Source organism: Saccharothrix espanaensis DSM 44229 (assembly GCF_000328705.1).
GTDB classification, from domain to species: Bacteria; Actinomycetota; Actinomycetes; order Mycobacteriales; family Pseudonocardiaceae; genus Actinosynnema; species Actinosynnema espanaense.
On record NC_019673.1, the window covers coordinates 7,957,809 to 8,014,538 of the forward strand.

The window sequence follows — 56,730 nt, forward strand, 5'->3', positions numbered from 1 at the left end:
CGCGCACCGACCCCCGGCGGCGTGCCCAGGCCGGTGGCCCTGATGCAGCGCTTCCCCTGGCTCCAGGCGATCCCCGCGTACCTGGTGGCGATCGGCCTACGCCCCGAACACGCCCCACAATTCGCCCGCCGCGCCCCCGAAAAAATCACCCGGAGCTGACCCCTCACCCCAGGCGACTCCCCTCCGGAAGCCGCACCTCCGGAAGCCACCCATCCGGGAGCCGCCCATCCCACACCTACAACGTCAGCGGTTCGTGACCGTGTTCGTCAACGTGCCCAGCCCGTCGACCGTGACCGACACCGACTGCCCCGCCCGCAGCGGTCCGACGCCTGCCGGGGTGCCGGTGAGGATGACGTCGAGCGGGCGCAGGGTCATCACCGCCGAGATGTACTCGATCAGCTCCGGGATGTCGTGCAGCAGCAACGAGGTGCGCGAGTCCTGCTTGACCACGCCGTCCACCTCCGTCCGGATGGCCACGTCGGACGGGTCGAACTCGGTCTCCACCCAGGGCCCGAGCGGGCAGAACGTGTCGAAGCCCTTGGCACGGGTCCACTGGCCGTCGGCCTCCTGGAGGTCCCGCGCGGTCACGTCGTTGGCGATCGTGTAGCCGAGGATCGACTGCCGGGCGCGGGAAGCCGGGATGTCCCGCCCCCCGACGCCGATGATGACGGCCAGCTCCCCCTCGAAATCCACCCGCTCGGACACCGAGGGCAGCTTGATGTCCGCGTTCGGCCCGATCACGGCGGTGTTGGGCTTGAGGAACATCAACGGGTTGTCGGGCACCTCGTTGCCGAGCTCGGCCGCGTGCTCGGCGTAGTTGCGGCCGATGCAGACGATCTTGGGCGGCAGGAAGGGGGCCAGCAGGCGGACGTCCGCGAGCGGCCACCTGCGGCCGGTGAACGTCGGGTTCGCGAACGGGTCGTCGGCGATCTCGACGGCGGTCAGGTCGTCACCGTCGCCCTCGATCGAGGCGAAAGCGAGGCCGTCCGGTTGGGCGATACGGGCAATGCGCACGCCAATCACCCTAACCGGCGGCTTGCGCCCGCACCCGCCGTGCCTAGCGTCAAGGCATGAGACCCCTGCGGACACCCCTGCCGGCACTGGCAACCCTCATAGCCCTGCTGGCCACACCAGCCACAGCCACAGCCACAGCCACCAACAACACCAACAGCCCCGTCCCCACTCCCCTAGAAGCCGGCACCACCCTGGGCTCCCCACCCAACGCCCGCTGCGCGAACGGCTTCAACGTCCGGGGCCACCTGCTCATCTCGACCAGGTGCGCCAACACCACCGACCCGGTGACCGGTCCCGGCGGCGGCCAGATCGGCCCGATCACCCGGATCCGCGACACCTACGCCGTCGTGAAGGTCCAAGACCCGACCAAGTGGAACCAACTACCCCGGATAGTCGGTTCCGCCACGCCCATCACCGGCTCGGCGGAAGCGCCGATCGGTGCCCGGGTGTGCGCCGGCAGCGCATTGCAGGGGTGGCAGTGCGGCACCCTCCAGGCGAAGAACCAGACGGTCCACCACCCGAGCGGCTCGATCACCGGACTGACCCGCACGAACCTGTGCGCCCAGCCCGGCAACGACTGGCTGCCCGTGGTCAGCGGCAGCCAGGCGCAAGGCCACCTGATCGGCGCCAGCGGCGGCTCGGGCACCTGCACGTCCTACTTCTACCCGATCAACCGCATCCTGCAGGCCGAGGCATTCACCCTGGTCACAGCCTGAGCACTCCCCCACCACTCACACCCCACCATTCAAAACCCCCACCACTCACTCCCCCACACGCGTCGCCTTGTGCACCAGGGCGTCACACAACGCAAGCCAACTGGCTTCGACGATGTTCCCGTGGACGCCGACCGTGGTCCACTCGCGTTCGCCGTCCGTCGACTCCACGAGCACGCGGGTGACGGCGTCGGTGCCGTGCTGATCGGTGAGGATGCGCACCTTGTAGTCGTTCAACTGCACGCTGTCCAACCAGGACAGGTGTGGCAGCAACGCCTTGCGCAACGCAGCGTCCAGCGCGTGCACCGGCCCGTTGCCCTCGGCCGTGGCGATGACGCGTTCGCCCGCCACGTGCACCTTGACCGTCGCCTCGGACACGATCGAACCGTCCTGGGTGTGGTCGAGCACGACCCGGTAGGACTCCAGCGTGAACGGCGGCGCGTCCAGTTCGGACAGCTCGTCCTTCAACAGCAGCTCCAGCGAGGCGTCGGCGGCCTCGAACGACCAGCCACCCGCCTCCAGTTCCTTCACCTTGCGCACCACGGTGGTGAGCGTGTCAGGCCGGCGGGTCAGGTCGATCCCGAACTCACGTCCCTTGAGTTCGAGACTGGCCCGACCCGCCATCTCGGTGACCAGCACCCGCATGTCGTTGCCGACGGCGCCCGGATCGATGTGGTTGTAGAGCTCCGGGTCCACCTTGATCGCGCTCGCGTGCAGCCCCGCCTTGTGGGCGAAGGCCGACGACCCGACGTAGGCCTGGTGGGAGTCGGGTGCGATGTTCGCGATTTCGGCAAGGGCATGGGAGACACGGGTGAGCTCGGCCAGGGATTCGCGCGGTAGCACGTCCAGGCCGAGTTTGGTCACGAGGTTCCCGACGACGGCGAACAGGTCGGCGTTACCCGCTCGCTCGCCGTAGCCATTGGCGGTGCACTGCACGTGGGTCGCCCCCGCCTGCACCGCCGCGATGGTGTTGGCCACCGCGCAGGACGTGTCGTCCTGGCAGTGGATGCCGACCCGGAAGCCCGTGCGGGCGACCACGTCGGCCACGGTCTCGGCCAGTCCCAGCGGGAGCTGACCGCCGTTCGTGTCGCAGAGGACGACGACATCCGCGCCACCCTCCACAGCGGACTCCAACGTGCGCAAGGAGGTGTCGGAGTCGAACGCGAAGCCGTCGAAGAAGTGCTCGGCGTCGAGGAACACCCGCCGGCCCTCGGCCACGAGGAAGCGCACGGTGTCGCGCACCATGGCGCAATTTTCCGCGACATCGGTCCGCAACGCGCGCTCGATGTGCCGTCGATCCGACTTGGCGACCAACGTGACAACAGGCGCCCCCGAGTCCAACAGGGCACGGACCTGCTTGTCGTCCTGCACCTTCACGCCCGCTTTGCGGGTCGAGCCGAACGCCACCAGCTGCGCGTTCTTGAGCGTCAGATCGCCCCTGGCCGCCCGTGCGAAGAACTCGGTGTCCTTCGGCAAAGCCCCAGGCCAGCCGCCCTCGATGAACCCGACGCCCAGCCCGTCCAACAGCCGCGCGACCGCGAGCTTGTCCGAGACCGAGTAGGTGATGCCCTCGCCCTGCGCACCGTCCCTCAAGGTCGTGTCGTAGACGTGGAAGGAATCGCCGAGCGTGGTCACGAGGGTCTCCTAGAGAAGATCATGGAAAACAAAAAGACCCCCCGCAGGATGCGAGAGGTCAGCGCGCCGGGTGCTTGGGAAGCACTTACCCGGCGCGCTCAGAAATAATGATCACGGCGAAGAGAGCCACGTTCGGAATCCTGCCACAGCCGAGCGGCGACTACCAAGCCACGGACGGGTGTTCCCACACTCTGAGCAACGCCAACGCCCACAAACCCCACCCCAACCCCAACCCCCACAACCACCCGATCCCCATCCCCACCCCCGCCCCACAGCTCACTCCCACCGCACCTCACCACCCAATCGCGCCCCCACAATCCCCCTGCCGCGTCGTGTCATCCCCGTATGGCCCGCGCGCCAGCGAACCGCGCTTGGGCAGTGAGGGCAAGCACGCCCTTCGCTTGCCCTCACTGCCCAAGGGTGGTTGTCTCCGACCGGGCCATACGGGGATGACACGACGCCCACCGCACCACCGCCGTCATCCTTGGCGGCTCGCCCGTCCGGCGAGGACGCTTTTCAAGCCCTAGAACCCAGCCACCACCGCAACCCCCACCGCCCACTTGCGACAGTCACCGCCAAGTCCCGCGTCGGGCTCACCCCTGAGCCAGGAACCGCGCGAACGACTCGATCGCCGCCGGGTTGCGCGGCGACTCGACCAGCGCCGCGTAAGGCAGCACGAAGAACCGCTTGTCGCGCACCGCCGGAACCTCCTTCAGCGCCGGGTACGACTCCAGGAACGCCCGCTTCTGGTCGGGGGTGTTCGCGTCGCCGTCCGCGTAGTCGTTGATCAGGATGACCTCGGGCGCGCGGGCGACCACCGACTCCCAGCCCACCGTGGTCCAACTGTCGTCCAGGTCGCCGAAGATGTTGTCGCCGCCCGCCTTCCCGATGATGTCCTGCGGGGCCGCGTTCTTCCCGGCCGTAAAAGGCTGGTCCAGACCGCTGTCGTACAGGAACACCTTCGGCCGCGGCTTGCCCGCCAGCAACTTCTCCGCGTCGGCGACCTGCTTCTGGTAGCCGGTGATCAGCGCGTCGGCCCGGTCGGACACCCCGAAGATCGTGCCGAGGTTGCGCAGGTCGGTGTACAGCGCGTCCAGTGGCGGCATGATCCCCCGCTGCTTGCCCACGCCGTTGAGGCAGGCCTCGGTCAGCTGGTAGGTCGCGACCCCCAGCCCCTTCAACGCCTCGGGCGTGAACCCGGTGCTCTCCGAGAACCCGTAGTTCCACCCGGCGAACACCAGGTCCGCCGACGCGCCCTGCACGACCTCCTTGTTGATCTCCGAGGCCAGCTTCGGGACCTTGGCGAAGTCCGCCTTCCACGGCGAGCTGCCGACGTCGCCCTCCTGGCTGTCACCGAGGACGTAGCCCGCCATCCGGTCGCCCAGCCCGAGCGCGAACATCAGCTCCGCGATCCCCGAGTCGTTGGTGACGACCCGCTTCGGGGCCTGGTCGAACGTCACGTCGACGCCGCAGTTCCTGACCGTCACCTTCCCTCCCGTCGAGGGCGTCTCCGCGATCGTCGCGCCGCACCCCGCCAGCCCCAGCACAACCGCAACCGCCACGAGCCTCTTCACCACAACACCCCTCTGCCTTCACCTGAAACCCGCACTCACACCCGCACTCACACCCAGCGCCCACACCCAGCGCCCACACCCAGCGCCCGCACTCGCACCCAGCACCCACACCCGCGCCTCACCAGCCCCGAACCAGTCGCCCGGATCACTGCTACAGCCGGTGCTCGAACAGCAGCTGGGGAACTCCGCTCACCGGGTGCGGCACCACGTGGGCCTTCACCCGGAAGACCTCCAGCAGCACGTCCGGCGTCAGCACGTCCTCCGGCTTCCCGGAAACGACCACCAGCCCGTCGTCCATCACGTGCAGCCGGTCGCAGTACGCCGCCGCCAGGTTCAGGTCGTGCAGCACGGTCAGCACCGTGATGCCCAACCCGCGCACCAGGGCCAGCACCGCCAGCTGGTGGCTGATGTCCAGGTGGTTCGTGGGCTCGTCGAGCACCAGCACGTTCGGCTCCTGCGCCAGCGCCCGCGCGATCAGCACCCGTTGGCGCTCGCCACCGGACAGGCTCAGGAAGCTCCGGCCGGACAGGTGCGCGGCGTCCATCCGGGACAGCGCCGACGCGCAGATCTCCCGGTCCTCCCGCGTCTCCCCGTCGAACCCCGTCTGGTGCGGCAACCGTCCCATCGCCACGACCTCGGCCACCGTGAAGTCGAATTCCACGTGGCTGTCCTGCGTCAACGCCGCCATCTCGCGCGCGCTCTCCCGCACCGTCAGCTCGGCCAGCGGGCGTCCGCCCAACCGCACGACCCCGCCCGTCGGCTGCAACGCCCGGTAGACGCACCTCAACGTCGTGGACTTGCCGCTGCCGTTGGGCCCGACGATCCCGTGCACCTCTCCGCCGCCCACCGACACCGTGACGCCACGCAGGATCCCCGCCACCGTGACCCCGTCGACCTCGACATCCACCACGCCTTCCCCCGTCCTCCACACCACACCCGCCACAGACGCCGCCCACGACCACACGCATCACTTGCCGCCGAACACGTAGCCGCGCCCACGCATCAGGAACACGAAGCACGGCACGCCCAGCGCCGCCGTGATCACTCCCAGCGGCAGCTCTTCGGGGGCGGCCAGCAGGCGGGCCGCCACGTCGACCCAGATCAGGAAGCAGGCTCCGGCCAGTGGCGCGACGGCCAGGACCTTGCGGTGGTCCGCGCCGACCACGAGCCGCACCAGGTGCGGGAGCATCAGGCCGACGAAGCCGATCGCCCCGCTGACCGCCACCAGCACGCCCGTCATGGCCGCCGTCACCACGAACAGGACTTTGCGCAGCCGGGTGATGTCGACGCCGAGCGTGGTCGCGGTCTCGTCGCCCATCGACATCGCGTTGAGGTTCTTCGCCTGCACCCGCAGGTAGGTGATGCCAGCCAGGACCACCGTCGCCGCGATCGGCAGCGACATCCACGTCACCCCGCCCAGGCTGCCCAGCAGCCAGAACATCGCCGCGCGCGCCGCCTCGCCGCGCGGTGCCTGGAACACCAGCAGCATGGCTATCGCGGAGAAGCCGTACGCCATCGCCGTCCCGGTGAGCACCAGCCGCAACGGGGTGAGCCCGCCGCGCCGGGCGGCCAGGTACACCAGCGCCATCGCGGCCAGCGCCGACAGGAACGCCGCCGTCGACAGCGCGTAGATGCCCAGCGCCGCGAACAGGCCGGTCGTGGCCACCGCCGTCGCGCCGACGCTCGCTCCCGACGAGATGCCCAGCACGTACGGGTCGGCCAGGGCGTTGCGGACCATCGCCTGGATCGCCACGCCCACGACCGACAGCCCCGCTCCGACCACCGCGGCGAGGAGCACCCGGGGCAGCCGGATGTCCCAGACGATCCGGTACGCGCCCGCTTCCGCGGCGGCGATCACGTCTCCCGTGAACGCCGCCTTCAGCAACCGCATGACGTCGGAGAACGGGACGCTCACCGGCCCCAGCGACACGCCGCACACGATCGACAGGGCCAGCAGCACGGTCAGGCCGGCGCACAGCCGTTTGGTCACCGGTCGCCTTTCGGACGGGTGGCCGTGCGGCACGCAGCCCGAGGGACCATCGCACCCGTCCCGCAGACCACGGCAGGAGGTGGAACCGTTCGGCCGCCTGCGGGTGATCGGGCTCGTCCTCCGCCGGAGCGGACGACCTACCGTTGCGGGTCAGCGCCGGATTTCGACCGGACTTCCCCCGCAGGAAGCTCCGCCGACCCTACGTCGTGGACCTGCCAGAACACGATTCCCGTGGCCCTGCTCACTCCCCGCCCTGCTTCCACCACACACAGCCCCACCACACAGCCACGCACCGCACCCACCCGCCACGCACCACGCGCCACGCCACGCACCCACGCACCCACGCACCCACGCACCACGCGCCACGCGCCACCACCAGCCACGCACCGCCCGCACCGGCACGCCAAAAACCCGAAGGCCGCTCCGACCAACGTGGTCGGAGCGGCCTTCGGGTCCGAAGCGCCCGGGTCTCAGCCCGTGCGGACGTTCGAGCTGACCAGTGCGGCGAGCCGGTCGCCCACCGCGTAGGTCGCCCCCGGCGAGGCGTGGTCCCGGGTGGCCAGGTCGAACGCCACCGAGGCCTCGATCCGCCGGGCGGGCTCGTGCTCACCGAGGTGGTCGAGCATCAGGGCGACGGAGAGGACCGCCGCCGTCGGGTCCGCGATGCCCTGCCCGGCGATGTCCGGCGCGCTGCCGTGCACCGGCTCGAACATGCTCGGGTTGCGCCGCGTCACGTCCAGGTTGCCGCTGGCCGCCAGTCCGATTCCGCCCGTCACCGCCGCCGCCAGGTCGGTGAGGATGTCGCCGAACAGGTTGTCCGTCACGATCACGTCGTACCGGGCCGGGTCGGTGACCAGGTGGATGGTCGCCGCGTCGACGTGCTGGTAGGCCACCGTCACGTCGGGGTGCTGCAACGACACCTCCTCCACCACGCGCGACCACAACGAACCCGCGTGCGTGAGCACGTTGGTCTTGTGCACCAGCGTGAGGTGCTTGCGGGGCCTGTTCGCCGCTCGGGCGAACGCGTCCCGCACCACCCGCTCCACCCCGAACGAGGTGTTGATCGACACCTCGGTGGCGATCTCGTGCGGCGTGTCCTTGCGCAGGAGGCCGCCGTTGCCCGCGTACAGACCTTCGGTGCCCTCCCGCACGACCACCATGTCGATCTCCGGCGGATCGGCGATCGGACTGCGCACTCCCGGGTACAACCGGGCCGGGCGCAGGTTCACGTGGTGGTCCAGTTCGAAGCGGAGACGGAGCAGCAGACCGCGTTCCAGGATGCCGCTGGGGACCGAGGGGTCCCCGACCGCACCGAGCAGGATCGCGTCGTGCTGGCGCAGTTCGCCCAGCACGGACTCCGGCAAGAGCTCACCTGTGGCGTGCCAGCGCGCCGCGCCGAGGTCATAGCGGGTGATCTCAGCCGCCGGAACGACCTCACCGAGCACCTTCAGGGCCTCGGCGACGACCTCGGGCCCGATCCCGTCTCCTGGGATCACTGCGAGCCGCATCCACACACCTCCCAGGTATCAGTCCCATTGCGCGGGACTAGTTTCCTTTGCGAAAGGCTACCGGTCGCGGACCCGTTCACCGCACTCGGAACACACTTCAGTGGCCATATGTCCCGTACTGCGGGACACCCGAACGGTTCAGTGCCCCCGTTCGGCCGTCACCCGATGTGCGTAAACGGCTCTGGCCGGCCGGGGCAACCCCGACCGGCCAGAGTGACGCACGGACGTCAGTCCGCTGAGCGGTTGCTCCTGGTCGCCTTCACCTTCACCACGTCGGCCTTGTCACCGGTGGCGTTGTGGTGGTTGAGGACGAGCAGGCTGTCCGCCTTGTCGGCGGTCAGCGCCGCGGCGTCGCGGTTGACCACCAGCGCGGTGCCCGGACGGGCCACGTAGGACAGCGCGGCGTCGCCGCCGCCCTGCACCCACAGGCCCGGCTTGAGCGGGTCGAACGACGACGGCGTGCCGATCGAGTCGATCAGCCCGTTCTTCGTGCCCGGCGCGACGTAGAAGCCGGCCACGCCCGAGGTGTAGGAGATCCGCGAGGTGTCCGCGTTCGGGTCGATGTCCAGCGACGACAGCAGCACCGGCAGGACCACCACGTTCGTGTCGAACACGTTGGTGTCCACGTCGCCGAACTGGCCGTTGACGGCCTGGATGTCGACCGTCTCCCCGGTCCGCAGGTCCTGCGTGACCGCCACCAGCAGGTCGGTGTCGGTCAGCTTGTTCGCGTAGACCTCGAAGTCCGGCACGCCGTCACCGGTCGTGTCGATGTCGACGAACGGCACCGTGTTGTTACCCAGGTTGTACCAGTTGCCCCAGGTCACGAGGCCGAACGCGAGCAGCGCGTTCTGCGGCTCGCCCTGCGCCTTGGCCAGCGGCGCGGTGGACGTGGCGCCCACGTACCGCAGGTCGCCGCCCTTGGCGGTGTCGTTGAGCGTGCAGTTCGTCGTCACGTTGCGGCGGCACTCGCGCAGCTTCGGCGAGGTCTGCTGCAACTCCAGGACGCTGACCAGCGACTTGTAGGCACCCTGGTTGACGCCGCGGCCGGTCAGGTTGAGCACCGACTGCTTGGCGTTGCCCTTGAACGTGACGTTGCTCGGCGTGTTGATGTCCGCCGCCGGCTTCGGGGCCGAGTACACCGGCACCCGCAGCGCGACCGTGGACCCGCTCTTGGGCGTGAACACGATCCGACCGGACGCGTCGGCCAGGAACTGGCGCGGCACGTCGAGGTGGGTGGCCTCGACCGTCGGGTCGACGGTCTTGCGCAGCGCCGCCGGGTCGTCGATCTTCAGCGTGACCTTGACCTTGGCGATGCCGCGCGGGCTGAGCCGCACGGTCCTCTGCGACAGCTCGTACTTGACGCCCGGGATGCTGGTCAGGGCCTCGTAGTCGATCGTGTAGTCGACCCACCTGGTGGACTTGTTGACCACCTTGACCGTCTTGGACAGCGCCACCGGCCTGGTCACCTCGACCACGCCGAACGACGCGCTGACCGCGCCCGGGTCGTCCTGCACGTACGCCAGCACCTGGTTGTCCAGGGCCGCCTTGCCGTCGATCCGGCCGGCACCCACGCGGTTGGGCGCGTAGGTCTTGCCGTCGGCCTTCACGTCGGCGGACGCGCTGTTCATGATCGCGGCCTTGACCTCTTCCGGGGTCCAGTCCGGGTGGGCCTGGCGGACCAGCGCGGCGATGCCCGTGGTGTGCGGGGCCGCCATCGACGTGCCGCTGAGCACCGCGGTCTTGTTGCCCGAGCCGACCGCCGCGGAGGCGATCGAGTCACCGGGCGCGGCCACGTCCGGCTTCACGACCGGGCCGCGCACGCCGCGCGAGGTGAACGAGCTCGGCGTGTCGGTGATCGCCTGGTCGTAGGTCGGCAGCGCGGTGCGCAGGTAGCCCGCGAGGCGGACGGTCAGCGTGCCCGCGGTCAGCGCCGGCCGCACCGACGCGGTCGCGCCGCCGGTGAGCTGGATGACCGGGATGGCCGCGTTGCCCGCGATGCCCGCGCTGAAGTTCTCCAGGGTCGAGCTGAAGATCGCGCCCACCGCGCCCGCGGCGGTCACGTTGTTCGCCCGCGCGCCCGAACCGCAGCGCCGGCTGGCGTCGTTGTCGTCCCACTCCAGCCACGCGATCTTGCCCTTGACGGCGGCCGCGTCGGCGGCCGACAGCGGCTGGCAGCCGTCCTTGTTGCCGGCGTCGCCCAACGGCACGACCGGAGCCGTGACCGACTTGCCCTCGTAGTTGTACGACTGGCTGTACTGGCCGGACTTGAGGCCCGCGACGGCGGCCGGCGCGGTCGCCTCGGCGGCGTCGCGCAGCACGTACGCGTCACGGGAGCTGGCCACGGTCAGCGACTCGGGGGTGCTGCCCGGCGCACCGCCGATGTCGTACAGGTCGCCGCCGTTGCCCGCGGAGAACACCGTCACGACGCCGGAGGCGTTGAGCTTGCGGACGAACAGCGAGTCCGGGTCGTCCGGGGCGCCGTAGTCGGAGCCCAGCGACAGGTTGACCACGTCGAGGTGGTCGGAGAAGTCGCCGTCGCCGTCCGGGTCGAGCGACCAGTCCAGGGCCTGCGCGGTGACGTTGGTCGAACCCTCGCAGCCGAACACCTTCAGCGCGTAGAGCAGGGCCTTCGGCGCGGTGCCGGGGCCGATGCGCAGCGCGTTGAGCGAGTCGCCGGTCAGCTTGGTGTAGTCGCCCTTGAACGTGGAGCCGTCGGCGTTGACGCCGAAGCCCGCCGACGTGCCGGCGACGTGCGAGCCGTGGCCGTTGCAGTCGATCGGGTTCGGGTCGGGCTTCGGGGTGTTGACGGCCGGGTCCTTGCTCTCGCCGTCGTAGCCGTTGCCGACGAAGTCGTAGCCGCCGACCACCTTGGCGGTCGGGAAGTAGGAGGCGTCGACCTTGGTCTCGTCGATCGCCTCGAACGCCGGGATGGTGCCCGGACCGCCGAAGTCGGCGTGCGTGTAGTCGATGCCCGTGTCGATGATGCCGATCCGGGTGTCGTCACCGAGCTTGCCGTACTGCTGCCACACCTTGAGCGTGTTGGTCAGCTGGACGGCGGAGGAGTTCTGCCGGGACTTCGGGACCACGGTGCGGACGGACTTCACGTCCGCGCGCTGCGCGATCTCCCGGACCTTGTCGGCGTCGGCCGTGACGACCACGCCCACCACGCCGTTGCCGGTCCGGTAGACCTCCTTGGTCGCGGCGTCCTTGCCCTTGAGGTCGCGCACCACGGAGTCGACGACCTTGCCGGTGTCGTTCTTCGTGGCCTTGGCGGCGTCCTTGGCCTGCTGCTTGGTCGCGCCCTGGCTGGTCTTCTCGGTGTAGGTGTCGACGGCCGGCTTGGCCTCCAACTCCACGAACGCGGTGACCCGGCCCTCGGCGGCGGTCAGCCGCTTGCCCACCTTCAACTGCAACTTGCCGGCGTCCAGCCCGTGCGCGGCGGCGACGGACTCGGCCGGCTGGTCCTCCGCGGCCAGCGCGGGCGCGGCGGTCGAACCGGCGACGAGGATCGCCGCCAACACCGGTACCGCTGATCTGGCGACAACGCGAGATCGGCTCACAACGTGCCCCAACCGAGGTCTGATTCGACCCGGCAGGCAGCATCGCTCGGTGTCCGGTAGGGGTGGAGCTGCCCGCGCGGTGCCGTGCCCTCTACGACACCGGGTCAACCTCGTGGGTGGAACCTAATCGCTCCGCCGAGCCGATCATTTAGACCGAAAGAGTGACGGCACCCACAGATTTGAGGACCAACCGTCAACTGTGACACCGCTGGGACCTGCGACGATAACCCTTCTCAGCGACCGCGCTCGCGCCCGTTCACACACCGTGGCCGCAAGCGTGCACAGACCCCACTGCACAGCCCCGACTCCACGACCACAGCGGCCGGGGGCCGCCGGGCTGCGGAATCTCCAGGGCAACCCCGGAGAACACCGCTACCCGTGACCCCCGGCCCGCCGGGAACCAACTCCACCGATCAACTCACCAAAAGCCCACCAACCGCCACAAGCCGATCAGCCCACTCAACCGACCAACCGCCAAGCCCGATCAGCTCACTCAAAGCCGACCAACCGCCGAAGCCGATCAGGTCACTCGAAGCTGACCGCGCGCACCGTGTGCGCACCCACCGCCGCACCGATCGGGTTCAGCACCGCGGTGTCCACCGGCCGGTCGACGCGCAGCAGCATGAACGCGTCCGAGCCGTCCTTGGTCTGGCTGATCTGCGCCGCCTCGACGTTCACCCCGGCCTCGCCCAGCAGGGTGCCGACCGCGCCCATCACGCCCGGCCGGTCCGGGTACTCCAGCAGCAGCACGTTGCCCTCGGCGCGCAGGTCGAAGCTGCGGCCGTTCACGCCGACCACCTTCTCCACCTGGTCCAGGCCGGTCAGCGTGCCGGACACCGAGATCACCGCGCCGTCGGCCTGCACCGCGCGCACCGTCACCAGGCTGCGGTGGTTGGCGCTCTCCGGCTCCTTGACCAGGTCGACCGAGACGCCCAGCGACGCGGCGAGGCTCGGCGCGTTGACGAACGTGACCTGCTCCTCCACCACGCTGGAGAACACGCCGCGCAGCGCGGCCAGCGGCAGCACCGCCACGTCCTCGTTGGACAGCTCGCCGCGCACCTCGATGGTGACGCTGGTCGGGGCCTTCGCCGACAGCGCCGCCACGACCGCGCCGAGCTTCTGCACCAGCGGCAGGTAGGGGCGGACCTCCTCACCGACCACACCGCCGCCCTGCACGTTCACCGCGTCGGGCACGAAGTCGCCCTGCAACGCCAGCAGCACCGACTTCGCCACGTCGGTGCCCGCGCGGTCCTGCGCCTCGCTGGTCGACGCGCCCAGGTGCGGCGTCACGACCACGTTCGGCACCCCGAACAGCGGGCTCTCGGTGGTGGGCTCGGTGCTGAACACGTCGATGCCCGCGCCGCCGACCTGACCCTCCTTGACCGCCTCGGCCAGCGCCTCCTCGTCGACCAGGCCACCGCGCGCGGCGTTGACGATGATCACGCCGCGCTTGGCCTTGGCCAGCTGCTCCGCGCCGATCAGGCCCTTGGTCTCGGGGGTCTTGGGCAGGTGGATGGAGATCGCGTCGGCGCGCTCCAGCAGCTCCTCCAGCGTCACCAGCTCGATGCCGAGCTGGGCGGCGCGCTGCTGGCTGACGTACGGGTCGTAGGCGATGATCTCGGTGCCGAACGCGGCGATCCGGGCGGCGAACAGCTGGCCGATCTTGCCCAGGCCGACCACGCCGATCGTCTTGCCGTTGATCTCGACGCCGTTGAACTTGCTGCGCTTCCACTCGTTGTTCTGGAGGGTGGCGTGCGCGGCCGGGATCTGCCGGGCGGTGGCCAGCAGCAGGGCCACGGCGTGCTCGGCGGCGCTGACGATGTTGGAGGTCGGGGCGTTGACCACCATGACGCCGCGCTCGGTGGCCGCCGGCACCTCGACGTTGTCCAGGCCGACGCCCGCGCGGGCCACGACCTTGAGCTTCGTGGTGGCCTGGAGGACTTCCTTGTCCACCTTCGTGGCGGACCGGACCAGCAGCGCGTCGGCGTCGGCCACGGCTTCGAGGAGCGCGGGACGGTCGGTGCCGTCGACGTGGCGCACTTCGATGCCTTCGCCGAAGACGTCGAGAACGGACGGGGCTAGCTTCTCGGCGATCAGGACAACGGGCTTGGTCACGGACGTGCTCCCGGGGGTTGGGCAAGGCGGGTGGGGAGCGCGGGGCCGTCACAGCGAGCCGAGACCCGCGCGGCCGGCCACGGCAATGTGTCCGGGTTGTTAACGAGCATAGCCGGCGGCGGCGCCGCTTCCACCACCCGGGTGCCCTGTCTCACCTGCTGGTTTCCCGTACGGGTGTCCTGTATCGCCGGTCCGGGTGAACGGCCCTTCCGAGGGCCCGCCGCCCGCGCGGTGACCTCCGCGGCCACACGACGACCCCGCCCTCGTATCACCCGGCGCGGGGCCGGCATCGGATCGTCATGACCGCCAACCCGTTCCACCCGACCGACGCGGAACGCCGGGAGGGCTACACCCTGATGGCGCAGTTCGCCGCATCGCTCGTGCTGGGCCCGATCGGCCCGTTCGCGGTGTTCGCCGCCCGCTACTTATACGACCGGCGTGACGCGCTCTTCGACCCGTCCGGCAGGCCCGTGCGCGCGTTCGACGTGAGCGGCACGCCGGTGCGCCCGGACCTCGGCGGCAACGTGGTGACCGTGCGCCCGAACCTCACCGCGTCGGCGCAGGCTTCCGGTCTGCGCCAAGGGGATCCGGTGGGCCTGGTGCTGACCGGGCAGCAGAACCACAACGGTCTGATCGTGCCGGCCCGGCTCGGCGAACCCGTCGACATCGCGGTGCCGCGCGGCACGTACGCGCTGGGTGCGTTCGCCGCGCGCCGCGACCAGCTCTTCACGCGCGCGCACCCGTTCACCGCCGTGGACGGCCGGACCGTCACCTGGGGCGCGGGCCGAGCCCTGGACCTGGCACCGCGATCACGCCCGACGCTCCTCACACCCACCGCCGCCACGTGGGCCACGCCGGTCCGGCGCACCACCACACCGAAGCCGCTCCGCACCCAGTTCCGGCCTCCGGAGCCGACGTGCTGGTGGTGCGACTACCCCGAGTCCACGTGCGACTGCCTGATCGGCGAGGCCCGCCGCTTCTGGCGCGGCTAACCCCTCACGCCCCCGCTCGTTCCCACGCCACCGCTCGCCCTCCACACCACCGCTCGTTCCCCACGCCCCCGCTCGTTTCCCAGCCACCGATCCGGCTTGCGGACGCGTCACCCCGAGAGGCGGACCGCGATGCCGTCGAGCAGGAAGTCGAGGCCGATCCGGAAGGTCTGGTCGGCGTCGGAGTGGGCGGCGTCGCGCACCACCGTGGCCAGCGCCGGGAACCGGCCGGTGGCGAAGGTCCGCTCCAGGTAGGGCCCGAGCGTGGCCTGCCACCGCTGTTCGTCCATCCCGGTGGCCCGCTCGGCACGCCGTTCGGCGATCTCGCGACGCACCGCGCCGATCACGTACGCGTTGACGGCGGCGACCACCGGCATGACGTCGTCCACGTCGACATCGCCCAGCGCGGCCACGACGGCCTCCCCCGTGGCCAGCGCGTGCGGTCCGAGCTGGGGCCGACCACCCAGCAGGTCCGCGAGCCACTCGTGCTGGTGGACGACACTCCGGGTGGTCTCGGCGAGGGACCGCAGCGCCGCCCGCCACCCGTCCCCGGTCGGCAAGATCCCGGCGTGGACCGCGTCGACCATCAGGTCGAGCAGCTCCTCCTTGCCGGCGATGTAGCCGTACAGCCGCATCGGCCCGACGTCGAGCACGGTCGCGACCTTGCGCAACGACACCGCGGCCAAGCCGTCCGCGTCCGCCAGCTCGACGGCCGCCCGGACGATCCGCTCCCGGCTCAGCGGGGACGGCACGGGTCGGCTCGGCGGCTCCGGCCTCTCCCACACCACCATGCCGGTGACAATACACCGCATCACCCGATACACTGTATCGAGCACTACAGCGTATCGACCCAGGACGACGTATCAAGGAGGGGCGAATGACCATCGCCATCGTCGGAGCCGGTCTCGGCGGCCTGGCTCTCGCCCGCGTGCTGCACGTCAACGGCATCGACGCCGTCGTGTACGAACGCGATCAGTCACGCGAGGCGCGCGGGCAGGGCGGCATGCTCGACATCCACTCCGGGCAACGGGCGCTGCGCGAAGCCGGGCTGATCGACCAGTTCTTCGCGATCGCCCGCGGCGAAGGCCAGGACATGCGGCTCCTCGAACCGGACGGCACCCTGCTGCTCCAAGAGGACACGCCCGACGACGCCCCGCTCGCCCGTCCCGAGGTCGACCGCGCCGACCTGCGCGACCTGCTGCTGGACTCCCTGCCCGAACACACCGTGCGCTGGGGGCACGCGGTCACCTCCGCGGACCACGGCATGCTGCGCTTCGCCGACGGCAGCAGCGCCACGTGCGACCTGCTGGTCGGCGCGGACGGCGCGCAGTCCCGGATCCGCCCGCTGCTCACCGACGCCCGCCCGGTGCACCTCGGCCAGAACGTGGTGGAGATCGGCATCCCCGACATCGACCGCACGCACCCCGACCTCGCGGCGATGGTCGGGCGCGGCAACTACTGGGTGCTCGGCAACGGCCTGTCGCTGGCGGCGCAGCGCAACGGCGACGGCCGCGTCCGCATCGGCCTGAGCTTCTACAACACCGCCGAGGACTGGTTCGCCACCAGCGCGATCCCGTTCGACGACCCGGCCGCCGCCCGTGCCCGGCTGATCGACCTGCTGCCCGGCTGGCACCCGCGGTTCACCGCGCTGGTGGCGGCCTGCGACGACACGATCGTGCCGCGGCCGATCACCACTCTCCCGATCGGCCTGACCTGGCCGTCGACGCCGGGCGTCACGCTGGTCGGCGACGCCGCGCACCTGATGCCGCCGGTCGGCGAAGGCGCCAACATGGCGCTGCTCGACGGTGCCCTGCTCGCCCTCGCACTGGCCGCCCACCCGGACGACGTCCCGGCCGCCGTCGCGGAGTACGAGCGCGAGATGTTCGAGCGCACCGGCACCGCGGCCCGGGAGTCCGCGCGCATCCAGCAGCTCCTCATGTCACCGGACGCCTCCCGGCAGATGCTCGCGTTCTTCCAACCAGCCTGACCCGCCCCTCAACGCCCAGCCCACAGCGCCATAACGCCAGCGCCCCACCCTCAGCCGCCCGAGCCACCCGAGCCACCCGAGCCGCACGGTCACGGGCCTACCAGGGCTCGTCGAACTCGCCGTCCTTGACGCCCAGGATGAACGCCTCCCACTCGGCGGGCGTGAACACCAGGACCGGGCCTTCGGGGTGCGCCGAGTTCCGCATCGCCGTGTAGGTCACCCCGTCGGTGTGCTCGACGAACGCGATCTCGACGTGCTCTTCCTCTTCTTCCGCGCCCTCGTCGCTGCGGATCCAGGCTGCGCCGGTGAGGTCGAGGTTGCCCCGCACGTGGGCCTTGTCGTCGTAGATCGGCGCGCTGTCGCTCATGGGCCTTACATATACCGGAGCCCGCGGCGTCGGTGAACACCGCGGGCTCCGTCTTGGCGAAGAGACTCAGGCAGTCTCGGTGATGGGCCGGTCGACCCACGACATGAGCCCGCGCAGCTTCTTGCCGACCTCCTCGATCGGGTGCTGCTCGCCTTCCTGCTGCAACTTCTTGTAGTTGCCGCGGCCGGCGTCGTCCTCGTTCACCCACTCGGTGGCGAACGTGCCGTCCTGGATCTCGCCGAGGATCTTGCGCATCTCCTCCTTGACCCCGGGCGTGACCACGCGCGGGCCGCGGGTGAGGTCGCCGTACTCGGCGGTGTCCGAAATGGAGTAGCGCATCCGGGCGATGCCGCCCTCGTACATCAGGTCCACGATCAGCTTGAGCTCGTGCAGGCACTCGAAGTAGGCCACCTCGGGGGCGTAGCCCGCCTCGGTCAGCACCTCGAAACCGGCCTGCACCAGCGCCGACGCGCCGCCGCAGAGCACCGCCTGCTCACCGAACAGGTCGGTCTCGGTCTCCTCCTTGAACGTCGTCTTGATGACGCCCGCGCGGGTGCCGCCGATGCCCTTGGCGTAGGACAGGGCCAGCGCCTGCGCGCCGCCCGTGGCGTCCTGCTCGACCGCGATCAGCGCCGGCACGCCCTTGCCGTCGACGAACTGGCGGCGCACCAGGTGGCCCGGCCCCTTCGGCGCGACCATGGCGACGTCCACGTTGGACGGAACCTCGATCAGGCCGTAGCGGATGTTGAAGCCGTGGCCGAAGAAGACCGCGTCGCCGTCCTTCAGGTTCGGGGCGATGTCCTGCGCGTAGATGTGCCGCTGCGCGGTGTCCGGCGCCAGGATCATGATCAGGTCCGCCTCGGCGGAGACCTCGGCGGGGGTGCCGACCGGCAGTCCCTCCTCCTCGGCCTTGGCGCGGGACTTGGACCCCTCGGGCAGGCCGATGCGGACGTCGACGCCCGAGTCGCGCAGGCTCAGCGCGTGCGCGTGCCCCTGGCTGCCGTAGCCGATGACCGCGACCTTGCGCCCCTGGATGATGCTCAGGTCGGCATCGTCGTCGTAGAAGATCTCGACGCTCACTGGTGGTACTTCCTTCCTACAAAACGGATTTCAGCGCACCGCGGTCGCGGTGATGGAGCGGGCGCCACGGCCGATGGCGACCATGCCGGACTGGACGATCTCGCGGAGCCCGTACGGCTCCAGCATCCGCAGCAGCGCGTCGAGCTTCTCAGACGTCCCGGTCGCCTCGACGGTGACCGCCTCCGGGGAGACGTCGACCACCTTCGCGCGGAACAACTGCACCGTTTCCAGGACCTGGCTGCGCACGGTCGCGTCGGCGCGGACCTTGACCAGCAGCAACTGGCGCTGCACCGACGCGGTCGTCTCCAGCTCCACGATCTTGATGACGTTGATCAGCTTGTTGAGCTGCTTGGTGACCTGCTCCAGCGGCAGTTCCTCCACGGAGACCACGATCGTCATCCGGGAGATGTCGGGGTGTTCGGTGCGACCGACGGCGAGCGACTCGATGTTGAAGCCGCGGCGGGAGAACAGCCCCGCCACCCGCGCGAGGACACCGGGCTTGTCCTCGACCAGAACGCTCAGGGTGTGCCTAGTCATCACTCGTCCTCGTCGTTTCGATCCGCGCGGGCGACAGCCGCACCGGGAACATCACACGTCATCGCGATCCGGCGCCCGCGGGCGCTCACGTTCACTCGTCCTCGTCGAACAGCGGGCGGATGCCCCGCGCGGCCATGATCTCGCTGTTGCCGGTGCCCGCCGCGACCATCGGCCACACCTGGGCGTCCTTGCCGACCACGAAGTCGATGACCACCGGGCGGTCGTCGATCTCCATGGCCTGCTGGATGACCGCGTCCACCTCGTCACGGGACTCGGCGCGCAGCCCGGCGCAGCCCATCGCCTCGGCGAGCAGCTTGAAGTCCGGGATGCGGTGCTTGTGCGTGCCCAGGTCGGTGCTGGAGTAGCGCTCGCCGTAGAACAGGGTCTGCCACTGGCGGACCATGCCCAGGTTGCCGTTGTTGATCACGGCGACCTTGATCGGGATGTTCTCGATGGCGCAGGTGGCCAGTTCCTGGTTGGTCATCTGGAAGCAGCCGTCGCCGTCGATCGCCCACACCTGGACGCCCGGCACGCCGGCCTTCGCGCCCATGGCCGCGGGCACCGCGTAGCCCATGGTGCCCAGGCCGCCGGAGTTGATCCACGTGCGCGGCCGCTCGTACTTCACGAACTGCGCGGCCCACATCTGGTGCTGCCCGACACCGGCCGTGAACAGGGTGTCCGGCGGCGTCAGCAGGCCGATCCGCTCGATCACGTACTGCGGCGACAGCGTCCCGTCCTCCGGCCAGTCGTAGCCCACCGGGAACGTGGTGCGCAGCGCGTCCAGCTGCTCCCACCACGGGGTCAGGTCGACGGCGCGGTTCGCGTGCTCCTTCTCCGCGCGCACCGCGTCGATCAGCTCGGCGATGATCTCCTTGCAGTCGCCCACGATCGGCACGTCCGCACGCCGGTTCTTGGAGATCTCCGCCGGGTCGATGTCGGCGTGCACGACCCGCGCGTCCGGCGCGAACGAGTTGAGCTGCCCGGTGACCCGGTCGTCGAACCGCGCGCCCAGCGCCACCAGCAGGTCGGACTTCTGCATCGCGGCCACCGCGCCCACCGAGCCGTGCATCCCGGGCATCCCCAGGTGCTGGCGGTGCGAGTCGGGGAACGCGCCGCGCGCCATCAGCGTCGTGACGACCGGGATGTTCGTCTCCTCGGCCAGCCGCAGCAGCTCCGGCGACGCCTCGGCCTTGATGACGCCGCCGCCCACGTACAGGACGGGGCGCTTGGCGGCCGCGATCAGCTTCGCGGCCTCGCGCACCTGCTTGCCGTGCGGCCGGGTCGTCGGCCGGTAGCCGGGCAGGCGCAGCTCCGGCGGCCAGGAGAACGAGGTCATCTCCTGCAGCACGTCCTTGGGGATGTCCACCAGGACGGGGCCGGGACGTCCGGTGGACGCCAGGTGGAACGCCTCGGCGATCGCCCGCGGGATGTCCGCGGCGTCGGTGACGAGGAAGTTGTGCTTGGTGATCGGCATCGTGATGCCGCAGATGTCGGCTTCCTGGAACGCGTCGGTGCCGATCAGCGGGCGGGACTGCTGGCCGGTGATGGCGACCACCGGGACCGAGTCCATGTTCGCGTCGGCCAGCGGCGTGACCAGGTTCGTCGCACCCGGGCCGGAGGTGGCCATGCACACCCCGACCTCACCGGTGGCCTGCGCGTAGCCGGTCGCGGCGTGACCCGCGCCCTGCTCGTGGCGCACCAGGATGTGGCGGACCTTCGTGGAGTCGAGCAGCGGGTCGTACGCGGGCAGGATCGTGCCGCCGGGAATGCCGAACACCACCTCGCAGCCGACCGCCTCCAGGGAGCGGACGAGGGACTGGGCGCCGGTCACGCGGAGGGGGGCGCCGCTCGGCGGGGCCGGTTTCGGCCGCGGTCCAGGGCGGGGCGACGTCGACTCACCGGGAGCCGGTCGCGAGGTTGCGCTGGTCATCTGTCTGCCTCGTGGGTGTGGAGAATGCACGGTCCGGGCACGAAAAAACCCTCGCCACCCGGAGGGTCGGACGAGGGTCGCGCGTCGACGCAGCCTGTACCTGCCTAGGCGTCGACGCGCCTGGGAAGTACGAGAACGAGGGTGCGCTGCATGGCCGTGACGTTAACCGTCAACTGCGAGGGGCGTCAACTGTGCGGGACGGCTCTCCCGGATGGTGGACACCCACGACCGGGTGAAAGCAGCCCGGGGTCACCCGGTCGACGGGTGTTTGGCAGCATCTCGGCACGTGGACAAGCTCGTCTTCCGGATCCCCGCGCCCGCCCTGCTCGCCGCCGCCACCATCACGATCTGCGCGACCCCGTTCGCGTGGGCGGCACCCGGCCTCCAGGCCGTCTACCTGGTTCCGCTGGGGTTCGCGTGGTGGGTCCTGCGCAACCGGACCACGGTGGACTCTTCGCAGCTCGTCGCCCGTTCGACCTTCGGCAAGCGGGTCATCGCGTGGGACGAGGTGAAGGCCATCAAGGTCGTGCCGAAGGGCTGGCTCAGCGCCGTGCTGAACGACGGTTCACTGGTCCGGCTGCCCGCCGTCCGGGTCGGTCACCTGCCCGCGCTGGCACACGTGAGCGGCGGTCGCGTCCCTGACCCGAACGCAACACCCGACTCCGTAGAGTCAGCGGAGTGACGTCGAACACGCAGCTCCGGTGGGTGCCCGCGGTCAGCCTCCTGCTGTCCCTCGCGGGACTCGCGGTGTCGGTCTACCTGACCGTGGCGCACTTCCGGGAGGGCGTGCTGCTGTGCGCCGAGAACGCGGTCATCGACTGCGGCACCGTCACCACCAGTGAGCAGTCCGAGCTCCTCGGTATCCCGGTGGCCGTCCTCGGACTGGCGTTCTTCGCGTTCCTGACCGTGCTGTGCCTGCCCGTGGCGTGGCGTGACGACCGGCTGCACTGGGTGCGGCTGGCCTCGATCGCCGTGGGCGTGCTGTTCGTCGTCTACCTGGTCGCCGCCGAGTTCGTGCTGATCGGCAAGGTCTGCCTGTGGTGCACGGCAGTGCACGTCATCACACTCGCGCTCGCGGGCGTGCTGGTCACGGGGGCGTTGCGGCGGAGTAGCCTCTAATCACCGCTCCCGGACTTAAGGCGCCCACCCGGCACCTGTCGCGACACCGCTTGAGACGCAGATTCTGGAGGAGCCGTGCCACCGCTCCGTTCCCGCACCACGACCCACGGCCGCAACGCCGCCGGGGCCCGCGCGCTGTGGCGCGCGACCGGCATGACCGACAGCGATTTCGGCAAGCCGATCGTGGCCATCGCCAACTCCTACACGCAGTTCGTGCCCGGTCACGTGCACCTCCGCGACCTCGGCGACATCGTGGCGGAGGCCGTGCGCGAGGCGGGCGGCGTGCCGCGCGAGTTCCACACCATCGCCGTGGACGACGGCATCGCCATGGGCCACAGCGGCATGCTCTACTCGCTGCCCTCGCGCGAGATCATCGCCGACTCGGTCGAGTACATGGTGAACGCGCACCAGGCGGACGCCATCGTGTGCATCTCCAACTGCGACAAGATCACGCCCGGGATGCTCAACGCCGCGATGCGCGTGAACATCCCCGTCGTGTTCGTCTCCGGCGGGCCGATGGAGGCCGGCAAGGCGGTCGTGGTCGACGGCGTCGCCGTCGCGCCGACCGACCTGATCACCGCGATCGCCGCGTCCGCGTCACCCGACGTCGACGACGCCGGCCTGACCGAGGTCGAGCGCTCGGCGTGCCCGACGTGCGGGTCGTGCTCGGGCATGTTCACCGCGAACTCGATGAACTGCCTCACCGAGGCGCTGGGCCTGGCGCTGCCCGGCAACGGGTCGACGCTCGCCACCCACGCGGCACGGCGCGAGCTGTTCTCCGAGGCGGGGCGCACGATCGTGGAGCTGTGCCGGCGGTACTACGGCGAGGACGACGAGTCGGTGCTGCCGCGCTCGATCGCGTCGCGCGCGGCGTTCGAGAACGCGATGGCGCTGGACATGGCCATGGGCGGCTCGACCAACACGGTGCTGCACATCCTCGCGGCGGCGCAGGAGGGTGAGATCGACTTCACCCTGGCCGACATCGACGAACTCAGCCGGCGCGTGCCGTGCCTGTCGAAGGTGTCGCCGAACTCGGACTACCACATGGAAGACGTCCACCGGGCGGGTGGCATCCCGGCCCTGCTGGGTGAACTCTGGCGCGGCGGGCTGCTGAACGAGAACGTCCGCACGGTGCACTCGCCGGACGTGGCGTCGTGGCTGTCGGCGTGGGACGTCCGCGCCGAGTCGCCGTCGGAGAAGGCCGTCGAACTGTTCCACGCCGCACCCGGCGGCGTCCGGACCACCCAGGCGTTCTCCACGAGCAACCGCTGGTCGAAGCTCGACACGGACGCGGCGGGCGGCTGCATCCGCGACGTCGAGCACGCGTACACGAAGGACGGCGGCCTGGCCGTGCTGCACGGCAACCTCGCCGAGCGCGGCGCGGTCATCAAAGCGGCCGGCATCGACGAGGACCTCTGGCACTTCGAAGGCCCGGCGCGGGTCGTCGAATCGCAGGAACAGGCCGTGTCGGTGATCCTGAACAAGGAGATCCAGCCCGGCGACGTGCTGGTCGTGCGGTACGAAGGCCCGGCCGGCGGCCCGGGAATGCAGGAAATGCTCCACCCGACCGCATTCCTGAAAGGCGCGGGCCTGGGCAAGAGGTGCGCCCTGATCACCGACGGCCGCTTCTCCGGCGGGACGTCGGGACTGTCGATCGGCCACGTGTCGCCGGAAGCGGCGGGCGGCGGCACGATCGGCCTGGTGCGCGACGGCGACCGGATCGTCATCGACATCCACGAGCGCAAGCTGGAACTCCAGGTCCCGGACGAGGTGCTGGCTGAGCGCAGGGCGAAGATGGAAGCCTCCGAGCGCCCCTGGCAACCAACAGACCGAGTCCGCCCGGTGACGGCAGCCCTGCGCGCCTACGCCCTCCTGACCACCGACGCCGCAAAGGGCGCAGTCCGGGACGTGAACCGCTAGAGCTTCAGGAACCGCATTCTCTAATCCCCGACTACCCGCCTGATCGCCCACACGGCACCCAGGCGGGTAGTCGCACACAGAGCGCAACCCCAAACGCTCACCCTCACCGCCAATCGTCCCCCGAATCGCCTAGACCGGAACCACCCAATGGAGTGGCTATTTCCGGGCACTTTCCCACGCCGAATTTCGTTGCCGTAAACAAGGAGCGCGGCACACGGCGGCGAGAACTCGCACTCCCCGGCCCACTCCAGGCCCCGCTCCCCTCACAACTGCACAGCCCCCCAAGCCCCACCCCACAGCCCCAGCCCAGACCGCCACGCGGAGATGGAACGCGGAGATGGAACGCGGACGGGCAGTCGCGGCCCCGGACAACCAGGGCAGACACCCCGGTAGGTCGAGCAGTGTCAGCCCAGGAGTCCGCGGTCGGGCGAAGTCCGGCGGCCCGTGGATCAGGTGCGAGCCACGTGTCGCGGTACCAGGTGGAGCCACGTGTCGCGGTACCAGGTGGAGCCACGTGTCGCGGTGCCTGGTGGGGTCACGTGTCGCGGTGCGAGGTGGAGTCAGGTGTCGCGGTGCCGGGTGTCAGGTGCGGAAGACCAGGAGCGTCGCGGCCGTCGCGCCGGCGGCCAGGACGAAGCAGATGAAGCCCGCGAGCAACGGGTGGCGGAACCAGCTCCGGTTGTAGTCGAGCGCCGCGCGGCCGGGGCCCGTGAAGAGGAGGGCGAACGCCATGGCCGCGTAGGCGAGTTCCTGCTCGACGCCGTTCGAGTTGAGGAAGCGGCGGAAGCCGTCCGGCGGGAAGAGGCTGCCGCCGTACTTGAGGGCGACGACGTTGGCCATCACGCCCAGGATCCCGGCCGCCGCGAGCGGCGTGAACAGGCCCAGGACCAGCAGGCCGCCGCCGGCCAGCTCGGTGATGCCGGTGACCCAGGCGAGGATCTTCTCCTCGCGGTAGCCGAATTCGGCCAGTTGGCGCGCGAACCCGTCGATGCCGGGGCCGCCGAACGCGCCGAACACCTTCTGCGCGCCGTGCCCGATGAACACCGCGCCGAGCGCGACTCGGAGCACCAACAGGCCCAGGTCGGCGCTGCCGGTCCAGCCGAACGGCTTGCGCTCGTCTTCCTCGTCGCGGTGGGTGGCGGCGGTCTGCCCGAAGGTGTCCACCGGCGTGTAGCCGGAGGTGTCGAAGCTGCTGGTGTCCTTGTTGAACGCGGTGGTGTCCTTGCCGAACGACTGGGTGCCGTCGTCGAAGTGGTGGGCGCCTCCGCCCGCGCCACTCGTCGGTGTCGAGTAGAAACCGTCGTCGGAGTAGCCGCTCGGGCTCTTCGAGCGATCGTCAGTAGCCACGCACCCGCACGTTAGGAGGTTTGGAGGACCACCGCGAGCGTCCGTTACGCGGCCAACGCACACCCGAATGGCCTAGTTGCGCCCCCCGTCGAGGGAATATCGGGCGGAAAGTGCGCATTCAGGATCGCTGGGGCACAGCCGGGCCGAAGGCACCGCCTTTGCGAAGCCGGGCAGGAGAACGGGGCAGAAGAACGGGCGGGGGCAGGAGGACGGGGTGAGGGTGGCGTAGGCGGGCGCGGGGTCAGTAGTCGCCGTGGACCAGGTTTCGGGGTTGCTCGCCGCGCGCGAAACGCTCCACCTCCGAAGCCACCACGGCGTACGCCCGCTCCGCGTGCCCGCAGCACGACCCGGCGACGTGCGGCGTCAAGAACAAACCCGGGGCGCTCCACAGTGGATGGTCCTCGGGCAACGGCTCGGGCTCGGTCACGTCCAACGCCGCCCGCAACCGCCCGCTCACCAGCTCCGCCACCAGGGCGTCGGTGTCCACCACCGGGCCGCGCGCGGCGTTGACGAGGATCGCGCCGTCGCGCATGCGGGCCAGGAACTTGGCGTCGACCATCCCGGTCGTCTCGTCGGTCAGCGGCACCACCACGAGCACCACGTCGTACGACCCGAGCAGCTCGGGCAGTTCGTCCAGCCCGCGCACGCCGTCCCGCGCGGTCCGCCCGACGAGCGTCGCGGTGGCGTCGAACGGCTCCACCCGCCGGCGGAACTGATCGCCCAGGTCACCCGCGCCGACGACGAGGATTTCCTTGCCCTGCAACGTGTCCGTCAGGTGGTAGTCCCACCGCCGGTCGACCCGGGCCCGGTCGAACGCCGGGAAGTCCCGGTAGATCGCCAGCAGCGCCCCGATCGCCCACTCCGCGGTGCTCCCGCCGTGCGCCCCGCGGCACGTCGACAGCAGCACCCCGTCCGGCACGGTCCCGATGAACCGCTCCGCGCCCGCGCTCAGCAGCTGCACGAGCCGCAACTTCGGCAGCCGCCCGAAGAACTCGCGCGGATCGGTGCTCTGGAGGAACTTCGGCACCAGCACCTCGGCGTCGGCGGCCTCCGGCGGCAGGTCCTCCCCCGCCGCGTAGAGCACCGGCCGAACGCCTTCGACGCCGGCCAACACGTGGATGCCTAGTTCGTCGGGAACCAACACGGTAAGCGTCACACCCGCACGCTACGGCACACTGTTCGACCATGCGGGAGCATGACGTGTTCTCCACGGACGGCACGCGGATCAGGCTGTGGCGCACCGACACCGACGGCCCGGACGTGCTGCTGAGCCCGGGTCTGGGCGCGTCGGCGTCAGCGTGGCCCGCGCTGTCCTCCGCCAAGGTGCACAGCTGGTACCACCGGGGCACGATGGGGTCGGACCGGCCGGACGACCCGTCGCGCATCACCCTGCGTGATCACGTGGCGGACGCGCTCGCGGTGCTGGACGCGGGCGGCGTCGAGCGGTGCGTGGTGATGGGCTGGTCGATGGGCGTGACGGTGGCGGCCGAGTTGGCGTTGCAGCACCCCGACCGGGTGTCGGGGTTGTTGTTGGTGGCGGGCGCGCCGGGTGACTCGTTCGCGAGCATGCTCGGGGTGCCGGGCCTGCCGCCGGACGTGCGCCGGCTGATCGGCGTGTCGTCGGCGACGGCACTGCGGCTCGCCGGCCCGTTGCTGGACTCGGTGCTGCACCGGGTGCCGGTGCCGGACGTGTCGTCGACCGCGGTGGGGTCGCTGCGGCGGTTCCTGAAGCACGACTGGTCGTGGTACTTCACGTTGGCGCTGGCGTTGGGCCGCACTCCGCGCCAGGACCTCACGGGCGTGACGTGCCCCACGACGGTGTTGGCGGGCCGGTACGACTGGCTGACGTCGCCGGACAGCATGGTGGGCCCGGTGTCGGGGCTGCCGCAGGCGCGCGTCCGGGTGCTGCCGAACACGCACTACCTGCCGTTGGAGAACCCGCAGGTCGTGGTGGAGGAACTGGAGTTGCTGCTGGACCGCGTGCAGGCCGTGGAGCAGGCGTTGGAGGACCTTCTCACCTCACGTTCACGGCCGCGCGCTTAGCCTGGGACCCGTGTCTCGACTCCGTGGGTTGCTGATCGGCTCCGCTGTCGGCCTGCTGGCCGTCGGCTGCGCGAGCTTCCCGGACCAGCCCGCGCCCGCCGGGTGGAGCCAGGCGCCCGCGCTCACGCCGCAGGCCGGGCCGCGTCCCGAACTGCCGGGCGAGCTGCCGAGCAGCCCCGGTCAGGGCCAGCAGCCGGGGCAGCAGCCGACGCCCGTGCCGCCGCCGCAGGGCTGCAAGGACTTCAACCCGGCCGTGGTGGGGACGTGCCTGTCGCCGGTGTCGGGCGTGGCGCTGGCGGACGTGAACCAGACGACCGGCGCGGTGACGGCGTTGGCGACCGAGCGGACGACGGGCCGGTTGGTGCGGGTCACGAAGGACGTCGACCCGGTCGTGGTGCAGACCTTCGAGGTGGACGCGTCGACGGACGGCGGCCTTACGAGCGTGACGCTGTCGCCTACGTACCCGGAGGACCAGTTGGTCTACGTGTACGTGACGACCGCGACGGACAACCGCGTGATGCGCTTGGCACCCAACGACGTGCCGAAGCCCGTGTTGACGGGCATCCCGAAGGGGCCTTCGGGCAACCGCGGGTCGTTGGCCTACGACCGGACCGGCGCGCTGCTCGTGGCGACGGGTGACGCGGGCAACCCGGCGTCGGCGGCGGACCCGGAGTCGCTGGCGGGCAAGGTGCTGCGGATCGACAGCTCGGGGCAGCCGGCGCGCGGCAACCCGACGGCGGGATCGCGGGTGCTGGCGTCCGGGCTGCGGTCGCCGGGCGGGATGTGCGTGTCGGCGGACGGCACGAAGACGTGGGTGACGGACGCGGCCGCGTCGGCCGAGCAGCTGTACCGGGTGGAGGCGGGCAAGCCGCTGGGCAACCCGGCGTGGTCGTGGCCGGACAAGCCGGGCGTGAGCGGGTGCGCGTCGCTGTCGAACGCGGTGTGGGTGGGCACGGCCGGCACGCCGGGCACGCTCGTGCTGCCGATGGGCCCGGACGGCGGGTTCACCGGCAAGCCGGAACCGTTCCTGGACAAGGAGAACGGCTTCGGCCGGGTTGGTGCGCTGGTGGTGGTGGACGACAACACGGCGTTGATCGGCACGGTGAACAAGAACTCGGGCGGCACACCGGTGTCCAGCGACGACCGCGTGGTGATCGTGGTCCGGGACGGCGCCGCCGGCGGAAGCAAGGACTAGGCCGCCAAGGACTAGGCCGGCAGCGAGGACCAGCCCCGTCGGACTGGTCTGTTCGGACTGGGCACACTGGCGTCAGTCGACCTCTCGAACTTCACGTATCGCACCGCTTTTCGACTAGTTGACGCGGAGTGTCGGGAACTTCGGCCTCGACCACTTTACTTCCCTGAACTCACGAGCCGCCGCTTCCCTGCACGGTCGGCCTTCGACAAGCCGTGTCCGGGACGCAGGCAGAGGCAGACCTCGTGGCTCCGGCCGCGCGGAAGGGGCAAAGGTTGGCCTCAATTCCACCTATCGTGGACCTCTCGTACCCGACCAGTGGGTTCGGTGACGGTCGGTTGATCACACTTTCGATGGAAAGCACTGTCGAGTGGGATCGGGCTGCCGATAGAGTGGTGCTGCAAGCGATACTTCTGACCGAGATCACCCTTTCGGGCGAAGCTCAGAGAAAAGTCGCGGATTCGGGCACTTTCGAGATACCGATTTCGTTGCCGTAATCATGGAGCGCGGCACACGGCGAGCACCCGAGCACCAGCGCCCGCTGCACTTCTCCACGCGGACCAGCGCACGCCCGACGCGGACCCCAATGCGAGCCGACCCACGTGGGCCGACGCACGCGGGTCGCGGATGACGGCCGACGCATACCGATCGCGCCCGCGGGTCTGCGGGTGCGGTTGGTGGACGCCAGGACGGTTGGGAGTCGCGGGCGGGTGGGGTTAGCCGGAGCCGAGGCAGACGAAGGGGCGGCGTAGGGGGTCTATGGCTATGGCGTCTGCCAGGGCTACGGCCGGGGAGGCTCCTGCTGCGAGGTTGTGGTGGAAGTCGGCCATGGCTTCTGCCGACTGCTTGTCGCCTACGCGGCTCGACGCGGCTATCACCGTGCGGGCGCCGCCGGCGAGGAGGGCTCCGGCGAAGCCGAGGGGTTCGTCTCCTGGGCGGACTCGGTTCAGGGCCAGTTCGCAGGCTGCCAGGACCACCTGGTGCGGTGGGCGGCGGACTCTGCCGACCTCGTGGGCGAAGAGGGCTCCGTCCACCAGCTCCAGCTTGGAGAACAGGGCGTTCTCGGGCTCGTGCTCACCGTGCGCGGCTATGTGGGCGAGTTCCACGCCGTCCAGCGCGTCGAGGACCGAGCTGACCCGCGCGTCGGCCACGCCGAGGAGTTTGGCGTCTCGGTGGTAGCCCGCCAGGCGGTCGATCTCGCCTTGTGCGGCTTGGAGTCCTGGGCCTCGCACCAGGAGGACGCCGGTTGCGCCGGCTCGGTCCGCTCTGGTGGTGAAGAGCCACGACGTCGCCGACGGGACGGCCACTGTGGGGCGGCCGGCGCAGGTGGGGAGTACGCCCCACGGGACTACGTGCAGGGCTCCGGTCGGGACGACGACCAGTGCGCGGGTGCCGATCATGTCCGCCAGGGGGCGCAGGAGGAGGCAGTCCAGTTTCTCCGCTTCCCGCCTGGCGGAGGCTGAGATCACCTGCATGAGGGGTGGGGGCAGGTGGTCGGGGGCCAGGGCGTTGAGGTCGGCGTGCAGGCGGCGGGCGCATTCGGTGGCTTCGTCCACCGAGCCGAGGCGCTTCATCCGGATCCGGCCGCCGGCCAGGACGACCGCCACGAGGCTGTCGCCGGAGGCCGCGAAGCTGACCATCGCGCGGTCGCCGAGGCGGGGCACGATGTCGTCCGCCGTGGCGACGGGGCGGGGTTTGCCCCACGGGCTTTCGCTCCAGCCCAGGCGCATCGCGTCGCGCTGGCTGGTGGCGAGGCGCTCCTCCAGTGCCGCCGTGGGCAGGCCGTCCAGCCTGGCCCGCAGCAGCGCCCGGCTGAGCTGCCGGACCTCGGTGATCCGCTCGCTCAGCGCACTGTCCACAGTAGACTCGACCGGGTCGTACCGGTAGAGCTGGGCCCGGGTCCGCTCCAGCCAGGTGAACAAGCGCTTCGCGGTGGCGGGGGAATCGCCGCTCTCCAGCACCAGGCGAACGGCCAGGTCGCCCAGTTCCCGGCCGTGCAGGGCGGTGCCGGACACCAGTTCCAGGCCGCCCATGCGGTCGCGCATCCGGCCCAGTTCGGCCAGGCCCGCCTTGGCCTGGGCGAGGGCCGCGCGCTGGTTGCCGCGCGCCAGCGCGAGTTCGGCCCGGCACAGCCGCAGCAGCATCCGGTGGTCGATGGGGGCGAACCGGCGCGAGGTGGCGACCCGGCGCAGGAGTTCGGCGGCGCTGTCGACGTTGCCGTGCCGGGCTTCCATCCGCGCGGCCAGCACGGTGGCGAGCTTGGCCTGGTCGTGGAGCTTGAGCGCGCTCAGCCGCGCGGCCAGTTCCAGCGCCCGGCGCAGCACCGACGGTGACGAGTGGCGGGATTCCACGGCGCGCAGCGCGTCGACGCGCAGTTCGATCAGGCCCGCGACGGCGGCCCACGCGGGGCTGCCGCGGCGGACCAGTCGGCGTTGGGCGGAGCGGGCCATGCGCCGGGCCAGCACGAGGTCTCCGTCGGCGAGTGCCGCGGCGCCCCGGTAGAGCTCGGCTTCGGCGACGTCCTGGCCGATCCGCTGCCGGCGCAGTTCGGGCAGCACCTCGTCGAGCAGGCGGCCGGCCTCGTCGGTCAGGCCGACGCTGATCATGGCTTCGGCCTGGTCGATGCCGAGCCGCAGCAGGAGTCCGGGTTCGAGTTCGCGGAACGCCCGGTTGGCTTCCTGGTAGCGGCGCAGCGCCTGGGGGATGTCGCCGGCCAGGCGCAGCACGTTGCCCAGCGAGTGGGTGGCCAGGGCGGCGCGCAGCGGGATGTCGTGCTCGGTGGCGAGTTCGGCGGCGCGGTCGAGGTCGCGCACGGCGTTGTCGATGCGGTGGATCTCGCCGTAGGCGTTGCCGCGGTTGGTGAGCGTGGTGATCAGCGACTGGACGACGGGGGTCGGGTCGCCGCCGTCGGCTTTGGTGCGCTCCAGCAGGCGTTCGTGGTGGGCGACGTCGAGGTCGACGTAGCCGATGCCCTCTTCGATGCGTCCGACGCGGAACAGCAGGACGCCTTGGACGCCGTTGACGAGGCTGGTCAGCTCGTCGCGCAGCGCCCCTTCCGGCAGGCCCGCGATCTCGCCGCGGGCGTCCGCGAGCCGGTGCAGCCCGTCGTCCAGGCCTTGGGTTTCGGCCAGGCAGAAGGACAGCGTCATGAGCAGCCTGATGCGGACTTCGAGCCGGCCGACCGGGTCCGCGTCCGCCTGGTCGAGCAGGGCCAGTCCTTGGCGGAGGATGCGGGTCGCGGTCAGGTAGCGGTTCGCGGATGCGGATGCCTTGCCCTTGCGGTGCAGTTCGCGGGCATCCCCCACGGGATCGGCGGTCGCCAGAGGCACTCTCATATGAGAGCACAAGCTAGCGGACCGCACTGCCACCCGTCCGGCTGGCAGTGCGGTCCACTGCCTCTTAGTTCTTCACCGCGACGGGCTCCGAGTGCGTCTGGTACGGGCCGCCGGTGGGGACGACCGGGCCGGGCTTGGCGGGCTCGGGCGAGTGCGGCTGGTACGGGCCGCCGTTGGGGTCGTCGCCGCCGCCGGGCTCGCTGTGGGTCTGGTACGGGCCGCCCTGCGGGACGGCGCCGCCGGCACCGGTGCCGTTGCCGCCGTTGCTCTTGCCCTTGCGGGCGGCGAGCGCCTCGGCTTCTTCGTCCTCGACCACGTCGGTCGGGATGGCGTCGATCTCCTCGACGAGCTTGGGATCGGTTTCAGCAGACATGCGTTGTCCTCCCCTACAACGGATCCCGGTGTTTCCCCCCGGGATGCTTGGCTGGTGAGAGTGATCATTCGGCGGCCCCCCGGCCCGGCCGAACGGCTCAAGCCTTACACAGATGGACGCACCTTTGAGCGGTAAATTCACCGAGAGCAATCGTTGCCGCCGTGACGGTCAGCGTTGACCAGGGCGAAGTCCCTTTCGGGACGGACGGTACCACTCGAATGGGCGAACGTGTTGACACAGAGGTGGTGTGTCGAGGCCCGCAATAAGGGGACGATCCGACCGACCGGTCGCCTGGAATAACACCGTCGGCGCTCCCCTCGTCACTGTTCGCCACCCCGCCTTTCGCGGAGGACACCGGTGCTTCGAGGTGGAAGAGCGGGTGGGCGCGGACCAGATACGTCGAGTGCCGTGTGGATGATCACTTCGACGGATGTCCAAATGCCCGAGGGGATTGCGCGCGGGCCGGGAAACGTTCGTGCCGGAGGGGCGCCGGCATTGCCGCGGGAATGATCTCCGAAACGCCACCGCGGGACAGGCCGGAGCCTGTCCCGCGGTGGACGGACGTGACTACGAGCAGCGCGCGATGATCAGGTCGCGGACCTTCTTCGCGTCCGCCTGCCCCTTGGTCGCCTTCATGACCGCGCCGACGATCGCGCCCGCGGCGGCGACCTTGCCGTCGCGGATCTTGGCGGCCACGTCGGGCTGCGCGGCCAGCGCCTCGTCCACGGCCTTCTCCAGCGCCGAGTCGTCGGACACGACCTTGAGCCCGCGGGCCTCGATCACCGCCTCCGGCTCGCCTTCGCCCTCCAGCACGCCGGTCACCACCTCGCGGGCCAGCTTGTTGGTCAGCTCGCCTGCGTTGACCAGGGCGACGACCCGGGCGATCTGGGCCGGGGTGATGGCCAGCGTGCCGAGCTCGACGCCGCGCGCGTTGGCCTCCTTGGTCAGGTAGGCCACCCACCACGACCGGGCCTCGGCGGGGGTGGCGCCGGCTTCGACGGTCGCGGTGACCAGGTCGACCGCGCCCGCGTTGACCAGGTCGCGCAGTTCCGCGTCGGTCAGCGACCACTCGTCCTGGACCCGCTTGCGGCGCTCCCACGGCAGTTCCGGCAGGGTGCCGCGCAGTTGTTCGACCCACTCGCGGGACGGGGCGACGGGCACCAGGTCGGGTTCCGGGAAGTACCGGTAGTCCTCGGCGGTCTCCTTGGCGCGGCCCGGTGACGTGCCGCCGGTCGACTCGTCGAAGTGCCGGGTCTCCTGGCGGATGGTGCCGCCGCCGGCGAGCACCGCGGCCTGCCGCGTCATCTCGAACCGCACGGCGCGTTCGACGCTGCGCAGCGAGTTGACGTTCTTGGTCTCGGTGCGGGTGCCGAACTCGGTGGCGTCCTTGGCCATCAGCGACACGTTCGCGTCGCAGCGCAGCGAGCCCTGGTCCATCCGGACGTCGGAGACGTCCAGCGCCTTGAGCAGGTCGCGCAGCGCGGTCACGTAGGCGCGGGCGACCTCGGGGGCGCGCTCGCCGGTGCCGGTGATCGGCTTGGTGACGATCTCGATCAGCGGGACGCCGGCGCGGTTGTAGTCCAGCAGCGAGTGGTCCGCGCCGTGGATGCGGCCGGTGGCGCCGCCGACGTGGAGGGACTTGCCGGTGTCCTCCTCCATGTGGGCGCGCTCGATCTCCACGCGCACCACGTCGCCGTCGTCCAGGGTGACGTCGAGCCAGCCGCCGAACGCGATCGGCTCGTCGTACTGGGAGGTCTGGAAGTTCTTCGGCATGTCCGGGTAGAAGTAGTTCTTCCGGGCGAACCGGCACCACTGCGCGATGGAGCAGTTGAGCGCCAGGCCGATCCGGATGGCCGACTCGATCGCCTTGCCGTTGACCACCGGGAGGGCGCCGGGCATGCCCAGGCACACCGGGCAGGTGTGCGTGTTGGGCTCGCCGCCGAAGAGGTTGGCGCAGCCGCAGAACATCTTCGTGTTGGTGTGCAGCTCGACGTGCACCTCCAGCCCCAGCACCGGGTCGAACCGCTCGATGACCTCGGCGTAGTCCATCAGCTCGTGCACCGCGGTCATGCCTCGCCGTCCTTCCGCAGACCCCGCACGGCCAGCGCCGCGCCGGTGATCGCCACCAGGATGCTCGCGACGGCGTTGACCAGCGCCAGCTTGTCGTTCCTGCCACGCGCGGACTTCAGCGTGGAGAACGCGCTGGCCGCCGCGCTGCCCGCGCCGAGCAGTGCGAAGATCGATCGGGCCTTCTTCATCGCGCCACCGCCAGTTCCGGCACGCCCGCGAGCACGGAGCCCCGGGCCGCCTCGTAAGCCGCCGCCACCCGGTACATCCGGTGGTCCTGCAACGCCGGGGCCATGATTTGCAGCCCCACCGGCAGACCGTCCTCATCGGACAGTCCACTCGGGACGCTCATGGCGGGCGTGCCGGCCAGGTTCGCCGGGATGGTGCAGAGGTCCGCCTTGTACATGGCGATCGGGTCGTCCGCGCGCTCGCCGATCTTGAACGCCGTGGTGGGCGTGGTCGGCGACACCAGCACGTCGACCTTCTCGAACGCCTGCTGGAAGTCGCGGGTGATGAGCGTGCGCACCTTCTGCGCCGAGCCGTAGTAGGCGTCGTAGTAGCCCGACGACAGCGCGTAGGTGCCGATCATGATGCGCCGCTTGACCTCCGCGCCGAAGCACTGGTCGCGGGTGATCGCCATGACCTCTTCGGCGCTGCGGGTGTCGTCGTCGCCGTGGCGGGCGCCGTAGCGCATCGCGTCGAAGCGGGCCAGGTTGGACGACGCCTCGCTGGGCGCGATCAGGTAGTACGCGGGCAGCGCGTAGTCGAAGCTCGGGCAGGAGATCTCGACGACCTCCGCGCCCAGCTGCTTGAGCTGCGCGACGGCCGCCTCGAACGAGCGCAGCACGCCCGCCTGGTAGCCCTCGCCGCTGAACTGGGTGACCACGCCCACCGTCACGCCGGACAGGTCGCCGTTCGCGCCCTCGCGGGCCGCCGCGACGACCGGCGGGACGGGCGCGTCGATCGACGTCGAGTCCATCGGGTCGTAGCCGGCGATCACCTCGTGCAGCAGCGCCGCGTCGAGCACGGTGCGCGCGCACGGGCCGCCCTGGTCGAGCGAGGAGGAGAACGCCACCAGGCCGTAGCGGGACACGCCGCCGTAGGTGGGCTTCACGCCGACCGTGCCGGTGACCGAGCCGGGCTGGCGGATCGAGCCGCCGGTGTCGGTGCCGATCGCCAGCGGGGCCTCGAACGCGGCCAGGCTCGCCGACGAGCCGCCGCCCGAGCCGCCCGGGATCCGGTCCAGGTCCCACGGGTTGCGGGTCGGGCCGAACGCGGAGTTCTCGGTGGAGGAGCCCATCGCGAACTCGTCCATGTTGGTCTTGCCCAGGATCACGATGCCGGCCTCCTTGAGGCGGCGGGTGACCGTGGCGTCGTAAGGCGGCTTCCACGTCGCGAGCATCGCCGAGCCGCAGGTGGTCGGCACGCCCTCGGTGGTGAAGACGTCCTTGAGGGCCAGCGGGACGCCGGCCAGCGGGCCGACCGGCTTACCGGCGGCGATGTCGTCGTCGACCCGCTTGGCGGCTGCGAGCGCGCCCTCGGTGTCGACGTGCAGGAACGCGTGCACCGCGCCGTCGACCTCGCCGATCCGGTCGAGGTGGGCCTGGGCGACCTCGGTCGCCGACACCTCCCGGCTCGCGACCTTGGCGGCCAGCTCGGCGGCGGTGGAACGAATGAGATCGGTCATGCTTCCTCACCCAGGATGCGCGGAACGCGGAAGCGACCGTCCTCGGCGGCGGGGGCGCCCGCGAGCGCCTGCTGCTGACCGAGGCTGGGACGCACCACGTCCTCGCGGAACACGTTGGTCAGCGGAACGGCGTGCGAAGTGGGCGGGATGTCCGCGGTGGCGATGTCGCCCACCGTGGCCACCGACTGCAAGATCACGTCGAGCTGGCCGGCGAACAGGTCAAGCTCGTCGTCGGTGACGGCGAGCCTGGCCAGGCGGGCCAGGTGCGCGACCTCGTCGCGGGAGATGCTGGGCATCTCGTCAACCCCCGTGGGTCGGTTTACTCGGATCGGGACCCGCCGAGTCTATTGGCAGGTCAGGGACGAGTCCGACGGGGTTGTCCGGCCCGCGCGCGGGGGTGCGGGATTTTACCGTGGCGCAACGCCCCCGGTGGGTCGGAAAGCGAAGCTGCGTCTGCGAGAATCATCGGCCGAATCTCCGAACCCCTTGGAGGCGTTGCACCGTGTCCTTCCTGATCCGGGTCCAGCTCCCGGACCGCCCCGGCGCCCTGGGTGCGGTCGCCTCCGCGCTGGGTGAGATCGGGGCCGACATCCTCAGCGTGGACGTGGTGGAGCGCAGCGTCGGCGTCGCCATCGACGACCTGGTGGTGGAGCTGCCGTCCGGCCGGCTGCCGGACGTGCTGATCACCGCGGCCGAGTCCGTCGACGGGGTCGAGGTGGACGCGGTCCGGCCGTACGCGGGCGTGCTCGACACCCACCGCGAGCTGGAGCTCGTGGAGGAGGTGGCGGAGGAGCCCAAGCGCGGCCTGGAGGTGTTCACCGAGGGCGTGCCGAAGATCATCCGCGCCGGGTGGGCGGTGGTGGTGCGGTCCGACAGCGCCGGCGTGCACCGGGTCACCGCGTCGACCGCGGCCCCGGAGACCCGGATGACGAACCCGCCGTGGATGCCGCTGGCGCGGGCGACCGTGCTCGACGGCGAGGAGGACTGGGTGCCCGAGACGTGGCGCGAGCTGGGCACCGAGCTGGCGGCGACGCCGCTGGGCAAGCCCGACCGGGTGCTGCTGGTGGGGCGTCCGGGCGGGCCGATGTTCCGGGCGGCGGAGGTCGCGCGGCTCGCGCACCTGGCGGGCATCGTGTCCGTCGTGCTGCCCGACTAGCGGCATCGAGCGGGCGGGACGGGCGGGTCAGCGGACGGCGTTGGCCCGGATGGCGCGCTGCGCGTAGCCGACGAGCTGGGCGTTGTCGCGGGTCCGGTCGCCGTCCGGGTTGAGCAGGGTGTCCTCCAGGCCGATCCGGGTGTCGAGTTCGAGGCGGGCGGCGTGGTCGAGCACCGGCCACGCGCTGTCGTCCTCGCCGTGCAGCAGGATCGGCGGGCCGAGCGGTTCGAGCAGGCGCAGCAGCGCCTCGGCGTCGGCGGTCGTGCCGCCCGGCCGGACCTCGGCCAGGATCCGGGTCGTGCCGTCCGGGACGCCCGCGCGGCGCAGGGCGTGGGCGGCGTCCTCGTGGAACACCCCCAGCTCGATGCCGACGCCCGCGTCCCGCAGCGCGTGGGCCGCGTCGAGCCAGCCGTCCTCGTGGACGTTCACCGAGGCCACGTCGGGGCGGCCGGCGGCCAGTCCGGCCCAGCCGCGCAGCAGTTCCGCGCGGCGCACCGGGTCCGGCTGGATCCACGCGGCGGTCGTGACGCCCAGTTCGGCGTGCGGCGCGGCGGCCCGGACCACGGCGACCGCGGTCGCCACCTCGGGGCCGGCCAGCACCTCCAGCCCGACCACGTCGCGCGGGTGCAGGTGGAAGTGGGTGACGCCGAGCGCGACCAGCGCGGCGGCGTCGGCGGCCAGCTGCCGCGGCGTCACCGGCAGCGCCGGGTGGCTGTCGGTGGCGCGGGCACCGTTCAGGCAGGCCTGGAGCACGTCGACCAGCCTCGCACGCGCCGGGTGGGGCCGCGAGTCGCCGACCCGTTCAGGCGCGTGCCGGTCCAGCGCCCGCCGGACGGCTGTCCGTCGGGCGTCCGGGCAGGTCAGGCCAGTTCTAGGCTGAACGCGTAGGCGATCAGCTGGACGCCGGGCACCGGGTTCCAGTCGCGCTCCGGGAACCGCTGGAACCCCAGCCGCCGGTAGAGCCGGTGGGCGGTGGTCATGGTTTCCGCGCTGCTGAGCACCACCCGCCGCGCGCCGACCTCGCGGGCCCGCGCGATCACCGCCCGGACCAGCGCCTCGCCCACGCCGCGGCCGCGCGCGCCGGGGCTGACCGCGAGCATCCGGAACTCCACCTCGCCGGACCGGCTGACCTCCGCGTACGGGGTGCCGGGCAGGGCGATGGTGACGGTGCCCAGCAGGGTGTCCGCCACGTCCACGGCGACCAGGAGCTCCGCCTGCCGCGCACGGGCCCGGGTGTCGGCGAGCTGGTCGGCGTAGCCGCCGCTGTGGCCGTCGATGTACCGGTCGACGGCGTAGGCCTCCACCGTGATCGCACCGGCCGCCGCCCACTCGTCCTCGCGCGCGGGCCTCACCACCACATCGGCCATCTGCTTCCCCTCCCGCTCTGGTGTCCCCAGCCAAACCCGCCGGACGGCGTTCGATCAAGGCGCGCGCCGTTTCCGCACGTGAGCGATCCGCAACTGTGCGGGTCCGCCGGGTGTCGGGCTGTGCGGGGCGTGGCCAGTCTGACCGAGGGGGACGCTCGCGGCCGGTGCCGGCCGGCCGCGCGAGGGGTCAGGCGGGACGTGACCCGAGCACGCGCAGGCACGCCAGGCCGAGCAGGACCTCGGCCACCGCGGCGGCGAGCAGGCTCGCGGGCGGGAGGCCGTCGAGGGCGAGGCCGAGCACCCGGGACAGCCCGTAGGACAGGTGCAGGATCGTGCCGACCAGCGCGGCGGTGGCGGTCAGGCGGGGTGCGAACGCGCCCGCCACGACCAGCACGCCGGTGGCCAGCAGCGCGCCGCCGGATGCCCTGATCTCGCTGAGCAGGGCCGCCGAGTCGCCCAGTTCGGTGCCGTTGAGGGCGTGGAACGCGGCGGGGGCGAACAGGGTCGCCGCGCCGACGACGGCCAGTGCCAGACCGGCCAGGATGAGGATCGCCTTGTGCATGCCGCCCAGTCTCGGAACCCGGCGCCGCGCCGGGCCATGGCCGGTGCGCCGGGGTTCGTTGCCGTTCGTCCTCCACCGTGGACGGTGTGGCGCGGCCGGTGCGAGCATCGCCGCATGACGCGTCCCTTCCCGCCGTCGCAGGACCAGCTCGGCGAGGCGCTGCACCTGTTGCGGCTCACCGGGACGTTGTACTGCCGGGCCGAGCTGACCGCGCCGTGGGGCATCTCGGTGCCCGCGCTGGACGGGTTCATGACGTTCGGGATCGTCACGGCCGGCACGTGCTCGTGGGAGGTGGACGGGGCCGCGCCGCTGACGTTGGGGCCGGGGAACCTGGTGCTGATACCCCACGGCACGCCGCACCGGGTGCGCAGCGCCGCCGGGGTGCCGGTGGCGGAGCTGTTCGGGCTGCCGGTGGAGCGCATCGGCGACCGGTACGAGGTGCTGCGGCACGGCGGGGGCGGCACGGCGGCCCAGGTCACCTACGGGGTGGTGCGGTTCGACCACGTGGCGGCCAAGCGCCTGGTGGCGCAGTTGCCGCTGGTGCTGCGGGTGGACGCGTGGGACGACGACTGGCTGCACAGCACGCTGCGGCTCATCGCGCGGGAGGCCGCCGAGCCCCGGGCGGGCGGCGAGACGGTGATCACCCGGCTGGCCGACGTGCTGGTGGTGCAGGCGATCCGGACGTGGCTGGACACCGCGGCCGAAGCCCGGGTGGGGTGGTTGGCGGCGCTGCGCGACGTGCACGTGGGGCGGGCGTTGACCGCGCTGCACCGGTTCCCGGAACGGGAGTGGACAGTCGCCGGGCTGGCCCGCGAGGCGGGCATGTCGCGGTCGGTGTTCGCGGGCCGGTTCACCGAGCTGGTGGGCGAACCGGCCATGCGCTACCTGACCCGGTGGCGGATGCAGCAGGCGCAGGAACACCTGCGGCACACCACGGAGACGGTGGGCGCGGTCGCGCACCGGTTCGGCTACCAGTCCGAGGCCTCGTTCAGCCGCGCCTACAAGCGGACGTTCGGGGTGTCGCCCGGGACGGCCCGCTCAAGCTGACCGCTCAGGCCGACCGCACAAGCTGACGCTCATGCCGACCGCACAGGCCGGCCGCTCAAGCCGACCGCTCAGGTCGACGGCGGCTCAAGCGGGCGGGTCGGCCAGGGCGTGGACCAGGTCGCGCAGCTCCAGCAGGCCGATCGTGCCCTCGGGTGCGGCCGACGCGGTCTCGACGCGGCCCAGGCGCTCGGCGGCCAGCCGCTCGCCGAGCGTGACGTCCAGCGGCAGGAACGTCATGGTGCGCCGCTGGGTGTCGTCGAGGTCGGCGAACAGCGGGTGGAACACGGCCACGTCGACCAGGCCGTCGGTGACCTGCGCGACCACCCGGACGTCGGCCAGCCGCACCGCCTTCGGGCCCAGGTTGACCGTCACCAGGGTCGGGTCGGGCACCGGCGGCACCGAGTCGTGGTACTCCCAGATCATGTCCTCCGGCGGCGCGGCGGCGGCCCACGCGTCCGTGTAGGGGCGCAGCCTCGGGTCCTCCTGGCCGCTGACGACCAGGGCGTAGATCGCGCGGTGCCCGCGTTCCAGCGAGAAGTGCAGGTCCGGGTGCAGCGCGGCGACCAGGTCGCACAGCTCGTTCTCCAGCCGGTGCGGTTCGCCGTCGCCCAGCGCCGCGCTGATCTCGGGCAGCAGGTCGAGCCAGCCGCGCCAGAACGCCGCCGCGGCCTCGGCCGGGTTGGGCAGGTGCACGGGCGGGGTCTCGGGTTCGGTGCGGCGGCGGAACCAGCTCATGGCTTCATTTAACTACGCCGGACGGCGACCGCGAGGAGTTCCGCGGCAGGTCCCACCAGCCGCCGGCCGCCCGCCCACACGGCCCGCAGCACGCGCCGCAGGTCCAGCCCGGCCACCGGCACCTCGACCAGTCGCCCGTCGGCCAGGTCGAGCGCGACCGCGAGCACGGACAGCACGGCGGGCGCGACGCCGGCCACGACCGCGCCGCGCACGGCCGTGGTGGAACCCAGTTCGAGCGCGGGCGGCACCGCGCCGGGCAGCGCCTTGTCGAGCGTGTCACGGGTGCCGGAGCCGCGTTCGCGCACCACGAGCGGGGTGGCGGCGAGTTCGGTGACGCTCACCGGGCGCGTGGCCCAGCGGTGGCCGGGCGGCACGACGACGGCCAGCCGGTCGACCGCGACCTTGCGGGTGGACAGGCCGCGCACCGCGCCGGGCGCTTCGACGAACCCGAGGTCGGCCGCGCCCTCGCGCAGCAGCCGCAGCACGGTCTCGGAGTTCGTCACGCGCAGGCCGACGTGCAGGTCGGGGCGGGTGCGGCGGAGTTCGCCGATCCAGACCGGGGCGAGGTGCTCGGCGACGGTCATGCTGGCCGCGACGCGCAGCCCGGCGTCGCGTTCGGCGCGCAGCGCGTCCGCGCCCGCGAGCAGCCCGGCCACCTCGTCCAGGACCCGCCGGGCCCGTTCGGTCACCACCACGCCCGCCGGGGTGAGCGCCGAGCCGCGCCGGCCCCGGTCGACCAGGACCAGCCCGAGCCGGCGTTCCAGGGTGGACAGTCGCTTGCTCGCGGAGGGCTGCGCCACGCCGAGCTCCTGCGCGGCGCGCCCCAGGCTGCCCAGCTCCCCGACGAGCACCAACAGGCGCAGCGACGCCAGGTCCGGCGGCTCGGTCATAGCCTGAGGGTATGACTTCATCGCCGGGTTGCGGCTACCGGGGCGGGCCCGGCGCGCCGACCGTGGTGGGGTGCTGATCGCCGCGCTCGTGCTGGGTGTCCTGGTGGGTGGCCGGTTGCCGGACCTGGCGCCGCCCACCCGCAAGCTGCTGCGCGCGGGGGTGGTGCTGCTCGGCCTCCAGCTGTCGCTGCCGCAGCTGCTTGACCTCGGGCCGGGAATCCTGGTCGCGGCCGTGGTCACGGTCGGCGTCACGTTCTTCGGCACGCTGTGGCTGGGCAGGTGGTTGCGGCTGCCGCGCGGGTTGACGTTGCTGGTGGCCAGCGGGTTCTCGATCTGCGGGGCGTCGGCCATCGCGGCGGTGTCGACCGAGCGCGACGAGGAGCACGTGGCCACGAGCGTCGCGCTGGTCACGCTGTTCGGGACGCTGACGATGGTCGTGCTGCCGCTGCTGGGCGCGTCGCCGGAGTGGATCGGGTTGAGCGTGCACGAGGTGGCGCAGGTCGCCGCCGCCGCGCCCGCGTCCGGGATGGCGACCGCGATGGCGGTGAAGCTGAGCCGGGTGGTGCTGCTCGCGCCGATCGTGGCCGGGGTGAGCCGGCAGCGCGGGCCGGTGGTGCCGCTGTTCCTGGTCGGGTTCCTGGCGATGGTCGCGGTGCGGTCGACCGGCGTGCTGCCCGCCGGGTTCCTCGACGGCACCACGACCGTGACGACCGTGCTGTTCGCGGCGGCGATGTTCGGGCTGGGCACGGCGGTCCGGCCGCGCGCGCTGCTCGCGACCGGACCGCGCGCCCTGCTGCTCGGGCTGCTGGCGACCGTCCTGGTGTGCTCGGTGGGCTACCTGTCGCTGCGCGTGGTGTGAGCGCGCAGCAGGTCGGCGTTGAGCCGGGCGATCGTGGTCAGCGGGATCCCCTTGGGGCACGCCGGGGTGCACTCGCCGGTGTTGGTGCAGCCGCCGAACCCGAGCGCGTCGTGCTCGGCCACCATGTCCCGCGCCCGCGAGTACCGCTCGGGTTGGCCCTGCGGCAGCACGCCCAGGTGGGTGGCCTTCGCGGCGGTGAACAGCATCGCCGACCCGTTGGGGCACGCCGCGACGCACGCGCCGCACCCGATGCACGCCGCCGCCTCGAACGCCGTGTCGGCGTCCGGTTTCGGCACGGGCGTGGCGTGCGCGTCGGGCGCGCTGCCCGCGGACACCCCGACGTACCCGCCGGCGGCCACGATCCGGTCGAACGCGCCCCGGTCGACCACGAGGTCGCGCACCACCGGGAACGGGTCGGCCCGCCAGGGCTCCACGGTCAGCACGTCGCCGTCGTCGAAGCTGCGCAGGTGCAGTTGGCAGGCGGTGGTCGCCTTCTGCGGGCCGTGCGCGACGCCGTTGATCATCACGCCGCACATGCCGCAGATGCCCTCGCGGCAGTCGTGGTCGAACGCCACCGGCTCCTCGCCGGCGAGCACGAGCCGCTCGTTGAGGACGTCGAGCGCTTCGAGGAACGACATGTCCGCCGACAGGCCGTCGAGCGGGTACTCCACCAGCCGCCCGGTCGCGCCGCTCTGCCGCCAGATCCGCAAGGTGAGTTTCACGCGTAGCTCCGGGTGCTCGGCTGGACGTGCTCGAAAACGAGGTCTTCCTTGTGCAGCACGGGTTCGGCTCCGGTCCACTGCCACGCGGCGACGTAGGAGAACCGGGCGTCGTCGCGCCGCGCCTCGCCGTCGGGGGTCTGCGACTCGGTCCGGAAGTGGCCGCCGCAGGACTCCTCGCGGTGCAGCGCGTCCACGCACATCAGCTCGGACAGCTCGAAGAAGTCCGCGACCCGGCCAGCCTTCTCCAGCTCCTGGTTGAGCCGCGCGCCGGTGCCGGGCACCTTGACCCGCTGCCAGAACTCCTCGCGCAGCTCCGGGATCCGGTCCAGTGCCTTGCGCAGCCCGGCCTCGTCGCGCTCCATGCCGCACTCGTCCCACATCAGCCGCCCCAGCTCGCGGTGGAACGACTCGACCGTGCGGTCGCCGTCCACCGCGAGCAGGGTCTTCACCCGGCCGCGCACCTCGGACACGGTGTCCGCCACGGCCGGGTGGTCCTGGGTGAGTGGTTCGAAGGGCGCGTCGGCCAGGTAGTCGCCGATCACGCCGGGCAGCACGAAGTAGCCGTCCGCCAGGCCCTGCATGAGCGCGCTCGCGCCCAACCGGTTCGCGCCGTGGTCGGAGAAGTTCGCCTCGCCGATCACGTACAGGCCGGGGATGTTGGAGCGCAGGTCGTAGTCGACCCACAGGCCGCCCATCGTGTAGTGCACGGCCGGGTAGATGCGCATCGGCACCCGGTACGGGTCGTCGCCGGTGATGCGCTCGTACATCTCGAACAGGTTGCCGTAGCGCTCCTGCACGGCGTGCGCGCCCAGACGTGCGATGGCGTCGGCGAAATCGAGGTACACGCCGCGTTTCTCGTCGGAGATGTTCTTCGCCGCACGGGACGCGATGTCGCGCGGCACGAGGTTGCCGAACGCCGGGTACATGCGCTCCAGGAAGTAGTCGCGTTCGCCTTCCGGGATGTCGTTGGGGGTGCGCGTGTCCTGCGCGTTCTTCGGCACCCACACGCGGCCGTCGTTGCGCAGCGACTCGCTCATCAACGTCAGCTTCGACTGGTGGTCGCCGCTGATCGGGATGCACGTCGGGTGGATCTGGGTGAAGCACGGGTTCGCGAACAGCGCGCCCCGGCGGTGCGCCCGCCAGATCGCGGTCGTGTTGCAGCCCTTGGCGTTGGTTGACAGGTGGAACACGTTGCCGTAGCCGCCGGTCGCGAGCACGACGGCGTCGGCGAAGTGCGTCGACACCTCGCCGGTGACCAGGTCGCGCACCACGACGCCGCGCGCCCGGCCGTCCACCACGAGCAGGTCCAGCATCTCCGTGCGCGGGTGCATCTCCACCCGGCCGGCGCCGATCTGGCGTTCCAGCGCCTGGTAGGCGCCCAGCAGGAGTTGCTGCCCGGTCTGGCCGCGGGCGTAGAACGTGCGGGAGACCTGCGCCCCGCCGAAGGACCTGGTGTCCAGCAGGCCGCCGTACTCGCGGGCGAACGGCACGCCCTGCGCCACGCACTGGTCGATGATCTCGACGCTGACCTGCGCCAACCGGTGCACGTTCGACTCGCGGGCGCGGAAATCACCGCCCTTGACCGTGTCGTAGAACAGGCGGTGCACGCTGTCGCCGTCGTTGCGGTAGTTCTTGGCGGCGTTGATCCCGCCCTGCGCGGCGATGCTGTGCGCGCGGCGCGGGCTGTCCTGGTAGCAGAACGACGTGACCCGGTAGCCCAGTTCGCCCAGGGTCGCGGCGGCCGCACCGCCGGCCAGGCCGGTGCCCACGACGATCACGCTGCGGTTGCGGCGGTTGGCCGGGTTCACCAGCCGCGCGGAGAACCGGCGGCGGTCCCAGCGGGACTCGATCGGGCCGACCGGCACGCGCTGGTCGGAGATCGGGTCGCCCTCGGTGTAGAGCGGGAGGTCAGACGGCATGTCAGCTCACCAATCCGGTGAAGACGGCGAAGGGAACGGAGAGGAAGCCGCCGCAGACCACGACGGCCGCGGCCAGGCCCACCACCCGTGAGGTGGTCACGCCCAGCGTCTGGGTCGCGCTCCACACCCCGTGCCGGATGTGGAAACCCAGCGCGAGCACGGCGACCGCGTAGGCCAGCACCACGTACCAGTGCTGGAAGTCGGCGACGACGTTGGCGTGGATCGCGCCGTGCACGCCGTTCGGGTTGAGCCACCCGACCGTGAGGTCCAGCAGGTGGTAGACCACGAACAGGCCGATGATCACGCCGCCCCACCGCATCGTGCGCGCCGCGTAAGAGCCCTGGACGACCCGCCGGTGCTCGTAGCGGCCACGGGCTTTGCGGGCCCGCGCGGTCAACTGGTAGGCGGCGACGAAGTGCAGGACGACGCACGCCAGCAGCGCGGCCCGTACCGGCCAGACAGCCCCGATGTCGCGCAGGAACTTGCCGTACGCGTCGAGCGTGCCCGGCCCGGCGAAGATCGACAGGTTCCCGAGCATGTGCACGATGACGTAGAGGAACAGCACGCCCCCGGTGACCGCCATGACGGCCTTCTTGCCGATCGTGCTGCGGTAGAGCCGGATCGTGTCCACGCCGTCGACGCTAGGAACCCACGCGACAAGTCGTCCAATACATCGTGAGCTACTTGACGATAGCCTGAGGCTATGACGCTCCAGCAGCTCGCATACTTCCTGGCAGTGGCCCGGACGCGGCACTTCACCAAGGCCGCCGAGGAAGTCCGTGTGGCGCAGCCCTCACTGTCCAAGCAGATCCACGCGCTGGAGAAGGAGCTCGGCGCGGAGCTGTTCAGCCGGGCGCGCGGCAACATCACGCTCACCCCCGCCGGCGAGGCGCTGCTGCCCGTCGCCAACCGGATCCTGTCCGATGTGGACACCGCCCGGCTGGAGGTCGCCGAGCTGGTCGGGCTGCGCCGGGGCCGGGTCCGGGTCGGCGCGACGCCCAGCCTGTGCGGGAGCCTGTTCGCCGACGTCATCAAGCGCTACCACGACGCCTACCCGGGCATCCGGGTGTCGGTCACCGAGAGCGGGTCGCGGGACCTGGTGGCCGCGCTGGAGGCGGGCGACCTCGACCTGGCGCTGGTCATCGTCTCGCCCGCCGACGCCAACCGGGCGCTGACCGTCCAGCCCGTCCTGCGCGAGGAACTCGTCGTCGCCTCCGCCGAACCGCTCGGTGTGCCCCGGCTGCGCCTGCCCGACCTCGCCGACCACCCGCTGGTGATGTTCCGGCCCGGCTACGACCTGCGCGAGACCACGCTCGCCGCGTGCCGGCGCGCCGGGTTCGAGCCGCAGTTCGCGGTGGAGGGCGGCGAGATGGACGCCGTGCTGCGGTTCGTCGAAGTCGGCCTGGGGGTGGCGATCGTGCCCAGCACCGTGCTGGCCACCCGGTCGCTGCACGGCACGCCGCTCGCGCCCGGCACCAGCCGCACGGTCGGTCTGGCGCACCGGACGGACGTCGCGCCGACCACCGCCGCGCGGGCGTTCCAGAGCGTGCTGCTGAGCTTCCTGCGCGGGGCCCGGATGCCGGCGGGCGTGCACCTCACCACGTCGTAGGCTCGCCGCCGTGCTCATCCGACGCGAGACCCCCGACGACGTCCACGCCATCACCGCGATCACCGACGCGGCCTTCGCGGCCGACCCCGGCGGTGAGGCGTGGCTGGTCACCGAGCTGCGCGCCGACACCGGCTGGATCCCGGAGCTGTCCCTGGTCGCCGAATCGCCCGAGGGCGCGATCATCGGGCACGTGGTGTGCACGCGGGCCGCGCTCAACGACGGGCCGGCGCTCGGGCTCGGGCCGTTGAGCGTGCACCCCGACCACCAGCGGCGCGGCGTCGGCAAAGCCCTGGTGCACGCCGTGCTCGGCGCGGCCGACGCGCTCGGCGAACCGCTCGTCGCCCTGCTCGGCGACCCCGCCTACTACTCCCGGTTCGGCTTCCGGCTCGCCGCAGAGCACGGCGTCGAACCGCCGAACCCGGAGTGGGCCCCGCACTTCCAGGTCCGCACCCTGCACGCCTACCGCCCCAACCAGCGCGGCACGTTCCGGTACGCCGAGCCCTTCGAACGCCTGTGACGACACGCCTCTGACGACACACCGGCGGTGACGCGCGAACCGTGGCGGTGACACGCGAGCCGTGGCGCGCCGGCGGTGACGCGCGGGAGGGCTCCCGCCAGGCGCGGCGGGAGCCCTCCCGGACCCGCGGCTAGGACAGGGCGAACGCGACCGCCGCCGTGGCGGTGAAGTCGATCGCCGGCTCCGAACTGGGCCACGAGGTCAGCTCGTCGACGAACCGCGACGCCGACGAGTCGAACTCCTTCGTGTACGGCTTGGCGCACGCGATCGCGCCCGGCGGCATCTCGCCGAGGTCGGCGAACAGCGCGGCGGCGTTCGGCCCGTTGATCACCGCGCCGACCAGCACGCGCTTGCCGCCGTTGGGGTCGCCGGAGAGGTTCGCGGCCTGGTGGTGCGGGCACTGCGGGAACTTGCTGCCCACCCCGACCACGAGCGTGGTGCCCCACGCGTTCGCGCCGAGCGTGAAGTTGCGCTGCCGCACGCCGAACGCGTCGAACGACTTGTCGCCGGTCAGGTCGCGGAACAGCCGCGCGGTCGCGGCGAACCCGAAGCTGCGGGTGGCCGCGTCGAACGCCGCGACGTCCGCCGCCGTGCGGAACGGGCTGCGCGCCGCGCTGTCCACACCGGTCTGGAGCTGGCGGCGCAGGTCGCCGACCACCTGCGCCTCGGTCACCTCCGCGCCCGGGATGCCCGCGCGCAGCAGCTTCACCAGGTCGTAGTGGCCCAGCGCGCTGGTGTTGTAGACGTTGAGCGTGTCGGCGTCACCACTGGCCAGGTAGACCTTCGCCCAGTGGGTGGCGGCCCTGGCCCAGCCGGTCGCGCGCGAGTCGCCCAGCGCCTTGCCGGCCAGCGCAAGCTGGGTGGCGCCGAACTCCAGGTCGTCGGCCCACGAGTCCTCGGGGTAGTAGGCGTGCGGGAACGCCGAGACCAGCTCGCCGACGTCGGTCGTCTTGGCCAGCGCGAACAGCGACGCCGCCTGCTCCAGGTGGTCGCGGGCCAGCTTCGGGTCGCGGCGCGCCTCGACCTGGGCGGCCAGCGCGAACGACGCGCTCACCCGGCCGACCAGGTTCGGGCTGATCTGCTCGCCCGGCTTGTTGGCCCGGAACACCGGGCGGTTCTTGATGAAGTACTTCTCGTCGCCCGGCTTGACGCTGAGCCGGTCGTCGTCCTCGGGCAGCCGCCACACGTCGTGGTCGCCGACGAAGCCGTGCTCGGCGCTGCCGGTGCCGATGCCGACCTGCGCGTAGAGCACCTTCGCGTCGGCGTCCCAGACCTTGTCCAGCCAGCGCAGGCCGAACCTGGTCTCGGCGGCCAGCGCCGGGTTCTCCCGGTCGCGCTGCGCGATCAGCAGCGACGCGGTCGCGTAGGCGGAGGCGTGGGTGAACTTCACGAAGTCGCCGGCGTCGAACCAGCCGCCCTCGACGTCGGCGGTCGTCCCGGTCGACTTCAGCGGCGCGGCCAGTTCGTCGCCGCCCTCGCCGCGGAAGACGGGGGTCTCGTAGACGGTGGCCCTGCGGTCGGTCAGGTGGGCGGGCTTGCGGTCCAGCCGGCCCGGGACGACGTCCGCGCCGTCGCGCTGCGCCTGGAAGAACTCGACGGTGTTCGCCGCGACCGGGGCGAACAGGTCGTCGCCGACCTTGAACGCCGGGGACGTCGCGCCGCCCGCCTTGACCCGGTAGGTGCCCGCCCGGTCCAGCGCGGAGAAGTCGATCGGGTGCACCGCGCCGAACTTCGCGCTCCACCTGCCCAGCGACTTGCCGACCTGGCCGGTCAGCGCGGTCCGGCCGGCCGCGTCCAGCACGGTGAACCTGCCCGACACCGCCGAGGGCACCATCAGGTAGGCCTGCTTCGCCTCGGACCGGCCGTACCCGACCTGGTCGACCCGCACCTGCGGGGCCGAGGCCCGGACCGACACCCCGTCCGGGTCCGGCGCTGCGTGGGCGGGTGTCACCGCCACCGAACCGATCAAGGCGAACGCCAGCACCCCACGTGGGAACCGCATGGAACCTCCGCTCCGGCCGGCGGCGGTGGCCTTAAGTAAAGAAACTTCCCTAATTACCGGGAAGACTAGCCGCCGGCCCGACCGGTTACCAGTCCTCGGGCGGCTCCAGGAACGCCTTGCCGGTGTCCCGGGTCAGCGCCAGCGCCCGGCGCACCCACGCCGCGCTCGCGCCGGCCATCCCGCACGCCGGGGTCGGCAGGGCGTGCGCGGCCAGGATCGAGCGCGGGAAGCCCAACCGGTCGACCAGGTCCAGCGCCGGCTTCGCCAGCTCGCGCAGGGTCGGCGGGCGACCCGGGTCCAGGCTCGGGGTGAGCCCGAGGAACAGCGCCGTGCGCTCCTCCCACGCCTCGCCCACCTCGTCCCACCGCCCGGCGTCCAGAACGGACACGTCGAACGCGATCGCCTTCGCCCCCGCCTCGCGCAGCAACGTGATCGGCGGCTCCGCCGCGCAGCAGTGCACGACGACGTCGACGCCGACCCCCTCGATCACCGACGCCAGCAGGGCGCGCGCGTCGGGCTCCGGCACCGCGGCGACCGTGCCGAGCTTCGAGGGCGTGGGCAGCAGCCCGCGCAGGACGGCCGGCAGCGTCGGCTCGTCGAGCTGCACGACCACCCGCGCGCCGGTCCGCTTGGCCACCTCGGCCGCGTGCCGGGCCAGCCCCTCGGTCAGCGACGCCGCGAACTCGCGCAGCGCGCCCTTGTCGGTCAGCACCCGGTGGCCGCGCGCCAACTCGACGTTGGCGGTCAGCGTCCACGGTCCGGCGGCCTGGACCTTCACGGTCTTCGGGGCCCGCCCCTCGGCCGCCTCCTCGAACGCGTCGAGGTCGCGGCGCAGGAAGTCCACCCCGCGCCGGTGGTCCTTGCCGACGTGCGCGGCGGTCCGGTAGCCGGCCGGCACGAGCTCCACCGGCAGGTCGACCAGCAGCGCGGCGGTGCGCCCGATGATGTCCGCGCCGACCCCGCGCGCGGGAAGTTCGGGCAGGTGGGGGAGGTCGGGCAGCTCGCCCAGGACGATCCGCGCGGCCTCCAGGGGGTCGGTGCCGGGCAGGGAACCGATGCCGGTAGCGGCGCCGGCGGGCCAAGGTGCGTCATCCACGGGGCACAGTCTCCCACCCCCGTTTCCGGCCCGGTCAAAACTGAAAAGGTCTAGACCCATTGACGAGGTGGTCTAGGCCACCTACCGTCACCTTGTCGGTGCTGACAGTTGCGACGGCACCGCACACGACGTGGTGTGGGGGCGTGCCGCGCCCCGCGCTCCCGCACCACTTCCAAACCCCGTCCCCCTGCCACGGGAGCAAGTGCGATGTCGAACAAGCGCAAGAGCCTGGCCGCCCTCGCGGCCGGAGTCGCCGCGGCGGTGACCACGGGCCTCGTCCTGGTCGCGCCGGCGGGCGCGGCCGCCTCACCCACCGCCGTGTTCAGCCAGGACTCGTCCTGGGGATCCGGCTACCAGGGCAAGTACACGATCACCGCGGGCAGCTCGGCGCTGTCCGGCTGGAAGCTGGAGTTCGACCTGCCGGCCGGCACCAAGCCGGGCTCCTACTGGGACGCCACGCTGGCCAGCTCCGGCAACCACCACACGTTCACCAACCGCGAGTACAACGGCACGCTCGCGGCGGGCGCGAAAGCCTCGTTCGGGTTCCTGGCGAGCGGCACCGGCCTGCCGGCCAACTGCAAGCTCAACGGCCAGCCGTGCGGCGGCGGGCCCACCACCACCTCGCCGAACCCGACCACCACCACGACGTGGTCGACCTCGTCGTCCACCAGCACCACGACGACCACGTCCACCACGTCGAGCAGCACGACCACCACGACGTCGACGTCGACCACGACCCCGCCGCCCGGCAGCATCAAGTCCGCGCCGTACGTGGACATCACGATGCCGACGCCGTCGCTGGAGTCGATGGCCCGCGCGACCGGCCAGAAGGTGTACACGCTGGCGTTCGCGCTCGCCGACAGCTCGGGCTGCAACCCGTCGTGGGGCGGCACCATCCCGCTCAACGACAGCCGGATCATCAACGACGTCAAGGCGTTGAAGGCGCTCGGCGGCGACGTGATCGTGGCGACCGGCGGCGCGGCCGGCCCGTACCTGGAGTACTCCTGCTCCACGGCCGACGCCCTGCTCGCCGCGTACAAGAAGGTGCTCGACGCGGTCGGCAGCAACCACCTGGACGTCGACGTCGAGGCGTCCATCCCGCACGACATGGTCAACACGGCGCTGAAGAAGCTCCAGACCGAGCGCGGGACGTCGATCAGCTACACGATGCGCATCCAGGGCGACGACTACGGCATGGACCCGTACTCGGTGTCGATCCTGCAGAACGCGGCGGCCAAGGGCCTCACCGTCCTGGTCAACCCGATGACCATGGAGTTCGGCACGTCGCGGCCGGACTGGGGCGACGCGGTGATCGCGGCGGCGGAGTCGACGCTCAAGCAGATGAAGACCATCTGGCCCGCGAAGTCCGACGCGGAGCTCAAGCGCCTGCTCGGCGTGACCCCGATGATCGGCCGCAACTTCAACGGCAAGATCTTCACCCAGGCGCACGCGAACAAGCTGGTGGCGTGGGCGAACACGAACAAGATCGGCCTGCTCGGCTTCTGGTCGGTCGGCCGCGACAACGGCACCTGCCCCGGTGGCGGCATCTCACCGACGTGCAGCAGCATCTCGCAGTCGCTCTACGAATTCACGAACATCTTCAAGGGCTTCACCCAGTAGATCCCTGCACGCAGTAAATCCCTGCACGGTGGCGGGGGCCGGCGGACGTCCGACGCCGGCCCCCGCCACCTCCCCTTTTCCGGAGCTGTGCCACCCGCAGACCGAACCCCTGCCCGACGACCGGACGCGGTGCCGGTTGCCCGCGGCTGGACCGCCCCCGAGTGGCGGGGAGCGTCAGAACAGTGGGGTGAAGTGGACCTTGAACGCCGGGTCGGGTTCCTTGCGGGTCGACTTGGCCAGCCAGTGCTCGCCGGGGCGGACGATCGTGGCCGCGTAGCAGTTGCGTTCACCACCGGTGTCCAAGACCCCCACGCATTCCGTCGGTGGGTTCTCCCGGCCGACCAGCAGCTGCACGTTCGCCGTGAGACCAGCGTCGACGTACACCGCGACGAAGCCGAGCACGTCCGCCCGGTAGACGGTGTTCAGGCTCCCGTCCGTGCGCGGCCGGTCGAGGCCCAGCGGCTGGGCACGGCGTTCCAGGGCCGTCACGGCGCTCTGGGCTGCCGTGGTCAGCGCCGCCACCCGCGCCACGTCCGACAGCAGCGGCCGGACCGCCTCGACTTGCGCCGACAGTGCGGCGACCTGGCGTTCGAGGCCGGCCACCCGGTCTTCCAGCTCTTCCTCGCGCCGCTTCGCCCCGAACACCCGACCTCCTGTGCGGCCTTACAGTGCAACCATGGACGGACCCGCGCAGATGCTCGCCAACGACCCCGCGTCGACCGCGCTCGGGATCAGACCGCTCGCGCTCTCCGACGGTTCCGCGACGCTCGCGATGACGGTAACCGAGCGGATGATCAACGGGCACGGGATCGCGCACGGCGGGTATGTGTTCCTGCTCGCCGACACGGCGTTCGCCTGCGCCTGCAACCGCCCCGGGTCGGTGACGGTCGCGGCGCAGGCGGAGATCGACTTCCTGGTGCCGTGCGGGGTGGGTGACGAGCTGGTCGCCACCGCCGTGGAGCGGGCCCGGTTCGGGCGCAGCGGGATCTACGACATCACCGTGCGCCGGGGCGACGAGGTGGTGGCGGAGTTCCGCGGCCGGAGCCGGACCCTGCGCTCCCGGGACTAGGCGGAGCGGCGCAGGCCGATCACCTGCAGGACGATGAACCCGAGCACGGCCACCGCCTGCGCCACGATCACCACCGCGCCCAGGGTGGTGACCGGGAACCAGCCCGCGAAAGCGGTCAGGAAACTGTCCAGCACCCACACGAAATTGCCCACCACGACCACGCCGACCAGCGGGCGGATCGGCTTCACGCCGAGCCCGAAAACGCCCACGCCGTACACCACCAGGAATACGCCGAGGCCGATCACCAACGCCCGGGGCAGGCCGAGCGGAACGTCCACCAGGAGGGCCAGCACGCCCATCCCGCCGGAGGCGACACCGTCGAGCTTGAGGGCGAAGCGGAGGAAACCGTCGTTGCGGACCTGAGTTGTCGTCATGGCTCTGAAGCTAGGGTCGCGGGCACTGCCGGCTCGACGTCGAACACTGCCAACCACTGCCAGTTCCGGCAGGTCGACGTGGGTTTGTCCAGTCCGGGGCGTGCCCAGGCCGGGGTGTGGCCGGTCCGGGCTTGCCCAGTCCGGAGTGTGCTCAGTCCGGGGTGTGCTCAGTCCGGCACGCGCGCGGACAGGTCGGCGGCGACCAGCTTGGCCCCGGCGTTCTGCCAGTTGTGCAATGTGCGCTCGGGGACCTGGTTGACGAACCAGGCCAGCGCTTTGCGCGCGTTCGGGTCGAGGTCCTCGCGTTTCGTCCGGCGGGAATACGGCCGAATTCCCACCACGTAGTAGAAGTACAGCGCGTTGTAGTGCCGCCACTCGTCGCTGGTGCCGAATTCGCCGTCCCGCGGTTTCAGCCGGAGAATGCTCTCCAGCAGCAGCGACTTCAACTCGGCGGCGCGTTCCAGCGGTTGGTCCGGCGCGCCGCGCGCGGCCAGCCGGGCGTCGATCACCGGCAGCCGGGTGAGCGGGTTGGCGACCAGCCTGCCGAGGTCGCCGTAGCCGCTGAGCGCCCGCCGGGTCGACTTCACCAGGTCCAGCTCGTCCAGCGCCGTCCGCTGGTCGAGCTTCGGCAGCGCCTCGACGGCCTCGCGCAGCTCGGCCCGTTCCGCCGCCACGGTCGGCACCGCCACCCGGTCCACGACCGCCGCCAGCGGGTTGGCCAGCACCTGGAGGGCGATCGCCGCCGCGACCGTCCCGTAGAGCAGCGGCGTGAGCCGGTCGTCCAGGAACAACGCCACCTGCCCGCCGAACACGGCCGCCAGCCCCGCCGAGCCGAGCAGCGAGCGCACCATGTCGGCCCGGATCGCCTCGCCCTCGTCGAACGCGTCGCGCAGCGCCACCAGGACGCCGAACAGCAGCAGGTCTACTCCGATCGAGGCAATCAGCCACACCGATGGGGTGAACCCGGTGAAGACGAGCGCCGACCCGAGCAGGAACATCAGGGTCGCCGCGCCCAGCAGCGTCCGGGTCCGCCGCACGTACAGCAACAGCGCGAAACCCAAGGGCGGCAACACGACCAACGGCAGGAACCACGCCGCGACCAGCAGCGGGACCGCGCTCCACCGCCACCACCGGTCGTAGCGCTCCGGCAGCCGGCAGACGATCGCCCCTGTCCACGCCACCGCCGGAACCGCCAGCACCACGGGCGGCACCGGCAGCGCCAGAGCCGCCGCGTAGGCCACCAGACCTGCGGAAGCCCGCCGCAGCACGGGCTTGCGCGGATCCCTCGCCACCAAGTACAGACCCAGCCACCAGGCCAGGCCGAAAGCCGCCAACGACACCCCGATCACCCGAGGATCCTACGGTTGCGCTCACTGGGACGATGTGGCTCATGCCTGTCGAGCTGACGCTTCGCAAGGCCGCCGAAGAGGTCGAGCGTGGCGATCTGGCCAGCGTCCTGCGTGCCCGGCAACGGCTCGTCGGGCTGGTCACCAGCTACCCGCACCGGCTGGACCTGCGCGACCGGCTCGCCGAGGTGTACCGGGTGCTGGGCGACACCGCGCAGGCCGGCCGCTGGAGCTACCTCGCCGACCGCCGCGACGAGGCCGAGATCGCCGCGTTCGAACGCGCCTACCGCACGCCCGAGGCCCGCCTGGCGTCGCTGAACTGGGCCACCGGCGAGGCCACCACGGAAACCGCCCGGATCCGGCTGACCGCGTTGCGGGGCGCGGTGTCCGAGCAGCTGCGGGCCGAGCTGGCGGTGGCCGACGACCGGGACTCGTCGTGGACCACGAACATCCTGGTGCTGCTCGGCCTGATCGTGGTGCTGCTGTGCTTCGTGGTCGGCGCGGTGACGCTCGTCATGTGGGTGTACAGGGGGATCGCCGGGTAGGCGCATCCTTGACGGCATGACCTCCGCCGACGTCGTCGCCGCCGCCGACCGCATCCGCCCGCACGTCCGCCGCACACCCCTGTGGCGGGTCGAGGTCGACGGCCGCCCGCTCGTGCTCAAGCTCGAACACCTCCAGCTCTCCGGCTCCTTCAAGCTGCGCGGCGCGGTGAACACGCTGCTCACCGCCGACGTGCCGGACCGGGTGGTGACCGCGTCCGGCGGCAACCACGGCCTGGGCGTGGCCACCGCGGCCCGGCTGCTCGGCACCCAGGCCACGGTGTACGTGCCGGTGAGCGCGCCCGAGGGCAAGGTCCGCCGGATCGAGGCGGCGGGCGCGAAGCTGATCCGGGCCGGGGCGACCTACGCGCAGGCCGTGGAGGCGGCGCGGGAGGCGTCCGGGTTCTACGTGGAGGCGTACAACGACCTGGCCGTCATCGCCGGGCAGGGGACGGTCGCGGCCGAGGTGGTCGAGGACGCGCCGGACGTCGACGTCGTGGCGGTGGCCGTGGGCGGTGGCGGGCTGGCCGCCGGAGCGGCCCTGTCCGGGCTGCACGTGGCCGCCGTGGAGCCGGAGAACTGCCGCGCGATGCACGACGCCCTCGCCGCCGGTGAACCGGTCGACTCGGTGGTGGACTCGGTGGCCTCCTCCGCGCTGGGCGCGAGCCGGGCGGGCACCGTGCCGTTCGGCATCCTCCAGGCCGCCGGGGCGTCGTCGGTGCTGGTCAGCGACGACGAGCTGCTCTCGGCGCGGGACCGGCTGTGGGAGGAGTTCCGGCTGGCCGTGGAACCGGCGGCGGCAGTGCCGTTCGCCGCCTGGCTGCACGGGCGGATCCCGGGCACCGTGTGCGTGGTGCTGTGCGGCGCGAACACCGACTGGACGCCCTGAGTACGCACTGGGGCGTACGTCGGGGTGCCGCTTCCCACGGGACGTGGTTCGACGCGCGGGTGAGCACCATTCGGTGACATGACCACGCGTGTCGCGTACCGGGTCGCCGCGGTGCTGTTCCTGTCCGGGCTGTTCCACCTGGTGGTGTTCTTCGTCGCCGGCGGGCCGTGGGAGGGGCCGGTGTCGTGGCGCAAGCCGGTGACGTTCGGGCTGTCGTTCGGGCTCACCCTGGCCACCTACGCCTGGGTGGGCGGGTTCCTGCGGCTGGGTACGTCTCGGCTGGGTACGTCTCGGCTGGGTACGTCTCGGCTGAAGGCGTTCTGGATC

At 71.5% G+C, this 56,730-nt stretch carries 53 protein-coding genes (2 of these 53 running past the window's edge); 19 read left to right on the plus strand and 34 right to left on the minus strand.

Features of this window, described 5'->3' with window-relative positions; genetic code table 11:
• On the plus strand, positions 1–159 hold the 3' portion of the coding sequence (locus BN6_RS34730) for an FAD-dependent oxidoreductase (protein ID WP_015104539.1). It extends 1,086 nt beyond the left edge of the window; 159 of the gene's 1,245 nt are visible here — the last part of the coding sequence; its start codon lies off the left edge, out of view; its stop codon occupies positions 157–159.
• Between the two features lie 84 nt (positions 160–243).
• Here the strand turns inward: BN6_RS34730 and BN6_RS34735 are convergent, their stop codons facing one another.
• The gene (locus BN6_RS34735; RefSeq protein WP_041315142.1) at positions 244–1,014 is read right to left on the minus strand and encodes a fumarylacetoacetate hydrolase family protein; all 771 of its coding nucleotides are present in this window, start codon (positions 1,012–1,014) and stop codon (positions 244–246) included.
• A 56-nt stretch (positions 1,015–1,070) separates the two neighbouring features.
• Between BN6_RS34735 and BN6_RS34740 the strand changes: the two genes are divergently transcribed.
• On the plus strand, positions 1,071–1,730 hold the full coding sequence (locus BN6_RS34740) for a S1 family peptidase (protein WP_015104541.1): 660 nt from the start codon (positions 1,071–1,073) through the stop codon (positions 1,728–1,730).
• 45 nt (positions 1,731–1,775) lie between these two features.
• Here BN6_RS34740 and cimA read toward each other — a convergent pair whose 3' ends face one another.
• From cimA to serA, 7 genes are all read right to left on the minus strand, one after another.
• Complete coding sequence (gene cimA, locus BN6_RS34745; RefSeq protein ID WP_015104542.1) at positions 1,776–3,362, minus strand: citramalate synthase; 1,587 nt, start codon at positions 3,360–3,362, stop codon at positions 1,776–1,778.
• Between the two features lie 593 nt (positions 3,363–3,955).
• Positions 3,956–4,924 (minus strand): ABC transporter substrate-binding protein, encoded by a 969-nt coding sequence (locus tag BN6_RS34750; protein WP_231904825.1) that lies wholly within the window; start codon positions 4,922–4,924, stop codon positions 3,956–3,958.
• A gap of 163 nt (positions 4,925–5,087) precedes the next feature.
• Positions 5,088–5,846: an ABC transporter ATP-binding protein gene (locus BN6_RS34755; RefSeq protein WP_015104544.1), complete on the minus strand. Its 759-nt coding sequence runs from the start codon at positions 5,844–5,846 to the stop codon at positions 5,088–5,090.
• Between the two features lie 57 nt (positions 5,847–5,903).
• Positions 5,904–6,926: a FecCD family ABC transporter permease gene (locus tag BN6_RS34760; protein WP_231904826.1), complete on the minus strand. Its 1,023-nt coding sequence runs from the start codon at positions 6,924–6,926 to the stop codon at positions 5,904–5,906.
• A 470-nt stretch (positions 6,927–7,396) separates the two neighbouring features.
• Positions 7,397–8,434, minus strand: coding sequence for a 3-isopropylmalate dehydrogenase (locus BN6_RS34765; protein ID WP_015104546.1), 1,038 nt, complete (start codon positions 8,432–8,434; stop codon positions 7,397–7,399).
• Positions 8,435–8,661: 227 nt separating this feature from the next.
• The gene (locus BN6_RS34770) at positions 8,662–11,994 is read right to left on the minus strand and encodes a S8 family serine peptidase (RefSeq protein ID WP_015104547.1); all 3,333 of its coding nucleotides are present in this window, start codon (positions 11,992–11,994) and stop codon (positions 8,662–8,664) included.
• Between the two features lie 525 nt (positions 11,995–12,519).
• On the minus strand, positions 12,520–14,109 hold the full coding sequence (gene serA / locus BN6_RS34775) for a phosphoglycerate dehydrogenase (protein ID WP_015104548.1): 1,590 nt from the start codon (positions 14,107–14,109) through the stop codon (positions 12,520–12,522).
• A gap of 299 nt (positions 14,110–14,408) precedes the next feature.
• On the opposite strand from serA, the gene BN6_RS34780 reads away from it, so the two are divergent.
• Complete coding sequence (locus BN6_RS34780) at positions 14,409–15,101, plus strand: hypothetical protein (protein ID WP_015104549.1); 693 nt, start codon at positions 14,409–14,411, stop codon at positions 15,099–15,101.
• Between the two features lie 107 nt (positions 15,102–15,208).
• Here BN6_RS34780 and BN6_RS34785 read toward each other — a convergent pair whose 3' ends face one another.
• A complete protein-coding gene (locus tag BN6_RS34785) occupies positions 15,209–15,889 on the minus strand; it encodes a TetR/AcrR family transcriptional regulator (RefSeq protein WP_041315145.1) in 681 nt (226 codons plus the stop codon).
• An 86-nt stretch (positions 15,890–15,975) separates the two neighbouring features.
• Between BN6_RS34785 and BN6_RS34790 the strand changes: the two genes are divergently transcribed.
• On the plus strand, positions 15,976–17,085 hold the full coding sequence (locus tag BN6_RS34790) for an FAD-dependent oxidoreductase (RefSeq protein WP_015104551.1): 1,110 nt from the start codon (positions 15,976–15,978) through the stop codon (positions 17,083–17,085).
• A 97-nt stretch (positions 17,086–17,182) separates the two neighbouring features.
• Here the strand turns inward: BN6_RS34790 and BN6_RS34795 are convergent, their stop codons facing one another.
• The 4 genes from BN6_RS34795 to BN6_RS34810 all read right to left on the minus strand — a co-directional run bounded on the left by BN6_RS34795 (position 17,183) and on the right by BN6_RS34810 (position 20,999).
• The gene (locus BN6_RS34795; protein ID WP_015104552.1) at positions 17,183–17,452 is read right to left on the minus strand and encodes a DUF397 domain-containing protein; all 270 of its coding nucleotides are present in this window, start codon (positions 17,450–17,452) and stop codon (positions 17,183–17,185) included.
• Between the two features lie 66 nt (positions 17,453–17,518).
• Complete coding sequence (gene ilvC, locus BN6_RS34800) at positions 17,519–18,532, minus strand: ketol-acid reductoisomerase (protein ID WP_015104553.1); 1,014 nt, start codon at positions 18,530–18,532, stop codon at positions 17,519–17,521.
• A 30-nt stretch (positions 18,533–18,562) separates the two neighbouring features.
• Entirely contained in the window at positions 18,563–19,069 is a 507-nt protein-coding gene (gene ilvN / locus BN6_RS34805) for an acetolactate synthase small subunit (RefSeq protein ID WP_015104554.1), read from the minus strand.
• Between the two features lie 91 nt (positions 19,070–19,160).
• Positions 19,161–20,999, minus strand: a complete 1,839-nt coding sequence (locus BN6_RS34810) for an acetolactate synthase large subunit (protein ID WP_015104555.1) — start codon at positions 20,997–20,999, stop codon at positions 19,161–19,163.
• Between the two features lie 286 nt (positions 21,000–21,285).
• Here BN6_RS34810 and BN6_RS34815 point away from each other — a divergent pair, with 286 nt between their 5' ends.
• From BN6_RS34815 to ilvD, 3 genes are all read left to right on the plus strand, one after another.
• Positions 21,286–21,681 carry a PH domain-containing protein gene (locus BN6_RS34815; protein WP_051075849.1) on the plus strand — a complete coding sequence of 132 codons (396 nt, stop codon included), beginning with the start codon at positions 21,286–21,288 and terminating at the stop codon, positions 21,679–21,681.
• Complete coding sequence (locus tag BN6_RS34820) at positions 21,678–22,118, plus strand: vitamin K epoxide reductase family protein (RefSeq protein ID WP_015104558.1); 441 nt, start codon at positions 21,678–21,680, stop codon at positions 22,116–22,118. Before BN6_RS34815 ends, BN6_RS34820 begins: the two co-directional genes overlap by 4 nt.
• 75 nt (positions 22,119–22,193) lie before the next feature.
• Positions 22,194–24,038: a dihydroxy-acid dehydratase gene (ilvD, locus tag BN6_RS34825; RefSeq protein WP_015104559.1), complete on the plus strand. Its 1,845-nt coding sequence runs from the start codon at positions 22,194–22,196 to the stop codon at positions 24,036–24,038.
• A 582-nt stretch (positions 24,039–24,620) separates the two neighbouring features.
• Here the strand turns inward: ilvD and BN6_RS34830 are convergent.
• Both BN6_RS34830 and BN6_RS34835 read right to left on the minus strand, forming a co-directional pair.
• A complete protein-coding gene (locus BN6_RS34830; RefSeq protein ID WP_051075850.1) occupies positions 24,621–25,385 on the minus strand; it encodes a DoxX family protein in 765 nt (254 codons plus the stop codon).
• 241 nt (positions 25,386–25,626) lie between these two features.
• Positions 25,627–26,541 (minus strand): 2-hydroxyacid dehydrogenase, encoded by a 915-nt coding sequence (locus BN6_RS34835; RefSeq protein WP_041315151.1) that lies wholly within the window; start codon positions 26,539–26,541, stop codon positions 25,627–25,629.
• A 29-nt stretch (positions 26,542–26,570) separates the two neighbouring features.
• Here BN6_RS34835 and BN6_RS34840 point away from each other — a divergent pair, with 29 nt between their 5' ends.
• Complete coding sequence (locus BN6_RS34840) at positions 26,571–27,428, plus strand: alpha/beta fold hydrolase (RefSeq protein WP_041315155.1); 858 nt, start codon at positions 26,571–26,573, stop codon at positions 27,426–27,428.
• A 10-nt stretch (positions 27,429–27,438) separates the two neighbouring features.
• Positions 27,439–28,623, plus strand: coding sequence for a PQQ-dependent sugar dehydrogenase (locus tag BN6_RS34845; RefSeq protein ID WP_015104563.1), 1,185 nt, complete (start codon positions 27,439–27,441; stop codon positions 28,621–28,623).
• Positions 28,624–29,336: 713 nt separating this feature from the next.
• On the opposite strand, the gene BN6_RS34855 is transcribed toward BN6_RS34845, so the two are convergent.
• The 6 genes from BN6_RS34855 to gatC all read right to left on the minus strand — a co-directional run bounded on the left by BN6_RS34855 (position 29,337) and on the right by gatC (position 36,378).
• Complete coding sequence (locus tag BN6_RS34855; RefSeq protein WP_015104564.1) at positions 29,337–31,955, minus strand: CHAT domain-containing protein; 2,619 nt, start codon at positions 31,953–31,955, stop codon at positions 29,337–29,339.
• A gap of 64 nt (positions 31,956–32,019) precedes the next feature.
• Entirely contained in the window at positions 32,020–32,328 is a 309-nt protein-coding gene (locus tag BN6_RS34860; RefSeq protein WP_015104565.1) for a hypothetical protein, read from the minus strand.
• Between the two features lie 567 nt (positions 32,329–32,895).
• Positions 32,896–34,398: an Asp-tRNA(Asn)/Glu-tRNA(Gln) amidotransferase subunit GatB gene (gatB, locus tag BN6_RS34865; RefSeq protein WP_015104566.1), complete on the minus strand. Its 1,503-nt coding sequence runs from the start codon at positions 34,396–34,398 to the stop codon at positions 32,896–32,898.
• Complete coding sequence (locus BN6_RS34870) at positions 34,395–34,586, minus strand: hypothetical protein (protein WP_015104567.1); 192 nt, start codon at positions 34,584–34,586, stop codon at positions 34,395–34,397. The genes gatB and BN6_RS34870 overlap by 4 nt, the downstream gene beginning before the upstream one ends.
• Positions 34,583–36,082, minus strand: a complete 1,500-nt coding sequence (gatA, locus tag BN6_RS34875; protein WP_015104568.1) for an Asp-tRNA(Asn)/Glu-tRNA(Gln) amidotransferase subunit GatA — start codon at positions 36,080–36,082, stop codon at positions 34,583–34,585. The genes BN6_RS34870 and gatA overlap by 4 nt, the downstream gene beginning before the upstream one ends.
• A complete protein-coding gene (gene gatC / locus BN6_RS34880) occupies positions 36,079–36,378 on the minus strand; it encodes an Asp-tRNA(Asn)/Glu-tRNA(Gln) amidotransferase subunit GatC (protein WP_015104569.1) in 300 nt (99 codons plus the stop codon). The genes gatA and gatC overlap by 4 nt, the downstream gene beginning before the upstream one ends.
• Positions 36,379–36,584: 206 nt before the next feature.
• On the opposite strand from gatC, the gene BN6_RS34885 reads away from it, so the two are divergent.
• Positions 36,585–37,238 carry an ACT domain-containing protein gene (locus BN6_RS34885; RefSeq protein ID WP_041315165.1) on the plus strand — a complete coding sequence of 218 codons (654 nt, stop codon included), beginning with the start codon at positions 36,585–36,587 and terminating at the stop codon, positions 37,236–37,238.
• A 27-nt stretch (positions 37,239–37,265) separates the two neighbouring features.
• Here BN6_RS34885 and BN6_RS34890 read toward each other — a convergent pair whose 3' ends face one another.
• The 3 genes from BN6_RS34890 to BN6_RS34900 form a co-directional block, all read right to left on the minus strand.
• On the minus strand, positions 37,266–37,991 hold the full coding sequence (locus tag BN6_RS34890) for a 3-keto-5-aminohexanoate cleavage protein (RefSeq protein ID WP_015104571.1): 726 nt from the start codon (positions 37,989–37,991) through the stop codon (positions 37,266–37,268).
• 107 nt (positions 37,992–38,098) lie between these two features.
• Positions 38,099–38,605, minus strand: a complete 507-nt coding sequence (locus tag BN6_RS34895) for a GNAT family N-acetyltransferase (RefSeq protein ID WP_015104572.1) — start codon at positions 38,603–38,605, stop codon at positions 38,099–38,101.
• Positions 38,606–38,792: 187 nt separating this feature from the next.
• Positions 38,793–39,167, minus strand: a complete 375-nt coding sequence (locus BN6_RS34900; protein ID WP_041315168.1) for a DUF4345 domain-containing protein — start codon at positions 39,165–39,167, stop codon at positions 38,793–38,795.
• A 114-nt stretch (positions 39,168–39,281) separates the two neighbouring features.
• Here BN6_RS34900 and BN6_RS34905 point away from each other — a divergent pair, with 114 nt between their 5' ends.
• Positions 39,282–40,214 carry an AraC family transcriptional regulator gene (locus BN6_RS34905; RefSeq protein ID WP_041315171.1) on the plus strand — a complete coding sequence of 311 codons (933 nt, stop codon included), beginning with the start codon at positions 39,282–39,284 and terminating at the stop codon, positions 40,212–40,214.
• An 84-nt stretch (positions 40,215–40,298) separates the two neighbouring features.
• Here the strand turns inward: BN6_RS34905 and BN6_RS34910 are convergent, their stop codons facing one another.
• Positions 40,299–40,949, minus strand: coding sequence for a hypothetical protein (locus tag BN6_RS34910; protein WP_015104574.1), 651 nt, complete (start codon positions 40,947–40,949; stop codon positions 40,299–40,301).
• Positions 40,950–40,957: 8 nt separating this feature from the next.
• Complete coding sequence (locus BN6_RS34915; protein ID WP_041315174.1) at positions 40,958–41,839, minus strand: LysR family transcriptional regulator; 882 nt, start codon at positions 41,837–41,839, stop codon at positions 40,958–40,960.
• A gap of 19 nt (positions 41,840–41,858) precedes the next feature.
• Between BN6_RS34915 and BN6_RS34920 the strand changes: the two genes are divergently transcribed.
• Positions 41,859–42,698, plus strand: a complete 840-nt coding sequence (locus BN6_RS34920) for a YeiH family protein (RefSeq protein WP_148303142.1) — start codon at positions 41,859–41,861, stop codon at positions 42,696–42,698.
• Here the strand turns inward: BN6_RS34920 and BN6_RS34925 are convergent.
• The 3 genes from BN6_RS34925 to BN6_RS34935 are packed head-to-tail and all read right to left on the minus strand — an operon-like array spanning position 42,674 to position 45,970.
• Positions 42,674–43,420, minus strand: coding sequence for a succinate dehydrogenase/fumarate reductase iron-sulfur subunit (locus BN6_RS34925; RefSeq protein ID WP_015104577.1), 747 nt, complete (start codon positions 43,418–43,420; stop codon positions 42,674–42,676). The two genes, BN6_RS34920 and BN6_RS34925, sit on opposite strands and share 25 nt — an antisense overlap.
• Complete coding sequence (locus tag BN6_RS34930) at positions 43,417–45,339, minus strand: fumarate reductase/succinate dehydrogenase flavoprotein subunit (RefSeq protein ID WP_015104578.1); 1,923 nt, start codon at positions 45,337–45,339, stop codon at positions 43,417–43,419. Before BN6_RS34930 ends, BN6_RS34925 begins: the two co-directional genes overlap by 4 nt.
• Position 45,340: 1 nt before the next feature.
• The gene (locus BN6_RS34935; protein ID WP_041315178.1) at positions 45,341–45,970 is read right to left on the minus strand and encodes a succinate dehydrogenase cytochrome b subunit; all 630 of its coding nucleotides are present in this window, start codon (positions 45,968–45,970) and stop codon (positions 45,341–45,343) included.
• Between the two features lie 72 nt (positions 45,971–46,042).
• Here BN6_RS34935 and BN6_RS34940 point away from each other — a divergent pair, with 72 nt between their 5' ends.
• Complete coding sequence (locus BN6_RS34940) at positions 46,043–46,948, plus strand: LysR family transcriptional regulator (protein WP_015104580.1); 906 nt, start codon at positions 46,043–46,045, stop codon at positions 46,946–46,948.
• Between the two features lie 10 nt (positions 46,949–46,958).
• Positions 46,959–47,465 (plus strand): GNAT family N-acetyltransferase, encoded by a 507-nt coding sequence (locus tag BN6_RS34945; RefSeq protein ID WP_015104581.1) that lies wholly within the window; start codon positions 46,959–46,961, stop codon positions 47,463–47,465.
• A gap of 130 nt (positions 47,466–47,595) precedes the next feature.
• Here the strand turns inward: BN6_RS34945 and BN6_RS34950 are convergent, their stop codons facing one another.
• The gene (locus BN6_RS34950) at positions 47,596–49,467 is read right to left on the minus strand and encodes a glycoside hydrolase family 9 protein (RefSeq protein ID WP_015104582.1); all 1,872 of its coding nucleotides are present in this window, start codon (positions 49,465–49,467) and stop codon (positions 47,596–47,598) included.
• An 85-nt stretch (positions 49,468–49,552) separates the two neighbouring features.
• On the minus strand, positions 49,553–50,563 hold the full coding sequence (locus tag BN6_RS34955) for a methionine synthase (RefSeq protein WP_015104583.1): 1,011 nt from the start codon (positions 50,561–50,563) through the stop codon (positions 49,553–49,555).
• 207 nt (positions 50,564–50,770) lie between these two features.
• Between BN6_RS34955 and BN6_RS34960 the strand changes: the two genes are divergently transcribed.
• Entirely contained in the window at positions 50,771–52,183 is a 1,413-nt protein-coding gene (locus tag BN6_RS34960) for a cellulose binding domain-containing protein (protein ID WP_015104584.1), read from the plus strand.
• 174 nt (positions 52,184–52,357) lie between these two features.
• Here the strand turns inward: BN6_RS34960 and BN6_RS34965 are convergent, their stop codons facing one another.
• On the minus strand, positions 52,358–52,828 hold the full coding sequence (locus BN6_RS34965; protein WP_015104585.1) for an ABC transporter C-terminal domain-containing protein: 471 nt from the start codon (positions 52,826–52,828) through the stop codon (positions 52,358–52,360).
• A 31-nt stretch (positions 52,829–52,859) separates the two neighbouring features.
• Here BN6_RS34965 and paaI point away from each other — a divergent pair, with 31 nt between their 5' ends.
• Positions 52,860–53,252 (plus strand): hydroxyphenylacetyl-CoA thioesterase PaaI, encoded by a 393-nt coding sequence (gene paaI, locus BN6_RS34970; RefSeq protein WP_015104586.1) that lies wholly within the window; start codon positions 52,860–52,862, stop codon positions 53,250–53,252.
• On the opposite strand, the gene BN6_RS34975 is transcribed toward paaI, so the two are convergent.
• Positions 53,249–53,626: a hypothetical protein gene (locus BN6_RS34975; protein WP_041315183.1), complete on the minus strand. Its 378-nt coding sequence runs from the start codon at positions 53,624–53,626 to the stop codon at positions 53,249–53,251. The two genes, paaI and BN6_RS34975, sit on opposite strands and share 4 nt — an antisense overlap.
• 167 nt (positions 53,627–53,793) lie before the next feature.
• Positions 53,794–54,975, minus strand: coding sequence for a hypothetical protein (locus tag BN6_RS34980; protein WP_041315186.1), 1,182 nt, complete (start codon positions 54,973–54,975; stop codon positions 53,794–53,796).
• A gap of 41 nt (positions 54,976–55,016) precedes the next feature.
• Between BN6_RS34980 and BN6_RS34985 the strand changes: the two genes are divergently transcribed.
• From BN6_RS34985 to BN6_RS34995, 3 genes are all read left to right on the plus strand, one after another.
• Positions 55,017–55,517 (plus strand): DUF6584 family protein, encoded by a 501-nt coding sequence (locus BN6_RS34985; protein ID WP_015104588.1) that lies wholly within the window; start codon positions 55,017–55,019, stop codon positions 55,515–55,517.
• A 16-nt stretch (positions 55,518–55,533) separates the two neighbouring features.
• Positions 55,534–56,403: a serine/threonine dehydratase gene (locus tag BN6_RS34990; protein WP_015104589.1), complete on the plus strand. Its 870-nt coding sequence runs from the start codon at positions 55,534–55,536 to the stop codon at positions 56,401–56,403.
• 78 nt (positions 56,404–56,481) lie between these two features.
• On the plus strand, positions 56,482–56,730 hold the start of the coding sequence (locus tag BN6_RS34995; RefSeq protein ID WP_015104590.1) for a hypothetical protein. 465 nt of this gene lie beyond the right edge of the window; the window shows 249 of its 714 coding nt (coding positions 1–249); the start codon lies at positions 56,482–56,484; the stop codon falls past the right edge of the window.

Coding starts and splice junctions, on each gene's coding strand:
- BN6_RS34740 (WP_015104541.1), top strand. CDS start 1,071: ATGAGACCCCTGCGGACACCCCTGCCGGCACTGGCAACCCTCATAGCC.
- BN6_RS34765 (WP_015104546.1), bottom strand. CDS start 8,434: ATGCGGCTCGCAGTGATCCCAGGAGACGGGATCGGGCCCGAGGTCGTC.
- BN6_RS34780 (WP_015104549.1), top strand. CDS start 14,409: ATGACCGCCAACCCGTTCCACCCGACCGACGCGGAACGCCGGGAGGGC.
- BN6_RS34785 (WP_041315145.1), bottom strand. CDS start 15,889: ATGGTGGTGTGGGAGAGGCCGGAGCCGCCGAGCCGACCCGTGCCGTCC.
- BN6_RS34790 (WP_015104551.1), top strand. CDS start 15,976: ATGACCATCGCCATCGTCGGAGCCGGTCTCGGCGGCCTGGCTCTCGCC.
- BN6_RS34795 (WP_015104552.1), bottom strand. CDS start 17,452: ATGAGCGACAGCGCGCCGATCTACGACGACAAGGCCCACGTGCGGGGC.
- ilvN (WP_015104554.1), bottom strand. CDS start 19,069: ATGACTAGGCACACCCTGAGCGTTCTGGTCGAGGACAAGCCCGGTGTC.
- BN6_RS34810 (WP_015104555.1), bottom strand. CDS start 20,999: ATGACCAGCGCAACCTCGCGACCGGCTCCCGGTGAGTCGACGTCGCCC.
- BN6_RS34840 (WP_041315155.1), top strand. CDS start 26,571: ATGCGGGAGCATGACGTGTTCTCCACGGACGGCACGCGGATCAGGCTG.
- BN6_RS34855 (WP_015104564.1), bottom strand. CDS start 31,955: ATGAGAGTGCCTCTGGCGACCGCCGATCCCGTGGGGGATGCCCGCGAA.
- BN6_RS34860 (WP_015104565.1), bottom strand. CDS start 32,328: ATGTCTGCTGAAACCGATCCCAAGCTCGTCGAGGAGATCGACGCCATC.
- gatB (WP_015104566.1), bottom strand. CDS start 34,398: ATGACCGCGGTGCACGAGCTGATGGACTACGCCGAGGTCATCGAGCGG.
- BN6_RS34870 (WP_015104567.1), bottom strand. CDS start 34,586: ATGAAGAAGGCCCGATCGATCTTCGCACTGCTCGGCGCGGGCAGCGCG.
- gatA (WP_015104568.1), bottom strand. CDS start 36,082: ATGACCGATCTCATTCGTTCCACCGCCGCCGAGCTGGCCGCCAAGGTC.
- gatC (WP_015104569.1), bottom strand. CDS start 36,378: ATGCCCAGCATCTCCCGCGACGAGGTCGCGCACCTGGCCCGCCTGGCC.
- BN6_RS34895 (WP_015104572.1), bottom strand. CDS start 38,605: ATGGCCGATGTGGTGGTGAGGCCCGCGCGCGAGGACGAGTGGGCGGCG.
- BN6_RS34900 (WP_041315168.1), bottom strand. CDS start 39,167: ATGCACAAGGCGATCCTCATCCTGGCCGGTCTGGCACTGGCCGTCGTC.
- BN6_RS34905 (WP_041315171.1), top strand. CDS start 39,282: ATGACGCGTCCCTTCCCGCCGTCGCAGGACCAGCTCGGCGAGGCGCTG.
- BN6_RS34910 (WP_015104574.1), bottom strand. CDS start 40,949: ATGAGCTGGTTCCGCCGCCGCACCGAACCCGAGACCCCGCCCGTGCAC.
- BN6_RS34915 (WP_041315174.1), bottom strand. CDS start 41,839: ATGACCGAGCCGCCGGACCTGGCGTCGCTGCGCCTGTTGGTGCTCGTC.
- BN6_RS34930 (WP_015104578.1), bottom strand. CDS start 45,339: ATGCCGTCTGACCTCCCGCTCTACACCGAGGGCGACCCGATCTCCGAC.
- BN6_RS34940 (WP_015104580.1), top strand. CDS start 46,043: ATGACGCTCCAGCAGCTCGCATACTTCCTGGCAGTGGCCCGGACGCGG.
- BN6_RS34950 (WP_015104582.1), bottom strand. CDS start 49,467: ATGCGGTTCCCACGTGGGGTGCTGGCGTTCGCCTTGATCGGTTCGGTG.
- BN6_RS34960 (WP_015104584.1), top strand. CDS start 50,771: ATGTCGAACAAGCGCAAGAGCCTGGCCGCCCTCGCGGCCGGAGTCGCC.
- paaI (WP_015104586.1), top strand. CDS start 52,860: ATGGACGGACCCGCGCAGATGCTCGCCAACGACCCCGCGTCGACCGCG.
- BN6_RS34975 (WP_041315183.1), bottom strand. CDS start 53,626: ATGACGACAACTCAGGTCCGCAACGACGGTTTCCTCCGCTTCGCCCTC.
- BN6_RS34985 (WP_015104588.1), top strand. CDS start 55,017: ATGCCTGTCGAGCTGACGCTTCGCAAGGCCGCCGAAGAGGTCGAGCGT.
- BN6_RS34990 (WP_015104589.1), top strand. CDS start 55,534: ATGACCTCCGCCGACGTCGTCGCCGCCGCCGACCGCATCCGCCCGCAC.